General features: G+C 66.7%; 50 protein-coding genes (2 of these 50 cut by a window edge). 31 read left to right on the top strand and 19 right to left on the bottom strand.

The window, feature by feature from the left end:
- On the bottom strand, positions 1–1,201 hold the start of the coding sequence (locus B3098_RS01285; RefSeq protein WP_414631252.1) for a heavy metal translocating P-type ATPase. Its footprint begins 1,316 nt before the window's first position; only the first 1,201 of its 2,517 coding nucleotides appear in the window; it begins with the start codon at positions 1,199–1,201; its stop codon lies beyond the left edge, outside the window.
- A 97-nt stretch (positions 1,202–1,298) separates the two neighbouring features.
- Between B3098_RS01285 and cadR the strand changes: the two genes are divergently transcribed.
- The 6 genes from cadR (at position 1,299) to lpdA (ending at position 7,669) form a co-directional block, all read left to right on the top strand.
- Positions 1,299–1,733, top strand: coding sequence for a Cd(II)/Pb(II)-responsive transcriptional regulator (gene cadR, locus B3098_RS01290; protein ID WP_286890222.1), 435 nt, complete (start codon positions 1,299–1,301; stop codon positions 1,731–1,733).
- A gap of 104 nt (positions 1,734–1,837) precedes the next feature.
- Positions 1,838–2,431 (top strand): nitroreductase family protein, encoded by a 594-nt coding sequence (locus tag B3098_RS01295; protein ID WP_175185146.1) that lies wholly within the window; start codon positions 1,838–1,840, stop codon positions 2,429–2,431.
- A gap of 199 nt (positions 2,432–2,630) precedes the next feature.
- Positions 2,631–3,863 (top strand): 3-methyl-2-oxobutanoate dehydrogenase (2-methylpropanoyl-transferring) subunit alpha, encoded by a 1,233-nt coding sequence (locus B3098_RS01300; protein ID WP_105238419.1) that lies wholly within the window; start codon positions 2,631–2,633, stop codon positions 3,861–3,863.
- Between the two features lie 2 nt (positions 3,864–3,865).
- Complete coding sequence (locus tag B3098_RS01305; RefSeq protein ID WP_175126103.1) at positions 3,866–4,909, top strand: alpha-ketoacid dehydrogenase subunit beta; 1,044 nt, start codon at positions 3,866–3,868, stop codon at positions 4,907–4,909.
- A 1-nt stretch (position 4,910) separates the two neighbouring features.
- Positions 4,911–6,263 carry a dihydrolipoamide acetyltransferase family protein gene (locus B3098_RS01310; RefSeq protein WP_286890227.1) on the top strand — a complete coding sequence of 451 codons (1,353 nt, stop codon included), beginning with the start codon at positions 4,911–4,913 and terminating at the stop codon, positions 6,261–6,263.
- A 2-nt stretch (positions 6,264–6,265) separates the two neighbouring features.
- Complete coding sequence (gene lpdA, locus B3098_RS01315; protein WP_286890229.1) at positions 6,266–7,669, top strand: dihydrolipoyl dehydrogenase; 1,404 nt, start codon at positions 6,266–6,268, stop codon at positions 7,667–7,669.
- A gap of 22 nt (positions 7,670–7,691) precedes the next feature.
- Here lpdA and B3098_RS01320 read toward each other — a convergent pair whose 3' ends face one another.
- Positions 7,692–8,615 carry a LysR substrate-binding domain-containing protein gene (locus tag B3098_RS01320; RefSeq protein ID WP_286890231.1) on the bottom strand — a complete coding sequence of 308 codons (924 nt, stop codon included), beginning with the start codon at positions 8,613–8,615 and terminating at the stop codon, positions 7,692–7,694.
- A gap of 77 nt (positions 8,616–8,692) precedes the next feature.
- Between B3098_RS01320 and B3098_RS01325 the strand changes: the two genes are divergently transcribed.
- Positions 8,693–9,967, top strand: a complete 1,275-nt coding sequence (locus tag B3098_RS01325; RefSeq protein WP_286890232.1) for an amidase — start codon at positions 8,693–8,695, stop codon at positions 9,965–9,967.
- Between the two features lies 1 nt (position 9,968).
- Entirely contained in the window at positions 9,969–10,946 is a 978-nt protein-coding gene (locus tag B3098_RS01330; protein ID WP_286890233.1) for a Bug family tripartite tricarboxylate transporter substrate binding protein, read from the top strand.
- 18 nt (positions 10,947–10,964) lie between these two features.
- Here the strand turns inward: B3098_RS01330 and B3098_RS01335 are convergent, their stop codons facing one another.
- Positions 10,965–12,986, bottom strand: a complete 2,022-nt coding sequence (locus B3098_RS01335) for a PEP/pyruvate-binding domain-containing protein (protein ID WP_286890234.1) — start codon at positions 12,984–12,986, stop codon at positions 10,965–10,967.
- Positions 12,987–13,150: 164 nt separating this feature from the next.
- Between B3098_RS01335 and B3098_RS01340 the strand changes: the two genes are divergently transcribed.
- Positions 13,151–13,570, top strand: a complete 420-nt coding sequence (locus tag B3098_RS01340) for a type II toxin-antitoxin system HicB family antitoxin (RefSeq protein ID WP_279975460.1) — start codon at positions 13,151–13,153, stop codon at positions 13,568–13,570.
- 118 nt (positions 13,571–13,688) lie between these two features.
- Here B3098_RS01340 and argH read toward each other — a convergent pair whose 3' ends face one another.
- Positions 13,689–15,110, bottom strand: coding sequence for an argininosuccinate lyase (argH, locus tag B3098_RS01345; protein WP_279975461.1), 1,422 nt, complete (start codon positions 15,108–15,110; stop codon positions 13,689–13,691).
- A 136-nt stretch (positions 15,111–15,246) separates the two neighbouring features.
- Here argH and B3098_RS01350 point away from each other — a divergent pair, with 136 nt between their 5' ends.
- From B3098_RS01350 to B3098_RS01360, 3 genes are all read left to right on the top strand, one after another.
- On the top strand, positions 15,247–16,614 hold the full coding sequence (locus B3098_RS01350; protein WP_279975463.1) for a mechanosensitive ion channel family protein: 1,368 nt from the start codon (positions 15,247–15,249) through the stop codon (positions 16,612–16,614).
- 124 nt (positions 16,615–16,738) lie between these two features.
- A complete protein-coding gene (locus B3098_RS01355; protein WP_286890236.1) occupies positions 16,739–18,805 on the top strand; it encodes an NAD(+) synthase in 2,067 nt (688 codons plus the stop codon).
- Between the two features lie 196 nt (positions 18,806–19,001).
- Positions 19,002–19,340, top strand: a complete 339-nt coding sequence (locus tag B3098_RS01360) for a P-II family nitrogen regulator (RefSeq protein WP_006386376.1) — start codon at positions 19,002–19,004, stop codon at positions 19,338–19,340.
- Positions 19,341–19,442: 102 nt separating this feature from the next.
- On the opposite strand, the gene gspF is transcribed toward B3098_RS01360, so the two are convergent.
- Positions 19,443–20,648, bottom strand: a complete 1,206-nt coding sequence (gene gspF, locus B3098_RS01365; protein ID WP_175126113.1) for a type II secretion system inner membrane protein GspF — start codon at positions 20,646–20,648, stop codon at positions 19,443–19,445.
- Positions 20,649–20,824: 176 nt separating this feature from the next.
- On the opposite strand from gspF, the gene gspD reads away from it, so the two are divergent.
- Positions 20,825–23,206 carry a type II secretion system secretin GspD gene (gspD, locus tag B3098_RS01370; RefSeq protein WP_286890252.1) on the top strand — a complete coding sequence of 794 codons (2,382 nt, stop codon included), beginning with the start codon at positions 20,825–20,827 and terminating at the stop codon, positions 23,204–23,206.
- Positions 23,203–24,630: a type II secretion system ATPase GspE gene (gspE, locus tag B3098_RS01375; protein ID WP_175126115.1), complete on the top strand. Its 1,428-nt coding sequence runs from the start codon at positions 23,203–23,205 to the stop codon at positions 24,628–24,630. The genes gspD and gspE overlap by 4 nt, the downstream gene beginning before the upstream one ends.
- Positions 24,631–24,835: 205 nt before the next feature.
- On the opposite strand, the gene B3098_RS01380 is transcribed toward gspE, so the two are convergent.
- The 10 genes from B3098_RS01380 to B3098_RS01425 form a co-directional block, all read right to left on the bottom strand.
- Positions 24,836–25,222, bottom strand: a complete 387-nt coding sequence (locus B3098_RS01380) for a c-type cytochrome (protein WP_286890255.1) — start codon at positions 25,220–25,222, stop codon at positions 24,836–24,838.
- A gap of 308 nt (positions 25,223–25,530) precedes the next feature.
- Positions 25,531–26,295 carry a type II secretion system protein N gene (gspN, locus tag B3098_RS01385; protein ID WP_286890257.1) on the bottom strand — a complete coding sequence of 255 codons (765 nt, stop codon included), beginning with the start codon at positions 26,293–26,295 and terminating at the stop codon, positions 25,531–25,533.
- 79 nt (positions 26,296–26,374) lie between these two features.
- Positions 26,375–26,959 carry a type II secretion system protein GspM gene (gene gspM / locus B3098_RS01390; protein ID WP_286890258.1) on the bottom strand — a complete coding sequence of 195 codons (585 nt, stop codon included), beginning with the start codon at positions 26,957–26,959 and terminating at the stop codon, positions 26,375–26,377.
- Positions 26,956–27,948, bottom strand: a complete 993-nt coding sequence (gspL, locus tag B3098_RS01395) for a type II secretion system protein GspL (RefSeq protein ID WP_286890260.1) — start codon at positions 27,946–27,948, stop codon at positions 26,956–26,958. The genes gspM and gspL overlap by 4 nt, the downstream gene beginning before the upstream one ends.
- Positions 27,945–29,069, bottom strand: a complete 1,125-nt coding sequence (gspK, locus tag B3098_RS01400; RefSeq protein ID WP_286890261.1) for a type II secretion system minor pseudopilin GspK — start codon at positions 29,067–29,069, stop codon at positions 27,945–27,947. The genes gspL and gspK overlap by 4 nt, the downstream gene beginning before the upstream one ends.
- The gene (locus B3098_RS01405) at positions 29,066–29,671 is read right to left on the bottom strand and encodes a prepilin-type N-terminal cleavage/methylation domain-containing protein (RefSeq protein ID WP_286890263.1); all 606 of its coding nucleotides are present in this window, start codon (positions 29,669–29,671) and stop codon (positions 29,066–29,068) included. The genes gspK and B3098_RS01405 overlap by 4 nt, the downstream gene beginning before the upstream one ends.
- A 2-nt stretch (positions 29,672–29,673) precedes the next feature.
- A complete protein-coding gene (gene gspI / locus B3098_RS01410; RefSeq protein WP_286890384.1) occupies positions 29,674–30,075 on the bottom strand; it encodes a type II secretion system minor pseudopilin GspI in 402 nt (133 codons plus the stop codon).
- A gap of 196 nt (positions 30,076–30,271) precedes the next feature.
- Positions 30,272–30,760: a type II secretion system minor pseudopilin GspH gene (gene gspH / locus B3098_RS01415; protein ID WP_175126122.1), complete on the bottom strand. Its 489-nt coding sequence runs from the start codon at positions 30,758–30,760 to the stop codon at positions 30,272–30,274.
- On the bottom strand, positions 30,732–31,160 hold the full coding sequence (gene gspG, locus B3098_RS01420) for a type II secretion system major pseudopilin GspG (protein ID WP_175126123.1): 429 nt from the start codon (positions 31,158–31,160) through the stop codon (positions 30,732–30,734). Before gspG ends, gspH begins: the two co-directional genes overlap by 29 nt.
- Before the next feature lie 305 nt (positions 31,161–31,465).
- Complete coding sequence (locus B3098_RS01425; RefSeq protein WP_286890265.1) at positions 31,466–31,909, bottom strand: general secretion pathway protein GspC; 444 nt, start codon at positions 31,907–31,909, stop codon at positions 31,466–31,468.
- Between the two features lie 950 nt (positions 31,910–32,859).
- Between B3098_RS01425 and B3098_RS01430 the strand changes: the two genes are divergently transcribed.
- Genes B3098_RS01430 through B3098_RS01440 form a run of 3 tightly spaced genes read left to right on the top strand, consistent with a single transcriptional unit; the run spans position 32,860 to position 37,268 of the window.
- Positions 32,860–34,845 (top strand): alkaline phosphatase family protein, encoded by a 1,986-nt coding sequence (locus tag B3098_RS01430; protein ID WP_286890267.1) that lies wholly within the window; start codon positions 32,860–32,862, stop codon positions 34,843–34,845.
- 21 nt (positions 34,846–34,866) lie between these two features.
- Complete coding sequence (locus B3098_RS01435) at positions 34,867–35,061, top strand: hypothetical protein (protein ID WP_175126126.1); 195 nt, start codon at positions 34,867–34,869, stop codon at positions 35,059–35,061.
- A gap of 35 nt (positions 35,062–35,096) precedes the next feature.
- On the top strand, positions 35,097–37,268 hold the full coding sequence (locus B3098_RS01440) for a phosphocholine-specific phospholipase C (protein WP_286890269.1): 2,172 nt from the start codon (positions 35,097–35,099) through the stop codon (positions 37,266–37,268).
- A gap of 3 nt (positions 37,269–37,271) precedes the next feature.
- Here B3098_RS01440 and B3098_RS01445 read toward each other — a convergent pair whose 3' ends face one another.
- Positions 37,272–38,174 (bottom strand): LysR substrate-binding domain-containing protein, encoded by a 903-nt coding sequence (locus tag B3098_RS01445; RefSeq protein WP_175126128.1) that lies wholly within the window; start codon positions 38,172–38,174, stop codon positions 37,272–37,274.
- 93 nt (positions 38,175–38,267) lie between these two features.
- On the opposite strand from B3098_RS01445, the gene ggt reads away from it, so the two are divergent.
- From ggt to B3098_RS01470, 5 genes are all read left to right on the top strand, one after another.
- Positions 38,268–39,896: a gamma-glutamyltransferase gene (ggt, locus tag B3098_RS01450; RefSeq protein ID WP_286890272.1), complete on the top strand. Its 1,629-nt coding sequence runs from the start codon at positions 38,268–38,270 to the stop codon at positions 39,894–39,896.
- A gap of 47 nt (positions 39,897–39,943) precedes the next feature.
- The gene (locus B3098_RS01455) at positions 39,944–41,455 is read left to right on the top strand and encodes an ABC transporter substrate-binding protein (RefSeq protein ID WP_286890273.1); all 1,512 of its coding nucleotides are present in this window, start codon (positions 39,944–39,946) and stop codon (positions 41,453–41,455) included.
- Between the two features lie 129 nt (positions 41,456–41,584).
- Positions 41,585–42,529 carry an ABC transporter permease gene (locus tag B3098_RS01460; RefSeq protein WP_056316436.1) on the top strand — a complete coding sequence of 315 codons (945 nt, stop codon included), beginning with the start codon at positions 41,585–41,587 and terminating at the stop codon, positions 42,527–42,529.
- Positions 42,526–43,404 (top strand): ABC transporter permease, encoded by an 879-nt coding sequence (locus tag B3098_RS01465; protein ID WP_175138943.1) that lies wholly within the window; start codon positions 42,526–42,528, stop codon positions 43,402–43,404. The genes B3098_RS01460 and B3098_RS01465 overlap by 4 nt, the downstream gene beginning before the upstream one ends.
- A 14-nt stretch (positions 43,405–43,418) precedes the next feature.
- Positions 43,419–45,287 carry a dipeptide ABC transporter ATP-binding protein gene (locus B3098_RS01470; protein ID WP_286890278.1) on the top strand — a complete coding sequence of 623 codons (1,869 nt, stop codon included), beginning with the start codon at positions 43,419–43,421 and terminating at the stop codon, positions 45,285–45,287.
- 561 nt (positions 45,288–45,848) lie between these two features.
- Here the strand turns inward: B3098_RS01470 and B3098_RS01475 are convergent.
- Positions 45,849–46,502 carry a LysE family translocator gene (locus tag B3098_RS01475; RefSeq protein WP_286890280.1) on the bottom strand — a complete coding sequence of 218 codons (654 nt, stop codon included), beginning with the start codon at positions 46,500–46,502 and terminating at the stop codon, positions 45,849–45,851.
- A gap of 184 nt (positions 46,503–46,686) precedes the next feature.
- On the opposite strand from B3098_RS01475, the gene B3098_RS01480 reads away from it, so the two are divergent.
- The 4 genes from B3098_RS01480 (at position 46,687) to B3098_RS01495 (ending at position 50,389) form a co-directional block, all read left to right on the top strand.
- Positions 46,687–47,223: a YaeQ family protein gene (locus B3098_RS01480; protein ID WP_175126133.1), complete on the top strand. Its 537-nt coding sequence runs from the start codon at positions 46,687–46,689 to the stop codon at positions 47,221–47,223.
- Between the two features lie 190 nt (positions 47,224–47,413).
- Complete coding sequence (locus B3098_RS01485) at positions 47,414–48,007, top strand: TetR/AcrR family transcriptional regulator (RefSeq protein WP_175138947.1); 594 nt, start codon at positions 47,414–47,416, stop codon at positions 48,005–48,007.
- 116 nt (positions 48,008–48,123) lie between these two features.
- The gene (locus B3098_RS01490; protein ID WP_175126135.1) at positions 48,124–48,816 is read left to right on the top strand and encodes an SDR family oxidoreductase; all 693 of its coding nucleotides are present in this window, start codon (positions 48,124–48,126) and stop codon (positions 48,814–48,816) included.
- Positions 48,817–48,835: 19 nt separating this feature from the next.
- Positions 48,836–50,389, top strand: a complete 1,554-nt coding sequence (locus B3098_RS01495) for a DHA2 family efflux MFS transporter permease subunit (RefSeq protein WP_286890283.1) — start codon at positions 48,836–48,838, stop codon at positions 50,387–50,389.
- Positions 50,390–50,450: 61 nt separating this feature from the next.
- On the opposite strand, the gene B3098_RS01500 is transcribed toward B3098_RS01495, so the two are convergent.
- Together B3098_RS01500 and B3098_RS01505 are read right to left on the bottom strand one after the other, a co-directional pair.
- Complete coding sequence (locus B3098_RS01500; RefSeq protein ID WP_286890284.1) at positions 50,451–51,575, bottom strand: hypothetical protein; 1,125 nt, start codon at positions 51,573–51,575, stop codon at positions 50,451–50,453.
- Positions 51,568–52,299 (bottom strand): hypothetical protein, encoded by a 732-nt coding sequence (locus tag B3098_RS01505; protein ID WP_286890285.1) that lies wholly within the window; start codon positions 52,297–52,299, stop codon positions 51,568–51,570. The genes B3098_RS01500 and B3098_RS01505 overlap by 8 nt, the downstream gene beginning before the upstream one ends.
- 47 nt (positions 52,300–52,346) lie before the next feature.
- On the opposite strand from B3098_RS01505, the gene B3098_RS01510 reads away from it, so the two are divergent.
- The 5 genes from B3098_RS01510 to B3098_RS01530 form a co-directional block, all read left to right on the top strand.
- On the top strand, positions 52,347–54,035 hold the full coding sequence (locus B3098_RS01510) for a bifunctional diguanylate cyclase/phosphodiesterase (protein ID WP_286890286.1): 1,689 nt from the start codon (positions 52,347–52,349) through the stop codon (positions 54,033–54,035).
- Positions 54,036–54,097: 62 nt separating this feature from the next.
- Positions 54,098–54,895 (top strand): GntR family transcriptional regulator, encoded by a 798-nt coding sequence (locus tag B3098_RS01515; protein WP_175126063.1) that lies wholly within the window; start codon positions 54,098–54,100, stop codon positions 54,893–54,895.
- 19 nt (positions 54,896–54,914) lie between these two features.
- Positions 54,915–56,120, top strand: a complete 1,206-nt coding sequence (locus B3098_RS01520) for an ABC transporter substrate-binding protein (protein ID WP_286890293.1) — start codon at positions 54,915–54,917, stop codon at positions 56,118–56,120.
- A gap of 8 nt (positions 56,121–56,128) precedes the next feature.
- Positions 56,129–57,001: a branched-chain amino acid ABC transporter permease gene (locus B3098_RS01525; protein WP_279975118.1), complete on the top strand. Its 873-nt coding sequence runs from the start codon at positions 56,129–56,131 to the stop codon at positions 56,999–57,001.
- Positions 57,002–57,003: 2 nt separating this feature from the next.
- Positions 57,004–57,671, top strand: partial view of a branched-chain amino acid ABC transporter permease gene (locus tag B3098_RS01530; RefSeq protein WP_286890294.1) — the 5' portion only. The gene runs 304 nt beyond the window's last position; the window shows 668 of its 972 coding nt (coding positions 1–668); the start codon lies at positions 57,004–57,006; the stop codon falls past the right edge of the window.

Genomic DNA, 57,671 nt, shown 5'->3' on the forward strand with positions numbered 1-57,671 from the left:
TATTGATGGTGGCCGCGAACACCGGATCGTCCTGGGCCTTTTCGACGGGCAGGCTTTCGCCCGTGATGGGCGACTGGTCCACGGCCGACGTGCCGTTCACGACGATGCCGTCCGCGGCGATGCGCTCGCCCGGCCGCACGCGCACGATGCCGCCCGGCTGCAGCGATGCGGCGGGCACTTCCGCCCAAGTGCCGTCCGGCTGGCGCAAGGTAGCGGTGTCGGGCGCCAGGTCCAGGAGGCCGCGCACGGCGTTGCGCGCGCGGTCCAGCGAGCGGGCTTCGATCAGTTCGGCCACGTTGAACAGGAACATCACCATGGCCGCTTCGGGCCATTGGCCGATCAGCACGGCGCCGGTGACGGCGATGCTCATCAGCGCGTTGATGTTCAGGTTGCCGTTGCGCACGGCAATCCAGCCCTTGCGATAGGTGCTGACCCCGCAGGCCAGGATGGCGGCCACGGCCAGTGCCGCGGTCAGCAGCAACGGGCCGCCGGCAAAATGCGAGAACTCGGACAGCGCAGCCAGCACGCCCGCGCCGCCGATCAGCCACCAGTTCACCGCCTTGGCGGCGGGGGCGGGCGCGGCCCCCGCGCCGTCGGCCAAGGGCTCGGGCGTCATGTCCAGCGATTTGATGGCTGCGATGATGCGGTCCAGCGCGCCGTCGGCGTGAACCACGGTCAGGATGCGCTGCATCAGGTTGAAGTCCAGCGCATGCACGCCGTCCACGCCGGCGAGCTTCTTGCGGATCAGCGTTTCCTCGGTGGGGCAATCCATCTGGCCGATGCGCAGGCGCGCCAGCAGCTGGCCGGGGCCGGCGGTGAGCGTCGCGGCGGCGGCCGGCTGCAGAACGGCATCGCCATGCGCGTGGCCGCAGCACGAATCGTCCTGGGCAGCCGGGGCTGCGGCAGCGGGCGCGCAGCAGGTGTCGGCGCCATGTTCGCTGCCATGGCCGTGGCGGTGATGGTGATCGTGGTCGGTGTGGGCATCGTGCCCGTGGCTGTGGTCGTGGCCCGCGTGCGCATCATGCCCACGGCCGGGGGCCTCGCCCGCCGCCTTCGGATGTTCGTGGCCGCAGCAGGCGGCATCGCCTGGCGTCTCAACGCGCGCGACGACGACCGGCGCAGGCGAGTGTCCGCCACCGCAGCAGGCGCTGCCGTGCTTGCCCGACTGATGTTTGTGTTCTTTGACCGGAGGTAAAGACATCCGCTTGACCCTTCAAATAAGCTGATGACGCAATTCCACACCTTGGAGTTACTATAGGGTCAACCCCTAATCATCGGATCGGATCCGGGAGGCAGCGATGCGTATCGGCGAATTGGCCACGGCGGCCGGCACCACGGTCGAAACCGTCAGGTATTACGAAAGAGAGGGGCTGCTGCCCGCCCCGGAGCGCGGGTTGAACAACTACCGCACCTATGGCCAGATGCATCTGGAGCGCCTGCGCCTCATCCGCAACTGCCGCGCGCTGGACATGACGCAGGACGAAATCCGCGCCATCCTGTCCGTGGCCGACAACCATCGCACCGGTTGCGGCCCCATCAACAAGCTGTTCGACGAGCACATCTCGCATGTGGACGAGCGCATCGCCGAACTGATGCAACTGAAATCCCAATTGAGCGACTTGCGCCAGCGCTGCGTGTCGGCGCGGCCCGACTCGGACGATTGCGGCATCCTGCACGGGCTGAGCGAAATGCAGGTCGAAGAGCGGCAGGAGCGGCACACCCACCTGGGCTGAGCGCACCGCAGGGATGTCCTTGTTGCAGTCCGGGGGATCAGCGACCGGTCAGACGTCATCGCGTACTATGAGAATCTGTTTCTTTCCCATTTGCGCATCGATCAATGACCGTAAACCAGACCGCCACGCCGCTCCACGCCCTGACCTCGCGCCGCTCCTTCAAGTTCCTGCGGGCGCCGGCGCCCAAACCCGACGAACTCGAACAGATCCTGCAGGCCGCCATGTCTGCGCCCGATCACGGCGCGCTGCGTCCGTGGCGCTATGTCGTGATCCAGGGCGAGGCTATCGGCAAGCTGGCGGACATGGCGCTTGACGCCGTCAAGCGCAGCGGCGACCCGCGCATGACGCCCGAAAAGGAAAAGTCGGTCCGCGAATGGATGGCCAGCGTGCCGCTATTCATCGCCGTGGCCCAGAAGATTGCCCACGGCAACACCAAGATCCCTGAACAGGAACAGCTGCTGGCCGCCGGCTGCTCGGTGATGAACATCCTGAACGCCGTCCACATGCTGGGCTACGCCGCGTTCTGGAGCACCGGCCTGGGCACGTACGTTGAAGACGTGCAGGACGCGCTGGGCCTGGACTCGCTGGATTACCGCTTCCTGGGCTTTTTGGCCGTCGGCACGCCCGCGTGCGCGGTGCCGCCCGCCAAGCGTCCGGACTACCGTGAATTCGTCACGGAATGGACCGGCGCCGCCTGAGGAAAACCCTCAGTCCAATGCGGCCCCAAAAGGCCGCGCGGCCCGCTCATCGGCCCTGTCCCCTGTGCTAATCTCGTCAACGGCTTTGCCCAAGTATCCCCGGGCGCAAGCCGTCGACGGCAGCGTCCGAGGTCACACGCCTCTGGCAACGCCTTGGTAGGAAGAAAACGCATGACACGATCAAGCGTGGAGACAATACATGAGCCAATATGGGCCGCTGAAGTTGCACGTCCCCGAGCCGACAGGGCGACCGGGTTGCAAGACAGACTTCTCCTATCTGCATCTTTCGCCACCGGGCGAGGTGCCCAAACCCCCCATTGATGTTGCCGCGGTCGACACCGGTCCACTGGCCTACAGCCTGGTCCGCGTCATCGACGAGCACGGCCGCGCCGTCGGCCCGTGGGCGCCTGAGATCAGCCACGACCTGCTGCGCGCCGGCATGCGGGCGATGCTCAAGACGCGCATCTTCGACGGGCGCATGCTGACCGCGCAGCGCAAGAAGAAGATCTCGTTCTACATGCAGAGCCTGGGCGAAGAGGCCATCGGCACCGCCCACGCCATGGCGCTGGAAAAGGGGGATATGTGCTTTCCCACCTATCGCCAGCAAAGCATCCTGTTGTCGCGCGACGTGTCGTTGGTGACGATGATGTGCCAGCTCATGTCCAACGAGCGCGACCCGCTCAAGGGCCGCCAGCTTCCGGTCATGTATTCCGACCGCGAAAACGGCTTTTTCACGATTTCGGGCAACCTGGCCACGCAGTTCATCCAGGCGGTGGGCTGGGCCATGGCCTCGGCCATCAAGGGCGACACCCGTATTGCCTCGGCCTGGATCGGCGACGGCGCCACCGCCGAAGCCGACTTCCATACCGCGCTGACCTTCGCGCACGTCTACCGCGCGCCCGTCATCCTGAACGTGGTCAACAACCAGTGGGCCATCTCGACCTTTCAGGCGATCGCCGGCGGCGAGGGCGCGACCTTCGCGGGCCGCGGCGTGGGCTGCGGCATTGCGTCGCTGCGGGTGGACGGCAACGATTTCCTGGCGGTCTATTCCGCGTCGATCTGGGCCGCCGAACGCGCGCGCCGCAACCTGGGCCCGACGCTGATCGAGTGGGTGACCTACCGGGCCGGTCCGCACTCCACCTCCGACGATCCCACCAAGTACCGTCCCGGCGACGACTGGAGCCATTTCCCCCTGGGCGACCCGATCGAGCGCTTCAAGAAACACCTCATCCTGTTGGGCATCTGGTCCGACGCCGAGCACGACGCGGTCCGCGCCGAACTCGACGCCGAGATCCTGGCGGCCCAGAAGGAAGCGGAGAGCTACGGCACCCTGGTGGACGGCCACGTCCCCAGCGCCGCCAGCATTTTTGAAGACGTATACAAGGACATGCCGGAGCATCTGCGCCGGCAGCGCCAGCAGCTCGGAGTCTGACCATGGCAATCGATAACAACGCTGGTCCGGCCTCGGCGCCGATGACCATGATCCAGGCTTTGCGCTCGGCCATGGATGTCATGCTCGAGCGCGACAACAACGTCGTGGTGTTCGGGCAGGACGTGGGCTACTTCGGCGGCGTGTTCCGCTGCACCGAAGGCCTGCAGGCCAAGTACGGCAGCTCGCGCGTGTTCGACACCCCCATCTCCGAAGGCGGCATCGTCGGCGTGGCGGTGGGCATGGGCGCGTACGGGCTGCGGCCCGTGTGCGAGATCCAGTTCGCCGACTACTTCTATCCGGCCTCGGACCAGATCGTGTCTGAAGCCGCGCGCCTGCGCTACCGCTCGGTGGGCGAGTTCATTGCGCCTATGACCATCCGCATGCCTTGCGGCGGCGGCATCTACGGCGGGCAGACGCACAGCCAGAGCCCCGAGGCCATGTTTACGCAGGTCTGCGGGCTGCGCACGGTGATGCCGTCCAATCCGTACGACGCGAAAGGCCTCTTGATCGCCGCCATCGAGAACGACGATCCGGTGATCTTCCTGGAACCCAAGCGCCTCTACAACGGCCCGTTCGACGGGCACCATGACCGCCCGGTTACGCCGTGGACCGGCCGCCCGGGCAGCGTCGTGCCCACCGGCTACTACACCGTGCCGCTGGAATCGGCCGCCATCGTGCGTCCGGGTTCGGAACTGACGGTGCTGACCTACGGCACCACCGTGCACGTGTCGCTGACCGCGGCCGAAGAGACCGGCATCGACGCCGAGGTCATCGACCTGCGCAGCCTCTGGCCCCTGGATCTGGACGCTATCGTCAACTCGGTCAAGAAGACCGGGCGCTGCGTGGTCGTGCACGAAGCCACGCGCACCTGCGGCTTTGGCGCGGAACTGATTTCCCTGGTGCAGGAACACTGCTTCCATCATCTGGAGGCGCCCGTCGAGCGCGTGACCGGTTGGGACACTCCCTATCCGCACGCGCAGGAATGGGCGTACTTCCCCGGCCCGCGCCGGGTCGGCGAAGCGTTCAAACGCGCGATGGAGGCATGACATGGGGATTCATATCATCAAGATGCCCGACATCGGCGAAGGCATCGCAGAGGTCGAGCTGGTGGGCTGGCACGTCAAGGTGGGCGACACCGTCGCCGAGGACCAGCCGCTGGCCGACGTCATGACGGACAAGGCCACGGTCGAGATTCCGTCGCCCGTGGTCGGCAAGGTGATTTCGCTGGGCGGGGATGTTGGCCAGGTGATGGCCGTGGGCGGTGAATTGATCCGGCTGGAAGTCGAAGGCGAAGGGAATGTGAAGGCGGGCGCTGCGGCGTCTGGCGTAACGACGCCCGGCGTAGCGACGTCCGCAACTTCCACGCCGGCCAAGTCGTCGACCCCGGCATCGGCATCGGCATCCGCGTCCGTATCCACATCCGCATCCGCATCCGCATCCGCATCCGGCTCCACGTCGGCGTCGGCCAAGTCGCCGGCAGCACGTCAATCCGGCGGCGCGCCCGCTACCATCCGTCAGCCCGGCGAAAAGCCGCTGGCCTCACCCGCCGTCCGCAAGCGCGCGTGGGACCTGGGCGTCGAACTGCGCTACGTGCAAGGCAGCGGCCCGGCCGGCCGCATCCTGCATGAAGACCTGGACGCCTGGCTGCAAGGACAGGGCTCGGCCAGCAACGCCCGCGCCGGCTCGGCCTACGCCGAACGCAACGACGAAGACGCCGTGCCCGTCATTGGCCTGCGCAGGAAGATCGCGCAGAAGATGGCCGAATCCAAGCGCCGCATCCCGCACTTCAGCTACGTCGAGGAAATCGACGTGACCGAGCTCGAAGACCTGCGCGTGCAGCTCAACGCCAAATGGGGCGAGCAGCGCGGCAAACTGACGCTGCTGCCGCTTCTGGCCCGCGCAATGGTCGTGGCGCTGCGCGATTTTCCGCAGATCAACGCGCGCTACGACGACGAGGCCGGCGTGGTGACGCGCTACGGCGCGGTGCACATCGGCATCGCCACGCAAAGCGACGGCGGCCTGATGGTGCCGGTGATGCGTCATGCCGAGGCGCGGGATCTCTGGTCCATGGCGGCCGAGATCACGCGGCTGGCGCAGGCGGTGCGCAGCGGCTCGGCCGGGCGCGACGAACTGTCCGGCTCGACCATCACCATCACCAGCCTCGGTCCCTTGGGCGGCATCGTCACCACGCCGGTGATCAACCACCCTGAAGTTGGCATCGTGGGCGTGAACCGCATCGTCGAACGCCCCGCCTTCCGCAACGGCGCCGTGGTGGCGCGCAAGCTGATGAACCTGTCGTCGTCCTTCGACCACCGCGTGGTGGACGGCATGGACGCGGCGCGCTTCATCCAGGCCGTGCGCGCGCTGCTGGAACAACCCGCGCTGCTTTTCGTGGAGTAAGCATGAGCCAGATCACAAAGACAACGACATTGCTGGTGATCGGCGGCGGTCCCGGCGGTTACGTGGCCGCCATCCGCGCCGGGCAGCTGGGCGTGCCCACCATCCTGGTCGAGGGCGCGCAGTTGGGCGGCACCTGCCTGAACATCGGCTGCATCCCGTCCAAGGCCCTGATCCACGCAGCCGAGGAATTCGACAAGGCGCGTCACTACGCCGGCGAATCGGCGCTGGGCATCGCGGTCGACGCGCCACGCATCGACATCGCCAAGACCGTGGCCTGGAAAGACGGCATCGTCGGCAAGCTGACGGGCGGCGTCGGCGCGCTGCTCAAGAAGAACGGCGTGGAAGTGGTGCGCGGCTGGGCCACGCTGCTGGATGGCAAGACGGCCGAAGTCGAAACGCCTGATGCGGGCCGCATCCGCATCCAGTGCGAACACCTGCTGCTGGCGGCGGGATCCGAACCCACGCCGCTGCCGTCCATGCCATTCGGCGGAATGGTGGTGTCGTCCACCGAGGCCCTGTCGCCCACCAGCATCCCGAAGCAACTCGTCGTGGTGGGCGGCGGCTACATTGGGCTGGAACTCGGAACCGTGTACCGCAAGCTGGGTGCAGAAGTCGCCGTCGTCGAGGCGCAGGACCGCATCCTGCCGACCTACGACGCCGAACTCACCAAGCCCGTCGCGGCCGCGCTAGGCAAGATGGGCGTGGCGCTGCATCTGGGTCGCAAGGTGCTGGGCCTGAACGGCAAGGGCGACGCGGTGCGCGTGCAGGACGCCAGCGGCGCCGAAACGCTGCTGCCCGCCGACCGCGTGCTGATCTCGGTGGGACGCCGCCCGCGCACGCAGGGCTGGGGCCTGGAAAGCCTGCAGCTTGATCGCAAAGGCAACGCGTTGCGCATCGACGACCAGTGCCGCACGTCGATGCGGGATGTCTGGGCCATTGGCGACATCGCAGGCGAGCCCATGCTGGCGCACCGCGCGATGGCGCAGGGCGAGATGGTGGCCGAACTGGTGGCGGGCAAGCGCCGCCACTTCCAGCCGGCGTCCATTCCTGCCGTGTGCTTCACGGACCCCGAGGTCGTGGTCGCAGGCCTGTCGCCGCAGGAGGCCGAAAGCGCAGGGCTGGATTGCGTGACGGCGGCATTCCCCTTTGCCGCCAACGGCCGGGCCATGACGCTGGAATCCACCGACGGCTTCGTGCGCGTGGTGGCCCGGCGCGACAACCATCTGATTGTGGGGTGGCAAGCGGTGGGGCGCGCGGTGTCGGAGCTGTCGACGGCGTTCGGGCAGTCGCTGGAAATGGGCGCGACGCTGGAAGACGTGGCGGGCACGATCCACGCGCATCCCACGTTGGGCGAGGCAGTGCAGGAGGCCGCGCTCAAGGCGCTGGGGCACGCGTTGCATATCTAGCGCCCGCCGGAAGGGCTGGCGCTTAGCGGCGTGAGCCGGAATGCGCCAGCGCCGCTGCAAATCCCTCCAGGGCCGGATTGCTTTGGTCCCGCATCGCGGCGAGCACGATCTGCGCTTTTTCGCCTGCGATATCGCGCAGTGGCAAAAAACGCAGCGAATCCGGGCGCATCCGGCTCAAGGACTGCGGCACGATCGCCGGTCCGACGCCGGCCTCCACCAGCGTCAGCAGGGTGGGGATGACGCTTTCCTGCGCGATCAATGGCTTGAGTTGCGCGCTTGCAAAAAGCCGTTGGATCATGCTGCGGAAGTAGGGTGAGATGTCCTGCCGATAGCCCACCATGGGGAAATCCAGAAGCTCCTGCAGCGATACGTCGCGCTGGTTCGCCAGCAGGTGGTCGTGACGCAGCGCCACGCACAGGGGCTCTTCATGAACGACCGAGGTCTGGATATCGGCGTCCAGCGGGTGCGGACGCATCAGGGCGACATCCACGATTCGCGAACGCAGTGCGGGGTCCATGTCCACCGAGTTCATTTCGCGCAGGTCGATCCGGACTTCCGGGTGCGCATTGCGGTAGTGGCTGAGCGCCGACACCAGGGGCGAACTGGCGGCGCTGGGCGTGATGGCAATGACGAGCGAGCCGATCTCGCCGCGCGCCGTACGGCGCGCCTGGCGCAACATCAACCGGGTGTCAGCGGAAATCCGCCGCGCTCTCTCGTACATGATCTCGCCGGCGGGCGTCAATTTCACCGAGCGCGTCGTCCGTTCGAACAAGGCCACGCCGACCAGCGTTTCCAGCCGTTTGATCTGCTGGGTGAGCGGCGGCTGTGTCATGAACAGGCGTGCCGCAGCCCGGGCGAAATGCAGTTCCTCGGCCAGCGTGCAAAACAGGACCAGCAGTCGGCCGTCCAAGAAGATTAATTCTGATTTCGACATAATTGATGCCAAATTACATATTGGACGTGGATTAATTGTATTCCTAAGATTCGGCATCGAAGCTGTTCAGCCGTTTGCTGGAATACACCATGCCTGTCGCACCTTGTTCCCCTTCTGTCCAAGCGCTATCTCGTCGCGTCCGCGCGGGCGAGGAGGCACCGCTGGCGGCCGCGCGCGCCAGCTTGAGGGCTATCGGCGAGCAGGACAGCTCCATCCGCGCCTGGTGCCATACGGCGGACCCGGAAGCGCTTGAAGCGCCGGCTGGTACAGAGGGGGCGTTGGCTGGCGTGCCGATCGGGGTCAAGGACGTGATCGACGTGGCGGGCATGCCCACCGGCTTCGGCGTGCCAGACCTGGCCGGCGGCGCTGCCCAGTTCGACGCGTGCTGCGTGGGGATGCTGCGCGCTGCAGGGGCCGTGCCGGTGGGCAAGACGGTGACGGCGGAGTTCGCCTTCAAGACCCCGGGGCCCACCCGCAACCCGCATGCGCTGGGACATACACCAGGCGGTTCCTCCAGCGGCTCGGCGGCTGCGGTCGCTGCCGGCATGGTGCCCGCGGCGCTAGGCACGCAGACCGGCGGGTCGATGATCCGGCCTGCGGCATTCTGCGGCGTGGTGGGCTTCAAACCCGGCTTTGGCCAAGTGTTCCGGGATGGCATGAAGCTGACATGCGAATCGCTGGACACCATCGGCTGGTATTCGAACACCGTCGAGGATGCGGAGGCGATCGCCCAAGTGCTGATCGCGGACGGGCACGCTGACGAGGCGCCGGCGCGGTCGCTGACGATCGCGGTGCAACTGGACAATCCCGACGCCGCGCTGTGCCCGGAAAGCCAGCGGGAAATCGCCCGCGCTTGCAAAGCGTGGCATGCGCATGGTGTGCACTGTGAACCCGTGGAATCGGCCGCGGAAACGGTCCTGCTGCTGCGAGCGCACGACATCATCATGCACTACGAGTTTGCGCGCAGCCTGATGCCGGTGGTGGCGCGGATTGGGGATCGCGTGAGTTCGGCCCTACGGCAGGCCGTGGCGCACGGCCTGACCATCGGTGCCGGGGAGTACCGCGAAATGCTCGCGGTGCAGGCGTCGCTGCGGCATGGCTGGCGCGCGCGCTATGGCGGCGCGGATCTGATCCTGACGCCCAGCACGCCGGGGCCAGCGCCCAAGGGGCTGAGCCATACAGGCGATGGCGTCTTCAACAAGATCTGGTCGGTGTTGGGATGGCCATGCCTGCACCTGCCGACCGCTTTCAACCGGGCAGGTTTGCCCATTGGCATGCAACTGGTCGGCAATTGGGGAGACGACCGCAGGTTGCTCGCCATGGGCCGACAACTACATCATCTGCTGACACAGCAAGGGGAATGACATGGGGTTCAAGTTACTGAAGCAAGCGCTGGTGGCGCTGTGCGCGGCCGCAGCCGTCTCGGGCGCCGCGCGGGCCGCGGGTGAATACCCCAACCGGCCGGTCAATATCGTCGTGCCCACAGCGGCGGGCGGCACCGTGGATATCGTGGCCCGCATCATGGCCGAAAAACTGGGCCCGGAACTGGGCCAGCCAGTGATCGTGATCAACAAACCCGGCGCGGGCGGGGTGGTGGGCACCCAGGCGTTTCTGCGTGAGCCTCAAGATGGCTACACCGTGCTGTTCACCGCGAACAGCAACCAGCTGATTGTTCCCTGGGTCTATAAAGACGCAAAGTTTGACCCCATCAAGGATTTCGCGCCGATCGCGGCCGTGGGTGAAGTGCCCAATGTACTGTGCGTGAATCCGGCGTTTCCAGCGAAGGACATGAATGAATTCATGGCGCTGGTCAAGGCCAGTCCGGATACGTACCCGTACGCCTCGGCGGGGGCAGGCACCTTGAATCACCTGCTGGGCGTCATGCTGAACGAACTTGGCGGACTGCGCATGCAGCATGTTCCGTACCGCGGCGTGTCGCCCGCGATGGCCGACGTCATGGGCAACCAGGTGCCGATGCTTTTCGCCAGCCTGCCGTCCGCACTGGAGAGCATCAAAGCCGGCAAGCTGCGCGCGCTGGGCGTCAGCAGCGCCGCAAGAAACCCGCTGTTGCCCGATGTCCCCGCCATCAATGAGTTCATTCCCGGTTTTACGGGTGACCTGTGGGTGGCATTCTATGGCGCGAAGGATGTGCCCGAGAGCGCAGTCGCCCGGCTACATCAGGCGATCCGCAAGGTCATGGCCGATCCCGCTCTGAAAACGAAATTCGATCAGTTGGGGGTCACGATGATGCACGACGGCCCGGCGGAGCTGGCCGCTCGCCAACAGGCTGAATTCATGCAATGGAAGCAGATCGTGCAGGCGTCGGGCGCCGCGCCGGACTGATCTGGTATTCGTTATGCATTACCGGCCGCCGTCGATGTACGGCCGTGCCTGCAGGATCAGGATCTCATCGCCTTGGACGGCCCATTCGATGTCCTGGTCCGCATTTCCCAGCCGCTTCTTCACCTGCCGTCCCACGGCGGCCAGGCGCGCGACCAGCGCGTCATTCAGCACCTGCCTGGCGCCCTCGATGGGCACTTCTCGTACGCCGCCACTTGCAGCGGCCACGAGCTGCGTGTCCTCGGCCGATCGGCTCAGCACCTGTACGGCCTTGGACCAGCTGGAATACATGACCTGCTCGGCCTGGCGCTTGCCTTCCACCACCTTGATGCCCAGTCCGCGCTTGGCGGACAAGTACGTGACATGGCGGCGCGAGGCGTCGAAGGGATCGCGCGTGATCATGACGCCCGAACTGTCCGATGCCGCGGCCAGTTGCACCAGCACGGCCATGACCACCGCGTCCTGGTTGAAGCCCGCGGCGCGGCGCGCTTCGTAGGCCTCGAAGTTGTAGACCGACGCCCACACCGTCTGCACGGCCCGGGCCAGCGCGTCGGCCTGCGTGACGTTCGGCACGGTGGTGTACAGGCCCGCGCCGCTGAAGCCGGGCAGGTCTTCGGAATTGGACGAGCTGCGCACGAAGACGCCGCGGCCGCCCAGCTGTTTCTTCCAGCGGGCGAGCCAGTCGGCCGACAGGGCGTCGGGCGGTGCGTCGGCGATGTCCTGGCGCAGCTTGGCCAGTTCCGCGCGCCGCACATTGGCGTCGGACGCGAAGTCGGCCCGTTGTTCCAGCGCCGCCACGTGCGCGGGCACGCCCAGCTTGTCCATGAACGCCGCATACTGGGCAAATGGAATGCAGAAGCCGTCCGGCACGCTGGCCGCGGGCGGCAGCACAGACTTCAGTGCGCCCAGGTTCGCCGCCTTGACTCCGCAGTGACGGCTGTCGCGCGTGGTCATGCCCGACAGCGGCTTGACGGCGCGCACCGACAGATCGGGTTTGGGTAGCGACGTGGCGGCTTTTGCGGGCGTCGTTGCCGCTTGGTTGGCATTGACCGCAGGCTGTGCAATGCGTTGCACCCTATAGCCGTTGTTTTCCACGGTCAGCTCGACCCACTGGTCGTCATGCTCGCGCAACGCCGCCACGGCGTCCCGCACATAGGCATTGGGAATGCGCCAGCCCTTGGCCAGCAGGTTCACGTGCGAGAGCAGGGTCGACGGCCGCTGCGTGACCAGTCCGGCCACGGGCGTCAGCGCGACGGGCACCTCGTCCAGCACCACGATGTCGGTGGGCGACAGGTCAGACGTCTCGTCCACGGATTTGACGATGCGCAGCCGACCCTGCGCGCGCCCCGTATTCAGCGGCAGGAAGGTCTGCTCGCGCAGCAGCGCCTCTTGCGTGACAACCTCCATCCCGGCGCGCTGCGCCGTCTGCTCCTGCAAGGTGGAGTTGCTCTTGAAACGCAGCGGGTCGTAGAACGTGGCCGCCAGCCGCTGCGCGGTCAGGGTCAGCAGTTCCGGCGTCAGCAGATCGCCTTCCCAGAATTCAAACGTGTAGCCCGGCAGACCGTTCTGCCAGCTCAGCGTGCCGAACAGCAGACGCCGGTTCGGATCCTTGTACTGCGCGATCAGCTTGGCCTTGTCGCCCGACAGCAGACGCCGCTCGCGCGCGAACGTCTCGTGCAGCCCATACCGGGGCGTGTGCAGGTAATAGATGCGATCCGCGCGCTGGCGGTCGATGACAAAAAGCACATGCGGAATCTCAAGCGGCGTGCCGGCGTTGTAGACCCGAGCCAGTTGATCGAATTCGGCCCGGGTCTGGATTTTCTCCAGAAACCGCGGGCCTCCCCATCGCGCGTCCTCCGCCTTGCGCGCCTCGACCTCGTCGGGGCGCAGGGGGCGGCCGTTTTCGTAGGGGGAGGGTTTGCGGGCGGTTTGGGCTTGGGTGGGACCGCTGGCGGCGGTCCCCAGCATGCACAGGACGGCCAAGACGATTCGGGATACGCGGGAAAGCGGGAAGTGCTTCGACGACGCACTCAGGGTGGGCATGGGACGTGGGCGGGCTACGGGAAGCCGCAATCATATCCAACGTTATTGGGGACGCGCCATCGGTGGGTTAAGCGACGGAAGCTCTCCCTCCGACGTGCGTTAGTCTGATTTCGCCTCGATCGGGAATTTGTGAGGGGGCAGAGCGCAATATGCTGGCGCCTGCCATGCTGACCTATCCCTACACGTTGACTCCCGATACGAACGGCACCTTTCTGGTGCTGTTCCCGGATTTTCCGGAAGCGACGAGCGTCGGCGAGGATGAGCAAGATGCGCAGGTGAATGCGCTGGAAGCGCTTGAAGCGGCCCTGGAGATCTATTTCGATGAACGTCGCTTGATCCCGATGCCGTCGGAGGACACCTCCTCGCCGTATGCGGTTACCTTGCCCGCTGTCGTTACCAGCAAGGTGTTTCTGTCGAATGAAATGATTCGCCAAGGTGTACGCAAGGCCGAGATGGCTCGCAGGCTTGGCGTTCATACGCCGCAAGTGGATCGATTGCTGAACCTGCGTCACGGGTCGCGGATCGAACAGGTCGAGGCGGCGCTTGGTCAGTTGGGCCGAAGGCTGGACGTGTCCATGGTCTAGCTGACTCGGCGGGTTGGAACCTGAACATCGCCGCTTTGAGTCACGGCATCGGTCGGCGCTGAATGCAACAAGGCCCCCAATGGGGGCCTTGTAGTCAAACCATCACCCGCAGCGGCAATCAGCCTTCAGCCGTTTCCGCCAACACGCGCTGCGCCTCTTCAGCCACGCGCTCCGGAGCGGTGCCGCCCACATGCTTGCGCGCGGCAACCGAACCTTCCAGCGTCAGCACCTGATGCACGTCTTCGGTGATGCTGGAGTGGTAGGCCGTCAGTTCGGCGGTGGACAGGTCGGCCAGATCGCAACCGCGCTGTTCGCAATCGCGCACGGCGTGGGCCACGACTTCGTGGGCGTCGCGGAAGGGCACGCCGCGCTTGACCAGGTAGTCGGCCAGATCGGTGGCGGTGGCAAAGCCTTGCAGCGCAGCGGCGCGCATGTTGTCGGCCTTGACCTTGATGCCGCCGGCCATGTCCGCGAAGATCGTCAGCGTGTCGCGCAGCGTGTCGGCGGTGTCGAACAGGCCTTCCTTGTCTTCCTGGTTGTCCTTGTTGTAGGCCAGGGGCTGGCCCTTCATCAGGGTCAGCAGGGCGACCAGGTTGCCGTTGACGCGGCCGGTCTTGCCGCGGGCAAGTTCAGGCACGTCGGGGTTCTTTTTCTGCGGCATGATCGAGCTGCCGGTGCAGAAGCGGTCGGCCAGGTCGATGAAGCCCACGCGCGGGCTCATCCAGAGCACCAGCTCTTCGGACAGGCGCGAGACGTGCGTCATGATCAGCGCGCCGGCGGCGCAGAATTCGATGGCGAAGTCGCGGTCGGAGACGGCGTCCAGCGAATTGCGGCACACGCCTTCAAAGCCCAGTGTCTTGGCGACGCGTTCGCGGTCGATGGGGAACGACGTGCCGGCCAGGGCGGCGGCGCCCAGCGGCAGGCGGTTCACGCGGCGGCGGCAATCGGCCAGGCGCTCGGCGTCACGGCCGAACATTTCGGCGTACGCCAGCAGGTGATGGCCGAAGGTGACGGGCTGGGCCACTTGCAGGTGCGTGAAGCCCGGCATGATGGTGCCGGCGTTTTCCAGCGCGACCGTCGCCAGGGCGTGACGCAGTTGGCGCAGCAGCACCTGCAGCGTGTCGATTTCGTCACGCAGCCACAAACGGATGTCGGTGGCGACCTGGTCGTTGCGCGAACGGCCGGTGTGCAGGCGCTTGCCCGCGTCGCCCACCAGTTCCACCAGGCGCTTTTCGATGTTCAGGTGGACGTCTTCCAGGTCGAGCAGCCACTGGAACGAGCCGGCGTCGATTTCGGACAGGATCTGGGTCATGCCGCGCTGGATGTCGGCCAGATCCTGGGCGCCGATGATGCCCTGGGCGGCCAGCATGTCCGCGTGCGCGAGCGAGCCCTGGATGTCGTGGCGCGCCAGGCGCTTGTCGAAATCCACGGACGCCGTGTAGCGTTTGACGAGTTCGGAAACCGGCTCGGAGAACCGGGCGGACCAGGCCTGCGCCTTGTTGGCGAACTGGTTTTGATCGGGGGAGGGAGTCTTTGCCATGATGGCCGGGATTATAGGGCCTCGCGCCGCGCCGGGTAATGCCGGGGCCGGATATGCGGGGCCGGAACCCGCGGACAGGGCGAGTTGTCGGATAATCCCCGGTTAGTTTCAAGACCTGAAAAGCGAGTACGGATCCATGCCCCTGGAATGGGAAGAGCTAGTCACCCAACTTGATACCCACATGCCGCGGGAGATCTGGGCGCAGACGCTGATCGGGATCGGCGTGCTTATCCTGACCGCGCTGTTCGTGCAGTGGGTCGTCGCCCGCGTCGTCCTCTTGCTGGCCCACCGGCTGCTGGTCGCCAGCGGCCGCGTCGACTGGGACAAGGCGCTGCAGCGCCGCCGGGCGTATCAGAACCTTTGGTACGCCGTGCCGTTTGCAGTGGTGTCCGTGGGCATCGACCTGGTGCCCCATGCCGAACGGGCGGTCAGCATCGTCGGCCGGATGGCGCACGCGGGCGCCTGGATCTGCGTGTTCATTGCGTTTTCGGGCGTGCTGAGCGCCTGGCAGGACACCTATTCGGCCACGACCCGCGCGCAGACCCGCTCCATCAAGGGCTACATCCAGATCGGCAAGCTGATTCTTGCGGCGGTATGCACCGTTCTGGTGCTTTCCATTCTGATCGACCGCTCGCCGTTGTGGATGATCTCGGGCCTGGGCGCGCTGTCCGCGGTGCTGCTGCTGGTGTTCAAGGACACGCTGCTGTCGCTGGTGGCCAGCACGCAGCTCACCAGCAACGACATGCTGCGCATCGGCGACTGGATCGAGATGCCGCAATGCAACGCCGACGGTTTCGTCAAGGACATCGCCCTGCATACCGTCAAGGTGCAGAACTGGGACAACACCGTCACCACGGTGCCGACCTACAAGCTGTTCTCGGAAAGCTACCGCAACTACCGGCATATGTTCGAATCGGGCGGCCGGCGCATCAAGCGCACCATCCGCATCGACGCCGCCAGCGTGCGATTCCTGGCCGACGACGAGCCGCAGCGCCTGATGAAGTTCCGGCTGCTGCACGACTACCTGCAGACCAAGACCCAGGACATCGTCCAGGCCAACCAGACGCTGGGCGAACTGGCCAGCGTGCCGGCCAACCGGCGCCGGCTGACCAACATCGGCACGTTGCGCGCCTATGCGCTGGCTTACCTGAAGCAGAATCCGGAAATCCGCCAGGACATGGCGATGATGGTGCGCATGATGGAACCCACGTCTGAGGGCATTCCGGTCGAGGTCTATTGCTTTACCGCCGTGACCGCCTGGGTCGAATACGAACGCATCCAGGGCGACGTCTTCGACCATCTCCTGGCGATCCTGCCGGAACTGGGCCTGCGCCTGTACCAGCAGCCGTCCGGGGCGGACATCGGCGCGATGGGCAGTTACCTGCGCGACAGCGCCATCCAGGCGGCGCTGTCCGCCGAGCGCGACCGGCAGGGGCCTGTCGTGGACGGCGACGCGGCCCTGCCGTTCGAGCGGGGGCTGACGGACGGCAAGATGCCGCGTTAGGGACAAGGGTGCGGAGGCACGCCGCCGCCAGAGGGCCGTGAGATAATCCGGCGGTTGTTTCCAGGGCCTACGAACTCCAGGGCCCCAGGCAAAACCCCCAGCGAAACTCCAGGCGAAATCCCCGATGTCGAACCCGTTCTTCAACCTGTATTCCCACGGCTTCGCCCGGGTCGCGGTCGGCGTGCCCGAGTGCCGGGTCGCCGATCCCGCCTTCAACGCCGCGCAGACCATCGCGCTGGCGCAGCAGGCCGCCCAGGGCGGCGCGGTGCTGGCGGCGTTTCCCGAACTGGGTCTGTCGGCCTACACCTGCGACGACCTCTTTCACCAGAAGGCCCTGCTGGACGCCTGCGAAGCCGCGCTGGCGCAAGTGGTCGAGGCCACGGCCGATCTGGATATCGCCATCGTCGTCGGCGCGCCGTTGCGGGTCGCCCACCAGTTGTTCAACTGCGCCGTGGTGGCGGCGGGCGGACGCATCCTCGGGGTGGTGCCCAAGACCTATCTGCCCAATTACGGCGAGTTCTACGAAGCCCGCCAGTTCAGCGCCGCCGATTGCGCCATCGACGCGCAGATCGACCTGCTGGGCCAGACGGTCCCGTTTGGCGCCGAACTGCTGTTCCAAATGGAAAAGCTGCCGCTGTTCCAGTTCCACGTCGAAATCTGCGAAGACGTCTGGGTGCCGATTCCCCCGTCGTCGTTCGCCGCGCTGGCCGGCGCCACGGTGCTGGTCAACCTGTCGGCTTCCAACATCGTCGTCGGCAAGTCCGCATACCGCCACCAGTTGGTGGCGCAGCAGTCGGCGCGCTGCCTGTCGGCCTATATGTACACGTCGGCCGGGCGGGGCGAATCCTCGACGGATCTGGCGTGGGACGGCCAGGCGCTCATCTATGAAAACGGCGAACTGCTGGCCGAATCCGAACGCTTTCTGAACCATTCCCATCTGCTGTTCTCGGACGTAGACCTGGAACGCCTCTCGCGCGAGCGCATGCGCCAGAGCACCTTCGGCCAGTCGGTGCGCCGCCATCAGGACGAGGTGCGCAAGTTCCGCCGCGTGGCGGTGCCGGTGAATCCGCCGCTGGAAGACACCGAACTGCCGCTCGAACGCCGCGTGGCGCGCTTCCCCTACGTGCCGGCCGACCCCCAGCGCCGCGACGCGCGCTGCCAGGAGGTCTACAACATCCAGGTGCAGGCGCTGGCGCAGCGGCTGTCCGCCAGCGGCATGAAGAAGGTGGTCATCGGCATTTCGGGCGGCCTGGATTCCACGCACGCGCTGCTGGTCTGCGCCAAGGCGATGGACGCGCTGGACCTGCCGCGCTCAAACATCCTGGCCGTCACGATGCCGGGCTTTGCCACCAGCACCCGCACGCTGCAACAGGCGCGCCGCCTGATGGCGGTGGTGGGCTGCACGGCGTCCGAAATCGATATCCGCCCCAGCTGCCTGCAGATGCTCAAGGACCTGGGCCATCCCTATGCCAACGGCGAACCGGTCTACGACATCACGTTCGAGAACGTGCAGGCGGGCGAGCGCACCAACCACCTGTTCCGCCTGGCCAACTTCAGCAACGCCATCGTTATTGGCACCGGCGATCTCAGCGAGCTTGCCCTGGGTTGGTGCACGTACGGCGTGGGCGATCACATGTCGCACTACAGCGTCAACGCCAGCGTGCCCAAGACGCTGATCACGCACCTGGTGCGCTGGGTCGCCGAATCGGGTCGTCTGGGCGACGACGGCGCGCAGGTGCTGCTGGACGTGCTGGGCACGGACGTCAGCCCCGAGCTGGTGCCGGGGGGTGCGGACGACAAGCCCGAGCAAAAGAGCGAAGCGTCCATCGGTCCTTATGAATTGCAGGATTTCAACCTGTACTACACGCTGCGCTACGGCTTTGCGCCGACCAAGGTCGCGTTCCTGTCGTGGACGGCCTGGCGCGACCGCGAGGCCGGCGCGTGGCCCGAAGCCGGGCACGTCGCCCGCAACCAGTACGATCTGGCCGCCATCAAGCGCAACCTGAAGATCTTCCTGGACAAATTCTTCCGGACCAGCCAGTTCAAGCGCACCTGCATTCCGAACGCGCCGAAGGTGGGTTCCGGCGGTTCGCTGTCGCCGCGCGGCGACTGGCGCGCGCCCAGTGACTCGGAATCGGTGGTCTGGATGCGCGAGGCCGACACCATTCCCGACGAGGCGCCCAAGGGCTGACGGCGTCGCCGCGCACCAAGTTGGGGCGGCGGCAAGCCAGGCGCGCTGCGGGGCAGGGCCGGCGCGCGTTTCCCCGGAGCCGCAGCCGCGCCTGCCCGGTGTTATTCTCTTAACCATTGCGCCCGGCGCCCGCCCGACAAGACGATCGGCAGCGCGGCAGGGCGACGCAACACATCAAAAACCCAGGACGACCAACGTGAAACAAGTCACCGCCATCATCAAACCCTTCAAGCTCGACGAAGTCCGCGAGGCGCTGGCGGAAGTCGGCGTCAGCGGGTTGACCGTCACCGAAGTCAAGGGTTTCGGCCGCCAGAAGGGCCACACCGAACTCTATCGCGGCGCCGAATACGTGGTCGACTTCCTGCCCAAGATCCGCGTTGAGGTCGTCCTGCCGGACGACCAGGTCGAAGCGGCCATCGAGGCCGTCGTCAAGGCCGCGCGCACCGGCAAGATCGGCGACGGCAAGATCTTCGTGACCCCGGTGGAGCAGGCCATCCGCATCCGCACCGGCGAGAGCGACGAAGAGGCGCTCTGATCCTCATCTTTTACGGGCCGCGCCATGATGCGGCCCGTATCCATCCGGGTCGCATCGATTTGACCCGTACCCCTGCCGCCAGTACTTCCGCGGCCCGCATCCCTACCTGATCAACTGGTTCATCTCCAGGATCGGCATCATCACCGCCAGCACGATCAGCAGGACAAATCCCCCCATCAGCAATATCAGCGCCGGCTCCAACAGCGCCGTCATCGCCATCGCGCGCCGTTCCAGGTCGCGCGACAGGTTCTGCGCGCCCCGGTCCAACAGCTCTGGCAGGCGGCCGGTCTTTTCGCCGCTGGCGATCAGGTGCACCAGCAGCGAAGGAAAGACCTTCTGCGCGCCGAGCGATGACGACAGCGCCGCGCCTTCGCGCACCCGCGCGGCAGCTTCGTCCACCGCCAGGCGCAGCACATCGTTGCTGAGCGTGCGGCGCGCCGCCTCCAGCGCGGTCAGCAGGGCCACGCCGCTGCCCGACAGGATGGCAAGCGTGGACGCGAAGCGCGCGGCATTCACCCCCAGCACGAATCGACCGGCCAGCGGCAGCCGCAGCACGCGCGCATGCCAGGCCCGCCGCGCGGCCGGCGCGCGCAGCGTGTAGCGCCACAACGCGATGACCGCGACGATGGCGATGCCGGTCACCGCGCCCCATTCGCGCACGTAGTCCGACAGGCCCAGCATCACGCGCGTCAGCAGCGGCAGTTCCTGCTTGGCCTGGCTGAAGGCCGACACCACCTGCGGCACCACATAGCCCAGCAGGAAGATGACGATGACCACCGACACGCTGGCCACCACCGCCGGGTAGATGAACGCCGTCATGACCTTGCTGCGCAGGGTGTTGCGTTCCTCGATGTAGTCGGCCAGCTTTTCCATCACCTGCGCCAGGTCGCCCGATTCTTCGCCCGCGCCGATCAGCGCGCGGTAGATCTCGGGAAAGTCGCGCGGCCGCGAGGCCAATGCGGCCGACAGGCGATGGCCGGCGCGTACGTCGTCGCGCACGCCGCCCAGCGTGGCGGCGATGTGCTTTTTTTCGGCCTGTTCGAGCGTGGCGCTGAGCGCCGCATCCAGCGGCAGCCGCGCGGCCAGCAGGCTGGCGAGCTGGCGCGTCAGCCACGCAAGGTCGGCGTCCGACAGGCGCGTGCGCAGCGCCGCGCCCATGCCTTCGGCGCGCGCCGCCAGCGAGGTCGACAGCGGCAACAGACCACGCCCGCGCAACTGGTTGCGGGCGCCGCGCTCGGAGTCGGCGTCGATCGTGCCGCGCACGATTTTGCCGAGCGCGTCGGTGGCTTCATAGCGAAAGGAAGGCATGACTGTAATAAAGCGGAAGCACCTGCCGAAATCGCCAAGAGCCCCGAATTTAAAGGGTTTCCAGCCCGTTACCTTGCCTTGGAAATATGACCGTAGTGTTGCAGTCACACCCCGTATACTCCGACGCGCTTTCACGTTTTCTCAAACGATTTCACGTCTCGGGCAACTATTTCGTCATGCGTCACATCGCGCAATTCAGCCTCGCTTTCCTGCTTGCCGCAAGCCAACTCGGACCCGCCGCCAGCACGGCTCATGCACAACAGGCGGACAACCGCGTCAGCCTGAACTTCGTCGACACGGACATCCCCGCAGTGTTGCGCGCGCTGTCCCTGTTCACGCAGCGCAACTTCCTGGTGGACCCTCGCGTCAAGGGCAAGCTCACGCTGGTGTCGGACCGGCCCGTGGATAGCGCGCAGGCGCTCTCCATGCTGACGGGCGCGCTGCGGTTGCAGGGCTTTGCCATCGTCGATGTCGACGGCGTGACGCGCGTGGTGCCCGAGGCCGACGCCAAGCTGCAAGGCAGCGCTGTCGTGGGTGGCCCGGGCGTGGGCGGTGCCCGTCCGGCGGGCGCCGCGACCGCTGCGAGCGGCAGGGCGCCCGTGCCCGTGTCGGCCTTTGCCAAAAGCGGCGGCAACAGCGGCGAAATGCTGACGCGCGTGTTTCCGCTCAAGTACGAGAACGCCGCGAACCTGGTGCCGGTGCTGCGCCCCATGGTGCCGCCCAACAACCCGATCAACGCGTACCCCGGCAACAACACGCTGGTCGTGACGGACTACGCCGACAACCTGGAACGCATCGCCGCCGTCATCGCGCGCATCGACGTGCCCAGTTCGATGGACACCGACGTCGTGCCGGTGCAGTCGGGCATCGCCACGGACATCGCCATCCTGGCTTCGCAGTTGCTGGACACGCAGAGCAGCGATCCGACGCAGCGCATTGCCATCGTGGCGGATCCGCGCAGCAACAGCGTGCTGGTGCGTTCGGGCAGCCCGGCCCGCACACGTCTTGCGCGCGAGCTGATCCAGAAGCTGGATGCGCAGCAGAACCGCGCGGGCAACCTGCACGTGGTCTACATGCGCAACGCGCAGGCCACGCGCATCGCCGAGGTGCTGGGCGGACTGCTGACGGGCCAGGCCAATTCCGCGCCCGGCGCGGCCCCCGGCGCCAGCAGCAGCACCGGCGGCACGCAGGGCGGCGCGCGCACGCAGAACACCGCCAGCAGCACGTCCAACCAGGCCGGACTTGGCATGTCCAGCCAGTCGGGTTCGTCCCGCGGCGGCCTGTCCGGCGAACAGGAGCGCATCGCGCGCGAAGACAACTCGTCGCAAGCCGTGTCGTATTCCGGGGGCGGCGCCACCATCCAGGCGGACCCCGCCACCAACTCGCTCATCATCTCCGCGCCCGAGCCGCTGTACCGCAGCCTGCGTGAAGTGATCGACCAGCTTGACCAGCGCCGCGCGCAGGTGCTGGTGGAAAGCCTGATCGTGGAAGTCAGCGAGGAAAAGGCTGCGGAGTTCGGCATCCAGTGGATGACCGGCGCGGGCAACATCAACGGCAACGGCACCAGCTTCATCGGCGGCACGAATCTGGGCGGCAGCGGCATCACCGGCAACGGCCCGACGTCCATCGACGCGCTGGGCGGCGGTCTGAGCCTGGGCGTGGTGAAGGGGACTGTGGATGTGTTGGGCAACGAAGTCATCAACCTGGGCGTGCTGGCGCGCGCCATGCAGAACACCGGCGAAGCCAACATCCTGTCCACGCCCAACCTGCTGACGCTGGACAACCAGTCGGCCAGCATCCTGGTGGGCAAGACGGTGCCGTTCGTGACGGGACAGTACGTGACCTCGGGCAGCAACGGCAGCTCGAACCCGTTCCAGACGATCGAACGCGAGGACGTGGGCCTCAAGCTCAACATCCGACCGCAGATCTCCGAAGGCGGCGCGGTCAAGCTCGACATCTACCAGGAAGTCAGCAGTATCGACGAAAGCCGCTCGACGCCCACGACCGGCATCGTCACCAACAAACGCGCCATCGACACCAGCGTGCTGATCGACGACGGCCAGATCATCGTGCTGGGCGGCCTGCTGGAAGACAACGTGACGCTGACGTCCAATAGCGTGCCGGGGCTGGGCTCGCTGCCCGTGATCGGTTCGCTGTTCCGCTACGACACGCGCAAGCGCACCAAGACCAACCTGATGGTGTTCCTGCGTCCCTACGTGGTGCGCGACGCCAACCGCAGCGCCAGCGTCACGATGGACCGCTACGACTACATGCGCCGCGCGCAGGGCGCCGTGCAGCCGCGCGATCATTGGGCGCTGCCGGACATGCAGGCGCCGATCCTGCCGCTGCCGGGTTCCGCGCCGTCGGTGTCGAACAACGCCTACGATCTTCGTCCTGAACAGCAGGCGCAAACGCTGCGCCGCCCGCCGCCCACCACGGTGGAGACCTTTGCGGTGCGCCAGTATCCCGGCGCGCCGCCCGCGCCCGCGCAGCAGCCCATCCGCGCGCCGCGGCCGGTCATGATGACCGTGGCGGTGGACCCCGAGAAGCTGCTATGAGCGCGCACCCCTTGCCCTACGCCTGGGCCCGCGCTCAGCGCGCGGTGCTCTCGCTGCGCGGTGGGCAGGCGCAACTGACGGTCAGTCCGCGCACACCCGAATGGGCCGTGCGCGAAATCCGGCGCTGCCACGGCGATATCGGCCTCACGCAGATCGACGACGAAGCGCTGGAGACGTTGCTGACCGCGGCCTACAGCCACTCGGAAGACGCGGCGTCGGTCATGGGCGTGGCGGAGAACGAGATCGACCTCGATCGCCTGATGCAGGACATGCCCGAAGTGGCAGACCTGCTCGAAGCGCAGGACGACGCGCCCGTGATCCGCATGATCAACGCGCTGTTCGCGCAGGCCGCGCGCGACGGCGCCAGCGACATCCACATCGAGCCCTTCGAAACGCATTCCGTGGTCCGCTACCGCGTCGACGGAACCCTGCGCGATGTGGTGTCCCCGCGCAAGGCGCTGCATGCCGCGCTGATCTCGCGCATCAAGATCATGGCGCACCTGGACATCGCCGAAAAGCGCCTGCCGCAGGACGGCCGCATCGCGCTGCGCGTAGGCGGTCGGCCGATCGACGTGCGCGTGTCCACGTTGCCGACCGGCCATGGCGAACGCGCCGTGCTGCGTCTGCTCGACAAGGAGGCCGGCCGCCTGCAACTGGAAAAGTTGGGCATGAGCCCCGGCGTGCTGTCACAGCTGGACCGCCTGATCCGCCAGCCGCACGGCATCGTGCTGGTGACCGGCCCGACCGGCAGCGGCAAGACCACGACGCTGTACGCGGCGCTGAGCCGGCTGGACGCTTCCACCAGCAACATCCTGACGGTGGAAGACCCCATCGAATACGACCTGGCCGGCATCAGCCAGACGCAGGTCAACGCCAAGATCGACATGAGCTTCGCGCTGGCCTTGCGCGCCATCCTGCGCCAGGACCCGGACGTCATCATGATCGGCGAAATCCGCGACCTGGAAACCGCGCAGATCGCGGTGCAGGCGTCGCTGACGGGCCACCTGGTGCTCGCCACGCTGCACACCAACGACTCCGTGTCGGCGGTCACCCGCCTGACGGACATGGGCGTAGAACCGTTTCTGCTGGCGTCGTCGTTGCTGGGCGTGCTGGCGCAACGCCTGGTGCGCAAGCTATGTCCCGCTTGCAAGGCGCCGTCGATGCTGGACGGCGTGCAGGTGTTCCACCCCGTGGGCTGCGAGGCCTGCAACCACACCGGCTACAGCGGCCGCTCCGGCATCCATGAGCTGTTCACGGTGGACGACGAGGCCCGCCGTTTGATCCACGAAGGCCGCGACGAACGCGAACTGCGCCGCGCCGCGGCTGCATCGGGGATGCGCAGCATGCGCGAGGACGGACAGCGGTGGGTTGATGCGGGGCAGACGTCGCCGGAGGAAATTTTGCGCGTGACGCGGGACGCGTAGCGCCAGCAATCACTTGGTGTCAGACACCTCAATTCGTTCTTCAAACTCTGCCCGGGGCCCGACACCTTCTCCTGCCCGTCGCCGCCCTTGATGTCGAAGTTCATCCAACTTGAGATTTGGTTCACTGATCTTCGCCTGTAACTGGGCGGAATGTCGGTCGCGCGGCCGACAGCTTGCGACCCGCAGCAGGCTAACGGGCAAAACGTCATCGTCCGCTCTTGGAAATCACATCGCTCATGTACTTGTTCAAATCTCGAAAATCCTGAACGGTCCAGGCGTGCGGTGCCAGCTTTACGCCGTTCTCCTTCAAGGTTCTCGGAATCAGGTCGCCGTTCGGACGAAGTATTACCGAAGAGACGATGACGCCCGGATAATCGTTGAGTCGCTTTTTGAATGCAGCAGTCGTGAGGTCGGGCGTGGGAGGATTGCTTTTCTTGGCCAACGGCCCCGTGCCTTTGATATCTGCACCGTGGCACATCGCGCACCTCTGCGTGTAGAGATTCTTGCCGTTGATGTTTTGCGCGAAGGAGGGTGTTGGTTGAGTCAACACCAACAATCCAAGCGCAGCGATGAGAATTTTTTTCGACTTCATTCGGTCCTATCGTGTCACGAAGCCTGGTGGGGCGCCGAGTATAGACTCGTATGTGCGCAATGGCTCGACTTGGCCGGTCGTGGTCGTTGGTCGGCCAGGTCTAGCTCATCGCCGTTTTTGGGTGCGCGAGGGGGCTGGGATTGGAGAGCATCGTCATTTGATGGACTCGATCAGCTACCCAGTTCAATGAACTTTCTGGGAAGCACGCCAAGTTCAATGAACCCTTGCGGACAGCGTAAATGAACCACACTTCACTAAGTCGTTGACGTCCGTGGCGTCGAACTTCCACCTCAAATGAACTTCGACACTTAACGCGCCGATTTCCCCACGCTGAACGTCACCGTGTCGCCCGAGCGGCGGCCCAGTGTCGACATCAGGCCGTCCAGCGCGGCGCGGTCGGCTTCGCTGGCTGAACGAGCGAACGTGACCTCACCCTGAAAGTTCACGCCGCGCGGGCCGGTGCCGCCCTGGCCCTTCACGTCGAGCAGGCCGCTTTCCGTGCTCAGGACCAGCGTGGCGCCGCTCTTTCCGCCTTGCGCGCGCAGCAAGTAGGTGCCCACCGGCGTGATGGGCGAGAGCGCAGTCGCCGCGTTGCGCCAGCGCAGGTCGACGGCTGGGCCGGGGGGGAGCGGGGCGCCCAGGCGCAGGGGCTGCCAACTTATCTCCAGCATGCCTTGCGGCGACAACGTATTCCAAGGCGCGCCGAGCGCGGGCAGGACCGTCGCGGGCACGCGCAGGGACGACGCAGGCAGCGCCAAGCCGTTCCAACCGGGGCGCGCGCGCAGGGTGCCCTGCAGCCAGGGATGCGAGATGTCGAGCGCCAACGTGTCCCAGCGCCATTGCCATTGCACCGGTTGCGGCAGCACGCGGCGCGCGCCTTGGGCGCCCAGTGCGACCCAGGCGCTGCCGCGCCACAGCGTTCCGCTGGCGTCGGCCAGTGTGACCGGCGCGTCGTCCGGCAACAGCGTCAACACCCAGCGCGCGGGCAGCACAGCGGCGCCCGCGGCGGCGGCGCATAGGACGCCGGCGATCCACAGTCCTGCGACGCGGCGCGAGGGAAGCTTCACAGGCATGAGTCGCTCCCGATTGCAGCGCACACCGTGCCAACCGTCCGCGGGCCTGCCGCGCGGTCCAAGAGAATCTTCACGACCATCACCGGCTCCCCGCCGCCTGCGGCGGCAGCAGCACGACCTTGCCGTTGACCAGGCCCGGCAGCGGCCGCCCATTGGCGTTCGTGGCGCGCGTCAGGTCCACTTGCGAGATCGCCAGCCCCCAGTCGCGTCCCGCACCGTCCAGCCAGCGCATCAGCGCGGACGACGGCGCCTGGTCCAGCGACAGTTCCACGCCACCGCCTTCCGCATCCGCCAGCTTCCATTGCCCCGCGGGCAGGCCGGCGCGTTCCAGGCTGGCCGCCAGTTCCGCCGTACTGGGCATCCCGCCCGCAGGCGCGGCGCTGCGCTGGCGCAGGGCGGCGGCTTGCGCGGTCAGGTCGGCCACGGTGGCGGCCTGGGCGCGCAGTCCCGGCAGCTCGGCCTGCAGCTTGCGCACGGTGTTCAGGGCGGGTTCGATCAAGGTGACGAAGCCGATCGCCGCGCCAAGCAGCAAGGCGGCTCCGGTGACCAGACGCCGCTCGCGCGGGGCCAGCGCCTGATAGCGCTGGCGGGCGCGCGCGAGCGCCGGGTCTACGGGTTTGCGCGCGGCCTGCCACGCGGTTTGAAGTCGGTAAAGCGGTTTCATGGTTGGCTGCGCACGATGCGCCAGGTGTTGTCGGTGTCGCCGCGTTCCAGCTTCAGCCCCAAAGCGGCGGCCTGCTGAATCAGTGCGGGGGTTTCGGCGACGCGTTGCGCCTGCGGACCGGCGTCCGCCAGCTGCAACGTCAGCGCCTGATCGGCGTAGGTCAGGTGCGCGACCTTGTCGGCCGCAAAGGGCAACGCCTGCGCGGCTGCGCGCGCCAGCGGCAGAAAGTCGCCCGCGCTGGCGGCGCCGCGGTTGGCCTGCAACGCGTCGAGCCCTTGCTGCGCCTGACGCGCCGGGTCCAGCACGACCGGCACGTTGGGAAAGGCCGCCAGCACCTGATCGTGCATGCCGCGCTGCAACGCGTCGGCCTCGCCGCGCAGCTGCGCCGCGTAGATATTCAGTCCGGCAATCCACACCACGGCGGCCAGCGCGCCCCAGCGCCACACCGGCTGCCAGCGCGACACGCTGACCGGGGCAAGCTGCGGCATCGCCAGCGACCATGCGGGCGAGGGCGCGTGCCAGCGCGGATCCGCGGGATCGCGCAACGGCGCATCCGTGGCCGGCGCCAGCGCCTGCGGCGCGATCAGCGCGCGCACGCGCAGCCCTTGCTGGCTCAGCAGGCTCCACGCGCGACGAACCGGCTCGCGTGGAGACCACGCCAGCGGCACGGAGCCGTCCGTGGCACGTGTGCCGTACCCGATCGCCAGACTATCCAGATCGCTCAGCACCAGCGGTTCCAGCGCACCGCGCACGGCCGCGCCAAAATGTGCGCGCGTCACCGCAGGGATCTGTACCGTCGCGGCGATGACGTCGGCAGGATGCAGCACGGCTTCGCACGTGGCCTGTGGCCAGGCGTTCCCGAGCGCGCGAAGCGCCACCTCGCCTTGCCGCACGCAGCGGCCGCGCCGGTCGAACCACGCATAGGGCAGCGGCGAATCGGCGCCAAATTCCTCCAGCGCGGGCAGGGCGATGCGCAGGGTGTTCTTCAAGGTGTTTCTCTCGTCCAGATGGTTTCGGGCGCGGCCGGCGGGGCGCTGCGCATCAGCGCCTGCATGGAGACGCGCGCCCGTTCGTAGACCACGGTGCCGCTGGCCAGGAACCAGCCGCTGTTGGTGGAGACCGACGGGGCGGGCGTCTTCACGCCCGTGCCCGCCAGCCGATTGGCGAAATCGCCCGTGTTGTTGAACCAGTTGCCGCGATCGCGCTCGCCCGCCATCGCGCGCGCCTGCGCCAGCGACAGCCCCGGCACCAGCGCCGCGATAACCTCGGCGGGCGCGGTGTTGACGTTGACCGTGGTGGCCGAAGGCAGCAGCGTCATCGTGCGCCGCAGCGCATTGCGCATCGGCGGCTCCAGCCCCAGCAGGGCGGCCACTTCGTCGACCCCGCGCGGCAGCGGCGCGCGCGCCTGCGGGCCGGGCCGCGCGGCGGTGTTCGGGGCGGTGTCTGGGGTGGCGTTAGGGGTGGCGTTAGGGCCGGTGTTCGAGGCATTCGCCGCCAGTGCGGGCGGCTGCGCCGACGCGACGATGTCGACGATCCGCGCGGCCAGCGTATCGGGCAGTTCCAGCACGCCCAGCAGACGCCGCAGGACTTCTTCCTGCTCCGGCTGCGGCACGCCGTTGCGCGCCAGGTTGTAAAGGTTGTACTTACCCTGTTCGTCCTGCACGCCGCCCGAAAACACCGCCACGCGATCGTCGCCGGGGCGTTCGATGCGGGTATCCAGCACCGGCGTCGCCCAGATCTGGTCACCGCGGGTGGTCGGCTCGCGCCGGCCGTGGTCGCGCACCACTAGGCGCGCCCAGTCGATCCCGCCCGCCAGCATCGCGCGCGCCTGCACCCGCGCCAGTTCATTTTCCACGCGGCGGGTGCTGGCAGTCTGCCGCTGAAACAGACTGGTCGTCAGCGCTGCCACGATTGCGACAACGATGAGCGCGCTGACGACCGCCGCGCCGCGTTGGCGGAGCGCGGTGGGGGTGTAGCGCGCGGCGGCTGGGTCTTGTGTGTTGCAGGCGCCAGATGCAGCGGATGCGCCAAATGCGCCAGATGCGCCAATTGCGCCCATTGCGCCGCGCGCGCCACCCCTGCCAGTTCCATGAACGACCACTCGGCTCATGGCAGCTCCAGGACGCGCGTGTAGCGCCGCAGGTCGCCCGGCACCCCGCGCTCGAACGCGATCTCCAGACCGCTAGGCGCGGCAGCAAACGAGGCGTTGGCGTCCGCCCAGCCCACGCCCGGCACCCAAGCGCGCAGTGCGAGCGACCGCACGCCCGGCAGCAATAGCACGCCGTCATTCGCCGCAGGCAACGGACTGCGCGGCGCGGACGGTCCGCCCACCCGCCACAAACCGTCGCGGCGCACCTGCCATTGAATACGCTGCCACAGCCCGTTGCCATCCGGATCGGGACGCAGAATCTCCAGCGTCTGCCCGCCCGCCGCGCGCGGCAGCAGCCGCAAGCCAGTCGTGAACGCCACCGCGTCCAGTCCCGGCGAATCAAAGGCGGGCCCCGTGTACGACAACTCGACGTCCCGCGCCATCTGCCCCAGCGTGCGCACGATGGCATCCGTATCCTCGGCCTGCGCGGCAATCAGATCGCGCGCACCCGACACGCTGGCCAATCCGCGCCAGGCCATCAGGCTGACCAGCGCCATCAGCGCCAGGGCGACCAGCACCTCGATCAGCGTGAAGCCGGCCTGCGATTGCGGAGAACGGCGCATCGTCATCGCAGGCTGGACAGCAGGCCGTCGAGCTGCAGCAGGATCGCGCCTTCGCGCGAAGACGCGGCGTCGTGGACCTTCACCGCCACCTGCCGAAAACTGCGGTTCATGGAATTGGTGAAGACCAGTTCACATTGCAGCGCCAGCCCGCCCTGCGGACATGGCACCATCTGCGTGCCGGCGCGCGGCAAGGCCTGCTCCAGTCGCAATTGCGTCAGCGCATTCTGCGCGGCCAGCAACGCCAGCGTCTTGTCCTGCAAAGCACGATTGTTTGCCGCCATCACGCCGGTAGCGCGCAGCGCCGCGCCCATCGCCACGGCGATGATCGCCAGCGCGACCAGCACTTCGATCAGTGTGAAACCGCGCTCGCGGTTGCGCGGACGGGGAAACGCGGCGCCCGCCACGCTCGGGTGAGCCTGGCCGCTGGCGCCTTGGGCAGAGTCCCCGGCGTTGCCGTGGCGGGCGTCACCGGTGGCGGCATTGCGGGCTTTGTCGACGGCGTCATCCACGGCTTCATCGACAGGCACACCGAAAGTTTCATCGACAGCATCATCAACAGCCTCATTGACGACTTCATCCGCGGCCACCTCGGAAGCCATCTCAGCGAATCTCATAGCGCCCCGCAGCGTCGCGTTGCAGCGTCACGTGCGCATCCGCCGCGCTCAGCGTCAGCGTCATCGGCGCGGCAACCCATTCGGTATTGAAAATCAGCGGACGGTCCGGATCCAACCGCCATTGCACCGGCGCGGCCGACCACGACTGAGGCCGCAGCACCTCATCGCTTTCCAATCGGTCGACAGGCACGGGAATATCGTCCTGCGCCGTGGGGCCCGCCGAACGGCCCGCGCGCTCGAACGACCAGCCCTGGCCGTTCGCCAGCCAGCGTATGTTGCGTCCATCGCTGCGCGCTTCGCTCTGCGCCACCGTAAACGCATCGGCCAGACGCTCGGCATCAGCCCGCAAGCGGTTGTCGCCCCGGCCGACAGACAGGCTCACCATGCTCGCGGCAATGGCCACGATCACCAGCACTACCAAAACTTCGACCAGCGTGAAACCGCGCTCAGAGGTCCCAGGAACCGATGTCGGCATCGCCGCTTTCTCCGCCGGGCTTGTTGTCGGCGCCAAACGAGAAGACGTCGACGTCGCCTTTGACGCCGGGGCTCAGGTATTGATAGGGGTGGCCCCACGGATCGTTGGGCAGCTTGTCCAGATAGCCGCGCCAGTTGGCCACGCCATCAGGCTTTTGCGCCAGCGCCCGCAGGCCCTGCGCAGTGGTGGGATAGCGGCCATTGTCCAGGCGATACAGCTTCAGCGCCTGCATGATGCCGCCGATGTCCTGGCGGGCCGCGGCCTGGCGCGCCTGGTCGGGGCGATCCAGCACACGCGGCACCACCAGCGCGGCCAGAATCCCCATGATCACAATCACCACCATGATCTCGATGAGGGTGAAGCCCTGCTGGCGGGCAAGCCCGCGCGGTAACTGACGCACTTTGCAACTCCGGTCTATCTGTTGAAGCCCGGGATTGTGGACATGAAATATGACAGTAATGCGCACGCCGGGAGATCGCCCCGTTCGTCCTTGCGCGGCTTTGTCACTAGCTGCTGGATTACTAGATGCTGATTCACAAGCTGCTAAGTCACAAGCCGAAGATTCACGAGGTGCTAGTTTTCGAGCTGGTAGTTCACGAAATGCAGGTTTACGAGCCGCCGATTTCATTGATCCTTCGTCAGGACGCGCAGCGTTGCCAGCCTGCCGCCTGCCATTGGCTCATGCGTCGCGGCCCCATCCCGCGCCTACTTCTCCCGCGTGATCCCGCCCGGCGCATCCTGTGCCGCCGGCGCCGCCAGACGGCTTGCGCGGCCCGACTGTTCGACCGTCACGGCATCCGCCGCAATGTCGCGCAGCACGATCCCCGGCGCCACTTCCGCGCCGGCCCGCCACGCCAGCGGCGGTCCGCCGTCCACGCTCAACACCGCCGCGCCGTCGGGGCCGGCCGCGATCACGCCCAGCACGGTGATCTGCGTACGCATAGCCTCATCCTTGCCGAACCACAACGCCACCGGCGTGTTGTCGGCCGCGCGCGGCGCAGCCGCGGAGACGGCCGGGGGCAGGGGGGCGGGCTGCGGCGCAAGCAGGATCGACGCCCACACCCCAAGCCCCGCGGCAAAGGCCAGCACGGCGAGGACGCGCAGCGCGGCTGGCGCGGAGGGCAGGGGCAGGCGCAAGGACAAAGGCATGGCATTCGGGCAAGGGCAACAAGACGCGGCCGACTATAGCGGCGTTTCATGACAGCAATGCAATATCGGCAATACGACGGTGTCAGACACCCGCGGCAAATGCTCGTTGGCTTGCCGCGACGTGTCAGTGGGTGTCAGACACAGGGCGCGTTCAGGCCACACAACGTCTCCAGACACCCGTAAAGCTAATACGACGGTGTCAGACACCCAGGGGGAGAGCTTCGTCGGTATACCGCGATGTCTCAGCGGGTGTCAGACACCGAGAGAGGTCGGGCACCAAGACGTTGCCGGACCCGCGAAGATGGAGCCACACGCGAAGCGTCATCGCCACGACGCAAGACACCGTGTAAGTCCGCGAAGGCCGCCCGCGCGGCCGAACGTGGACGGGCCCCGCAAGCCGCTTCTAACCCGGGCACATCTCCAACAGAACGCCAAGCACGCTGACCGTCCCGCCGCCCGGCAAGCTTCAACTGCTCGAGTCCGGTGCGGTGGCGGCCCGGGGTGCGCGGGGCGTCGATAAGCCCGAGGGAATCGGAAGGCAGGCGCCGAAGGCGACAACGACGATGACGACGGGGCAGTCCGGAGCGAAGGCTCCGGACCGCAATCGTGGCCCCGCGCGCCCCGGGCCGCCACCGTGCCGGACGCCTCAAGAACTCAACGCCCAGGCCCCACCGACCCAGACGCCTCACCGGCGTCAGACACCCAGCATCACCGCGCCGCCGGCCGCCAAAAATCCCCCCTCCCTTGCCCAACAAGCAACCGACCCATCCAAAAAGCCCCCCAGCATTGCCCCATACGCAAAAGAATCCTGATTCAGCAATCAACGTTTCTCTCCTTTGCTTCACGGGTCTTTCACGTTCGATCGCCACCATGTCGCCCAGCGTAAGACCCCCTTCATGAAAAAGAGAAGAGAAGCAATGCAGACATTGAATTGGAGAAGATGGTGCGCCATGTTGCTGGCGACCAGCGTATTGGCCGGCTGTGGAGGCGGCGATGATGATGACGACGAGGCCCCAGTGGACCCGCCGACCCAGCCCCCCGTGACAACGCCCGGCGAGGCGCGCGTCGACAAAGTGCTGTTCGTCGGCGTTGACGGCCTGACCTACGACGCGCTTCGTCGCGGCGCAGCCGACAACACGCTTCCCAACCTGAGCCAACTGACCGTCACCCGCGCCTGGACCGGCGGCGTCACCGGCACCGTGACCCAACAGCCCACGCTCACCGCACCCGGCTGGGCCACCTTGCTCACCGGGCAATGGGCCGACGTCCACGGCGTGCGCTCCAATGCCCAGGGCCAGGGCATGAAAGCCCCCAGCCTGTTCCAACGCATCAAGACCGCGCAGCCAGAAGCGCGCACCGCCGGCGCCTTCAACTCGCCGCTGCTGGCCGGCCTCTTAAGCACCGACCGCGACGCCGGCTACGTCCAGACGCTGACCGACTGCGCCGGCCAAGACGACTGCGTCGCCTCCCAAACCCGCGATCGCATCGCCGAAGGCTACGACGTCGTCGTCGCGCAATTCGCCGCGCCCGAACGCGCCGCCGCTGAAAACGGCTTCGGCACCACCTACGAAGCCGTCATCCGCCAAACCGACGCCGCCCTGGGTGTCCTGACCAAGCAACTGGCCGACCGCCGCGCCGCCCATCCCAACGAAAACTGGCTCATGGTCGTCGCATCCAGCCACGGCCTCGACAAGACCGGCGGCAGCGACGGCCTGCCGTTCTCCTCCAACAAGACCATCCTCCTCGCCGCCAATCAACCGGCCCTGCTCGGCGGCAGCGCCGATGACGCTTCGTTTGACGGCGTCTGGGATACCAATTGGTACGCGCTGCCCAGCGCCGCCGACGTCGCGCCCACCGTCCTCTCGCACCTGGCCGCATTGCCCCAAGCGGACGCCTACGACATGGCCGGCACCGCGCTCTCCGAACCGCTTGCGCTGCGCCGCGTCGCCACCCGCACCGCCATGGACAACAAGAGCATCACCGTCAGCTGGGTGCGCGTCGGCGAACCCGCCGGCGACATCGTCGTCAGCCGCGACGGCAAAGAAGTCGCGCGCCTGCCCGGCACCGCCACCGAGTACGTCGACACCGGCTTCACCTTCGACACCGAAGGCCTGCACGAGCTGGCGTACAGCGTCTCCGCCGGCCGCGCCGTCAGCGCCGCGCGCGCCTCGGTCGTCTACGCCAAACCGGTCCCACTGCTCGCCTCGCTGCGCACGGGCCTGACCATGTTCTTCCCCTTCGAAGGCGACGTGACCGACAAGGCCGCGGGCGGCGGCGCAATCACCCCGTTCGACGGTGCGCAGGCCCCGGCCTACGCCGACCCCGGCGTGTACGGCAAAAGCTTCCGGAACGAACGCGGCACGGCGGCCCTGGGCGCCTTCAAGCTCGACTACCCCGCAGGCCTCATGGACAGCGTCCAGGCCTTCACCATCGGCTTCTGGTATCAGTCCGACGGCACCGCCAACGACCGATCCATCGTAGGCAACAAAGACTACAACTCCGGCGGCAACCCCGGCATCACCATCGCCCAATGGGCCGGCCCCGAGCTGCGCTTCAACGTCGCCGGCGGCGGCAAACGCGCCGACATCAACGGCGTCAAGTTCACGGCCAACAAACCCGTCTACATCGCCATGACCATCGACAAGACGGCCCGCACGATGACCGCCTACCGCTACGACAGCGAACTGGGTTTCGTGCGCAACGTCACGTCCACCGCCAACCCGGGCGTCGACCTGACCCAGATCGCCGGCATCTTCGGGCCGCATATCGGCCTGAACGAAGACGGCAAGGGCACCTACGGCATCTGCTGCGCCGGCACCAAGGGCCCGTACACCATGATTTTTGACGACCTCGCTTTCTGGTCGCGCGCGTTGACCGAGGAAGAAGTGAAATCCCTCGCCCTGTCCGGCAAGTCCGTCTCCGAACTGTTTCCCTGATGTCCCAAGGATAGATACCCCATGAGCAAGTCCATGATTTTGCGCGGTTTCCTGCGCGCCGGCGCGGTGCTGATGCTGACCGCCACCCTGGCCGCCTGCGGCGGCGGCGACGACGATGACGACGCCGGCACCCCCACCGACCCGGGCACTCCCACCCAGCCCGAGACGCCCGCGCCGCCGCCGCCCGCCAAGCCCGAACTGCGTTGCGCGCCCTGAGCCGCGCTTCTTGTAGACCCATAGGAAAAGCATCCGTGAAGTCCGAAAAAGACACGATCCACACCGGCAAGCGCCGGTTCCTGCGCAACGCCGCCGCCTCCACCGCCGGGCTGACCGCGCTGTCGATGTTCCCGCCCGCCATCCGCCGCGCGCTGGCCATCCCCGCCAACAACCGCACCGGCACCATCAACGACGTCGAGCACGTGGTCATTCTCATGCAGGAAAACCGCTCGTTCGACATGTACTTCGGCACGTTCAAGGGCGTGCGCGGCTTTGGCGACCGCATCACCATTCCGCTGCCGCAGAACCGCTCCGTCTGGGAACAGACCAACGGCACGCGCGTCGTCATGCCGTATCACCTGGACAGCACCCAGGGCAACGCCCAGCGCGTGGCCGGCACGCCCCACGACTACGTCGACGCCCAGATGGCCTGGGACGGCGGCCGCATGGACCAATGGCCGCGCTACAAGCAGAACCAGTCCATGGGCTACTACCGCGAAAAGGAAGTGGAGTTCCAGTTCGCGCTGGCCGACGCCTTCACGCTGTGCGATGCCTACCACTGTTCGACGCACGGCGGCACCAACACCAACCGCCTGTTCCACTGGACCGGCACCAACGACCCGCTGGCGCAGGGCAATGGCCCGTCCACCCGCAACCAGTGGGACAGCCTGGGCGCCTCGAACATCGGCTGGACCTGGAAGACGTATCCCGAACGCCTGCAGGAAAACGGCGTCACCTGGAAGGTCTATCAGAACCTGCCCGAAAACTTCGGCGACAACCCCCTGGCCGGTTTTCAGCAGTACCGGCGCGCCAACGAACTGGCCGGCAACGGCAGCAACGGTGCGCCGTACCCGGCCTGGACCCCCAGCATGGACGCGGCCAACCCGCTCTACAAGGGCACGGCCAACACCATGCCCGACGGCGGCTTCCTGCAGGCCCTGCGCGATGACGCCCTGAACGGCACGCTGCCGCAGGTCTCCTGGATCGTCGCACCTGCCAATTATTCAGAACACCCCGGCCCGTCCAGCCCCGTGCAGGGCGCCTGGTACATCCAGGAAACGCTGGACGCGCTCACTGCCAATCCGGATGTCTGGAGCAAGACCGTCCTGCTCATCAACTTTGACGAGAACGACGGCTACTTCGACCACGTGCCGCCGCCCGCTGCGCCGTCGCTGAACGCCGACGGCTCGATGGCCGGCGCTTCCACGGTCAACACCGACCTGGAACGCCACACGCACGCGTCCGCCCAGGACGCCGCCGACAATCGCGTCTACGGCCCCGGCCCGCGCGTGCCGATGTACGTCGTGTCGCCGTGGAGCCGTGGCGGCTGGGTCAATTCCCAGGCGTTCGACCACACCTCGGTGCTGCGCTTTCTGGAAGCCCGCTTCGGCGTCAAGGAAGAGAACATCAGCCCGTGGCGCCGCGCCGTGCTGGGCGACCTGACCTCGGCTTTCAACTTCGCGACGCCCAACGACGAGAAGCTGTCGGGCCTCGACATCCTGACCCGCTCGCAGGCAGACCAGGAGCGCGCCGCCCAGCAGGCGTTGACGGCCGTGCCGCTGCCGGATCCGTCCACGCAGGCCAAGGGCATCCAGGAAAAGGGCGTGCGCAACTCCCGCGCCTTGCCGTACGAGCTGCACACCAGCGGCCGCAGCCAGCCGGGCACCGGCAACATGTGGCTGGTGTTCTCGAACACGGGAAAGCAGGCCGCGGTGTTCCACGTCTACGACCGCCTGCACCTGGATCGCCTGCCGCGCCGCTACACCGTGGAGCCTGACAAGCAGTTGGAAGGCAGCTGGGACACGGCCGCCGATGGCGGCAAGTACGACCTGTGGGTGTTGGGCCCCAACGGCTGGCACCGCCATTTCGCGGGCGACCTGGCGCATGACCGCACGGCGCAGCAGGATGCCGAGATCCGCGTCTGCTACGACATCGCCAACGGCGACGTCTACGTCAGCTTCATCAACGCCGGCAAGACGACGTGCACGTTCGAGGTGACGCCCAACGCCTATTACGCCAACCACGAACGCTGGACGTTCACGGTCCCGGCGGGCGGGCAGGTCGAGCAGCACTGGGCGCTGGCCGGCAGCCATGCCTGGTACGACTTTACGGTGCGAATGGCCGAGGATCCGTCGTGGCTGCGCCGCTTTGCCGGCCGCATCGAAACGGGCAAGGCGTCCGTGACCGACCCCGCCATGGCCGAGTAAGCCTCACGCGGCGGTTTGCGGTTCGCGTGCGCGGAAAGCCTGCGCGCACGCTTCGCAGATCGCCGCCGTGATGCCCTGGCGGGCATGCTCGCGGCGTTCCAGCATCCCGATGGAGCGCGACAGGGGCCCCAGGTCCTCGGGCAGGTAGAAAATCCGCAGTTCCGGGCTGTGCTGCCAGTTCGCGCCGTTGATCAGCGGCAGCAGCGTCACACCGACCTCCTGGCGCACCAGTTCCACCAGCGTCTCGATGGCGTTCAGTTCCAGGAAGTCGTTGACCGGCACCGCCATGCGGCGCAGCAGGCGGTCGATCTGCAGCCCGGTGCGCTGGGTCCGGTCAAAGCGCAGGAACGGATTGCCCGCCAACACCTCGCGTGCGTCCTGGCCGGCTGCAGAACGCGGCGCGATCACCACCATCTGTTCTTCATATAGCGGCGTCCAGCGCGTGCTGGCCATCTTGCGGCCGGCTTCCACCAGGAACGCGGCGTCCAGCTCACCGTCCTCCACCTTGCCCGCCAGTTCGCTGGCCTTGCCCGACAGGATGCGCACGTCCAGCTTGGGATGGGCCTTCTTCAGCCCCGAGATGACCTTGGACAGCGTGCCCATGCAGGACACGATGCTGCCCACCGACACCGATCCGGCCAATTCGCCGGGCGCGGTGCTCGGACGCCTGAGTCTGTCGTATAAATCCAGCAAGTGCTTGATTTCGGGCAGCAATTCGCGCCCGGCCGCGTTCAGGATGGCCAGGCGCCCGCTGCGGTCGAAGAGTTCGCGTCCCAGCTCGGCTTCAAGCGACCGCATCTGAAAGCTCACGGCCGCCTGCGTCAGGGCGACCTGCTCGGCGGCCTCGGAGAAGGAACCGTGGTGCGCGACCGCGAGGAACGTGCGCAGAAATCGGATCGTACTCATAAAAAATTCTTTTATGACGGAACAAAAAATCAAATTGATTTAATTAAAGCACGAGAGTAACTTCGCCCGCTTAACCGTTAAGAGACCCGCCACATGAAAACCTTCGACTGGGCCAACCCGTATCCTTCCTTTCGCATCCCGCTGTTCGCCCGCAACGTGGTCTCCACGTCGCACCCGTTGGCGGCCCAGGCGGGGCTGCGCATGCTGCTCAAGGGCGGCAACGCCGTGGACGCCGCCATCGCGGCCGCAGCCACGATCGTCCTGGTCGAACCGGTCTCCTGCGGCCTGGGCGGCGACTGCTTTGCCATCGTGTGGGACGGCAAGGAGCTGCACGGCCTGAACTCGTCGGGCGTCGCGCCTGCCGCCTGGAACACCGAATACTTCAAGCGCAAGTACGGCACCGGCGACAACGGCCTGGCCATCCAGCCCAAGCGCGGCTGGGACTCGGTCACGGTCCCCGGCGTGGTGGCCGGCTGGGCCGCGCTGCATGAAAAGCTGGGCAAGCTGCCGTTCGAACAGCTGTTTGAACCCGCCATCGAGATCGCCGAGCGCGGCTACGCCGTGCCGCCCGTGGTGGCGCACAAGTGGGCTGCCGCCGCCGAAGAACTGAAGTCGCAGCCCGGCTACGCCCAGGCCTTCCTGCCCGAAGGCCGCGCGCCCAAGGTCGGCGAGCACTTCCGTTTCCCCGACGCCGCCAACACGCTGCGCCGCATCGCCGAATCCAAGGGCCGCGACTTCTACGAAGGCGAGCTGGCCGAGCGCATCGCCGCCTTCAGCAAGGAATGCGGCGGCGCGATGACGCTGGAAGACCTGCGCGGCTACCGTCCGGAATGGGTCAAGCCCATTTCCAAGTCGTACCGCGGCTACGAGCTGCATGAAATCCCGCCGAACGGGCAGGGCATCGCCGCGCTGATCGCGCTGGGCATCGTCGAACGCTTCGATATGGCCGATATTCCCGTGGATTCGGTGCAATCGCAGCACATCCAGATCGAAGCCATGAAGCTGGCCTTCGCCGATCTGTACAAGTACGTGGCCGACCCGCGCGCCATGCAGGTCACGCCCGAACAGATGCTGTCGGACGCCTACCTGGACAGCCGCGCCAAGCTGATCCGTCTGGACCAGGCCACCCATTTCGAAGCCGGCCGTCCGCACGCGGGCGGCACCATCTACCTGACCGCCGCCGACGAAAACGGCATGATGATCTCGTTCATCCAGTCCAACTACATGGGCTTCGGATCGGGCGTGGTCGTGCCGGGCACCGGCATCAGCATGCAGAACCGCGGCGTGGGTTTCTCGATGGATCCCAAGTCGGCCAACGTGGTCGAAGGCGGCAAGCGCCCGTTCCACACCATTATCCCGGGCTTCCTGACGCGCGGCGGCAAACCTGTCATGAGCTTTGGCGTCATGGGCGGCGACATGCAGCCCCAGGGCCACATGCAGACCGTGGTCCGCATGATCGACTACCACCAGAACCCGCAAGCCGCGTGCTGCGCCCCGCGCTGGAAGGTCAACCGCGACTTCACGCTGGATATCGAGACCAATATGAAGGCCTCGACGATTGCAGGTCTGAAGGATCTGGGCCATGCTCTGAAATCCGTTGACGATCCCTACATGGACTTCGGCGCTGGCCAGTTCATCTGGCGCATGGCCGAAAGCGACAACGAACTGGGCTACGTCGCCGCCAGCGACAGCCGTCGCGACGGCCAGGCGGTGGGTTTCTAAAGCGGTTCCTGATACCGGCAAATGCAGCAACAAGGGGAATAAACACAATGAAACGCGTGACCATGACCTTCGGCGCCAGCCTGCTGGCGCTGGCCGCCGGCGCCGCCGGCGCCCAGAACATCCGGATCGGCCTGCAGGAAGATCCCGATGTCCTGGACCCGCACCGCGCCCGCACCTACGTGGGCCGCATCGTGTTCACGTCGCTGTGCGACAAGCTGGTGGACATCGATCCCAAACTGCACTTCGTGCCGCAACTGGCTACCTCGTGGTCGTTCAGCGACGACAACAAGGTGCTGACCTTCAAGCTGCGCGACGACGCGTCGTTCCACGACGGCACCAAGTTCGACGCGGCCGCGGCCAAGGCCAACCTGGAACGCGCCATGAGCCTGCCGGACAGCCTGCGCAAGGGCGAACTGCGCTCGGTGGCCAAAGTAGACGCGCCCGACGCCACCACGCTGGTGCTGACCCTGAAAGAACCGGACGCCACGCTGCTCGCGCAACTGTCCGACCGCGCCGGCATGATGCTGTCGCCCAAGACCTTCTCGGACGACGTCGCCGCCGTGGGCCGCAAGCCCATCTGCTCGGGCCCGTACAAATTCGTCGAGCGCATCCAGAACGACCGCATCGTCCTGGAAAAATTCGACCAGTACTACGGCGCCAAGGACTACGCGTTCAAGCGCGTGACCTTCCTGCCCATCCCGGACACCACCGTGCGCCTGTCCAACCTGCGCGCCGGCGACCTGGACATGCTCGAACGCCTGAATCCGTCCGACGCGCCGCAGGTCAAGAACGACGCCAGCCTGACGTTCGCGCCGGTCGCGGGCCTGGGCTTCCAGCAGTTCATGTTCAACGTGGGCAACGGCAAGCGCGCCGAAGACAACCCGTTCAAGAACAAGCTGGTGCGCCAGGCGTTCCAGTACGCCATCGATCGCAACGCCATCAACGAAGTGGCCGGCGGCGGCATCTTCGAACCCGCGCAGCAGCCGTTCCCGCCCGCCAGCCCCTATCACAGCGACAAATTCCCGGTCACCCAGCGCGACGTGGCCAAGGCCAAGAGCCTGCTCAAGCAGGCGGGCGTTGACCGCGTGAAGGCCGAGCTGGTGTTTGGCAACAACACCACCACCTCGTCCATCGCCGAAATCGTCCAGGCCATGGCTGCCGAGGCGGGCTTTGACCTGTCGCTGCGCCCGACCGAATACGCGGCGCTCCAAAAGGAAGCCTCGGGCGGCAACTTCCAGATCGTGATGCTGGGGTGGTCCGGCCGGGTCGATCCCGACGGCAACATCCACGCGTTCGTCACCTGCAAGGGCGCACTGAACGACGGTCACTACTGCAATCCGGAAGTCGACAAGCTGCTGAACCAGGCTCGCACAGTCCCGGACGAAGCCAAGCGCAAGGCCATTTACGACCAGGCGCAGGCCATCATCCAGGACGAACTGCCCGGCGTGTACAACTACTACCAGCCGTGGCCCTTCGTGATGGGCAAGAAGGTCCAGGGCTTCACGCCCTATCCGGACGGTATGATCCGGCTCAAGGGCGTGACGTTCGCGCAGAAGTAATGTTGGGGCGGCGAATGCCCGCCGCGCCCGCCGGACGCGCCTTGCGCGTCCGGTTGTCGTTTGCGGCGGACGCGCATCGGGCCCTGTCCGACCGGCGCCGTCCGTCGTTCCTGTCTTACGGTTTCCCACATGCTTAAACTCATCTTGCGCCGCGTGATCGTCGCGATCCCGACACTGATACTGGTGTCGATGATCGTGTTTATGCTGCAGAAAATCCTGCCCGGCGATCCGGTGCTGACCCTGGCCGGCGAAGAGCGCGACCCGGCCGTCCTGGACTACCTGCGCGACAAATACCGCCTGAACGACCCGTTGCCGATGCAGTACGCGGCCTGGGCCGGGCAGGTTCTGCAAGGCGATCTGGGCAAGTCCCTGCGCACCGACGTGCCCGTCACGACGCTGATCGCGCAAAAGCTGCCCGTCACGCTGCAACTGGCCGCCATGGCGATGTTCTTTGCGCTGCTGGTGGGCATTCCCATGGGCATCATTGCCGCGGTGCGCAAAGGCAAGCCCGTCGAAATGGGCGCCAACATCGCGGCGTTATCCGGCATGTCCATTCCCAACTTCTGGCTGGGCATCATCCTCATCATGGTGGTGTCGGTGCAGTGGAAGCTGCTGCCGGCCTCGGGCTACGTGTCGCCGTCTGAGGACTTCTGGCTGTCGATCAAGACGATGCTGATGCCGTCGCTGGTGCTGTCCACGGCAATCGCGGCGTATCTGATGCGGCATACGCGGTCGTCGATGCTGGAGGCGCTGTCCGCGGATTACGTGCGCACCGCCCGCGCCAAGGGCGTGTCGCCGCGCAGCGTGGTGCTGCGCCATGCGCTGCGCAATGCGCTGATGCCGATCGTCACGCTGGTGACGCTGCTGTTCGGCGAACTGCTGGCGGGCGCCGTGCTTACCGAGCAGGTCTTCACGATTCCGGGCTTCGGCAAGCTGGTGGTCGATGCGGTGTTCACCCGCGACTACGCGGTGGTGCAGGGCGTGGTGCTCTGCGTGGCGGTGGGCTTCATCCTGATGAACCTGCTGGCCGACATCCTGTACATCCTGGTCAATCCCCGCCTGAGGCACTCATGAGCGCAATTCCTGCAACGGCCGCAGCCGTCACGCCGCCCCGCAGCCGCAATCGCGCGTGGGCCAAATTCAAACGCAACCGCATCGCGATGCTCGGCCTGGGCATCGTGCTGTTCTTCGTCGTGGTGGCCATCCTGGCCCCGTTCATCGTCAGCCAGGATCCCCTGCAGACCAGCTTCACCACCATCCGCAAGGCGCCGTCCGCGGCGCATTGGCTGGGTACGGACGAGCTGGGCCGCGACATCTACAGCCGCATGGTGTACGGCGCGCGCGCCTCGCTGATGGCGGGCCTGGTGTCGGTGCTGATCGCGCTGATCGTGGGCGTGCCGTTCGGCCTGGCCGCGGGCTACTTCGGCGGCTGGACGGACAGCTTCATCTCGCGCGCCACCGAGGCGCTCCTGGCCATTCCCTTCCTGATCCTGGCGATTGCGCTGGCCGCCTTTTTGGGACCCAGCCTGACCAACGCGATGATCGCCATCGGCGTGTCCGCCGCGCCCAAGTTCATCCGGCTGACGCGCGGGCAGGTGCTGGCGGTCAAGAACGAGGACTACGTGCAGAGCGCCCGCGCGCTGGGCGCGTCGGACCTGCGCATCATCGGCCGGCACGTGTTCCCCAACGTGATGCCGCCGCTGATCGTGCAGGCCACCATCACGATCGCCACGGCCATCATCGCCGAGGCCAGCCTGTCCTTCCTGGGCCTGGGCCTGCAGCCGCCGACGCCGTCGTGGGGCTCGATGCTGAACACGGCCAAGAACTTCATGACCCAGGCGCCCTGGATGTCGATCTTCCCCGGATCGGCCATTTTCCTGGTGGTGCTGGGCTTCAATCTGCTGGGTGACGGGCTGCGTGACGCGCTCGATCCGCGTCAGGAAAAGTAATCGATATGGCAACCATGGATTCCAACCGTGTCGTACAGGTCAATGACCTGACGGTGCGGTTCAAAACGCCCGAACGCACCGTGGAAGCGGTGCGCAATGTTTCCTTTCACGTGAACCGCGGCGAGACGCTGGCCATCGTGGGCGAGTCGGGCTCCGGCAAGTCCGTGACGTCGCTGGCGCTGATGCGGCTGGTCGAGTATGGCGGCGGGCACATCGCCAATGGCGGAATGCTGCTGCGCCGGCGTAGCGGCGAGGTGCTGGATCTGGTCAGCGCGCCCGATTCGACGCTGCAGCGCGTGCGCGGCGCGGACGTGGCGATGATCTTCCAGGAGCCGATGACGTCGCTGAACCCCAGCTTTACGGCGGGCAATCAGATCGCCGAGGCCCTGCAGCTGCACCAGGGGCTGGACGCGGCGGCGGCGCGGGCGGAAACGCTGCGCATGCTGGAACGGGTGCGCATCCCTGAGGCGCGCGCCATTCTGGATCGCTATCCGCACCAGTTGTCGGGCGGGATGCGCCAGCGCGTAATGATCGCGATGGCGCTGTCGTGCAAGCCGCAATTGCTGATCGCCGACGAGCCGACGACTGCGCTCGACGTCACCATCCAGGCGCAGATCCTGCAACTGATCCGCCAGCTCCAGGAAGAAATGGACATGGGCGTGATCTTCATCACGCACGACATGGGCGTGGTGGCAGAAGTGGCGGACCGGGTGCTGGTGATGTACCGGGGCGACAAGGTGGAAGAGGGCGGATCGGACGAGATCTTTGCGCGTCCGCAGCATGCCTACACGCGGGCGCTGCTGTCGGCGGTGCCGCGGCTGGGGGCGATGCAGGGCACGGACGAGCCGGCGCCGTTTCCGCTGTTGAAGGTGGACGAGGCGGTGCGGGTGCCGGATCCGGCCAGGCTGGTGGATACGCCGATGGCGGCGCCGTCTACGGTGCGGCGCGAGAATGGTCCTGTGCTGAAGGTGCGTGATCTGACGACCAGCTTTGACATTACCGGCGGCATTCTGGGCCGGGTGCAGAAGCGGGTGCATGCGGTCGAGAAGGTCAGCTTCGACCTGTATCCGGGCGAGACGCTGTCGCTGGTGGGCGAGTCTGGGTGCGGGAAGACGACGACTGGCCGTTCTTTGCTACAGCTGGTCAAGAGCAAGAGCGGGTCCATTGAATTCGACGGCAAGAATATCGGGGCGTTGCGTGGCAGTGCGATGCAGACGCTGCGCCAGCATATCCAGTTCATCTTCCAGGATCCGTTTGCGTCGCTGGATCCGCGGATGACGGTGGGCTACTCGATCATGGAGCCGCTGCTGATCCACAAGGTGGCGCGCGGTAAAGAGGCGCAGGAGCGGGTGCGCTGGCTGATGGATAAATGCGGGCTGCTGCCTGAGATGATCGATCGCTATCCGCACGAGTTCTCGGGCGGGCAGCGGCAGCGGATCTGCATCGCGCGGGCGTTGGCGTTGAATCCGAAGGTGGTGATTGCGGATGAGTCGGTGTCGGCGCTGGATGTGTCGATTCAGGCGCAAATCGTGAATCTGCTGCTGGATTTGCAGCGTGAGCTCGGCGTTTCGTTTTTGTTTATCTCGCACGATATGGCGGTGGTGGAGCGGGTGAGCCATCGGGTGGCGGTGATGTATCTGGGGCAGATCGTGGAGATCGGGCCTCGGCGGGCTATCTTTGAAAATCCGCAGCATCCGTATACGAAGAAGCTGATGGCGGCGGTGCCGATCGCGGATCCGCAGCGGCGGCATCGGGAGCGGTCGCTGCTGGTGGATGAGATTCCTAGTCCGATGCGCAAGATTGGGGATGAGCCGTTGGTGGAGCCGTTGGTTGCCGTGGGGGATGGGCATTTTGTGGCTCGGCATGCGATTGGGGTTTATTGAGGCGGCGGTTTTTGTTGCTGCTGCTGCTGCTGCTGCTGTTGCTGTTATTGCTGTTGCTGCTTGCGGCGGTCGGAGTTCTTGAGACGCGGCCGGCGCCGGGCCGGGTGCGAGCGAGGGGCCACGATTGCGGTCCGGAGCCTTCGCTCCGGACGGCCCCTGCGTCATCCTCGTTGGCGCCCTTCGGCGCCTGCCTTCGGATTCCCTTGGGCGCATCGACGCCCCTCGCTCGCACCCGTCCCGTCACCAGCCGCTCCGTGAGTTGCCGGCGTTGGGTGGCGGGGCGGGTGGAGTTCTTGCGTTTTTGCCTCGGGCGGGGTGGGGCGAAGGTCTTGCGGGGTCGCCAAAATCGGCCGCGCGGGCGGCCTTCTTTGGCGTTTGGGTGTCTTGCGTCGTGGTGATGACGCTGCGCGCTGGTGGGGGGGGGTTTGTCGTTAGACGCCTGTGCGCGCCCGCGCCGCTCTCAGGTGTCTGACACCCCTACGAGATGGGCGTGGTATTGCAGCCGGCCTGCCTGGGTGTCTGACACCCATCGAAGCGCCAGCGTCGCTTCAAGCCTTTAAATCAGCGCTTTTCCAGCGCCAACCTCAACCCAAACGCAATGAACACCGCCCCGGTCACACGGTCCAGGCCGCGGGTGACTGCGGGGCGGGAAAGCCAGCGCGCCAGAGGCCGGGTGGCGGCTACCAGAAGGACGAACCACAGCATTCCGACGATCGCGTGGACCGTGGCGAGCAGCAGGCTGAAGCGCAGCACGTCGGCGCCAGCGGGGATGAATTGCGGCAGGAACGTGATGTAGAAGACGCCGACCTTGGGGTTCAGGGCGTTGGTAAGGCAGCCGCGCACGAACCAGCCGGTGGCGGTGGTGCTGGGGCGGGCGGGGGTGGCCAGGATGCCGGAGGGCGACGCCGTCGCGGCTTTGCGGCGGGAACGCGTGCTCCACAGCAGCTTGACGCCCAGATAGAACAGGTAGATCGCGGCGCAGATGCGCAAGGTGTCGTAAGCCAACGTGGACACGGCCAGCAGCGAGCCTAGCCCGAATGCCGCGATGGCGCCCCATAGCAGGCAGCCGGCGCTGATGCCCAGTCCGGCCATGAGGGCGCGGCGGCTGCCTTCGACGGCGGCGGTGCGTAGCACGAGGGCGTTGTCCAGGCCGGGGGTGATGGTCAGGATGGCGGCGGCCAGGGTGAAGGCTAGGAGGGCGGCTGTGGCGGTCATGGCGGGCGGGTCTTGAGGGCGTTGCCGGCTGGGGTTGCGGGCGCCCGGCAAGTGTAACGCCGGTCGCGGCGCCTGACTGCGATGAGGTCGGGGGGATGCCGACTCGGCACAGCCGCCTTGACGCCCGCACCGCCCGGTTATCATGGCGGCCTTCCTGCAATTCGCTTTTGAACGGACTTACGCCATGGCCCTGCGCGCCACCATCTACAAGGCCGACCTGAACGTCGCCGATACCGATCGCCACTATTACGGCAGCCACGGGCTTACCGTGGCGCGTCATCCGTCGGAGACGGACGAGCGCATGATGGTGCGGCTCTTGGCGTTTGCGATGCACGCGCAGGAGGAACTGGCGTTCACGAAGGGGCTGAGCGAGACGGATGAGCCGGATCTTTGGGTGAAGGATCTGACCGGGGAGATCAAGCTGTGGATCGAAGTGGGCCAGCCTGAAGAGCGCCGGATTCTGCGTGCCTGTGGCCGCGCCGATGAGGTGATCGTGTATTGCTATGGCGGGTCGGCCAGCAAGATCTGGTGGGACGGGGTGCGCAATAAGCTGGAGCGCACGCGCAATCTGAAGGTGGTGAATCTGCCTTCGGAGCAGTCGAAGGCGTTGGGCAAGCTGGCCGAGCGCACGATGCAGCTGAACGCCAATATCTCGGACGGCGTGGTGTATTTCTCGGCGGAAAAGGGCGAAGTGACCATCGAGCCGGAAGCTTGGCGCTGAAAACGCAAAGTGACTGTCGAGCCGTAGACCGGCCGCTGAAACCGCGAAGTGACCATTGGCCCGTAGACGGGGCGCTAAAACGCAACGTGACCATTTCGCCGCAGGGCTGGCGCTAAAAACGGGGCCTGGGCTTGCAAGCTGCAATATTGCGGGCGTAATATGACGATCATCATATTTCGGTGTTGCGATCATGTCCGCCTCCCGCAAGGAACAATCCCACGAACGCATTGTTGATGCAGCCGCCCGCGCGATCCGGCGCGCGGGGTATTCGGGGGTGGGCGTCGCGGACGTCATGAAAGAAGCCGGGCTGACGCACGGTGGCTTCTATGCGCATTTCCCGTCGCGGGATGCGCTGCTGGCGGCGGCGATGGAGCGTGCGGGGCAGGATGGCGCGGCGCGGTTGTCTCAGAGCATGGCGCGGCGCCGCGCCGAGGGCGCCAGTCCGTTGCGCGCCTGGGTGGAAGCCTATCTCAGCGATGCGCATCTGACCGGCTGCGAACGGGGGTGCCCGGTGGCGGCGTTGGCGTCAGAGATCCCCCGCCAGTCGGACGACGTGCGCGAGGCGGCCGCCGGCCGGGTGCAGCGGTTGCTGGAAGCGGTGCAACAGGTGCTGCCGGCTCAGGTGGATGAACACGCGGCGGCGGCGGTGCTCAGTACGCTCGTGGGCGCGTTGCAGCTGGCCCGGGCGTTGGGCGATAACCCGAGCGGTCGCGCAGTCCTGGCGTCTGCCCGTCACGCCGTTCTGGCGCAGTACGACCACGAGGGCGCCGCAGTCTCTCACTGAATGATTTTTCTGGCCGCGTTGCGCGGCCATTTTGCTGTCCTTAAATATGATGGTCATCATATTTAGTCGTGCCAAAGCTGACTCATACCCACACATCACTTTTAGGAATACCGATCATGGAACTCAAGAACGCCGTTGTTTTCATCACCGGGGCCAATCGCGGTCTGGGTCTGACTTTTGCCCGCGAGGCGCTGGCCCGCGGGGCCCGCAAGGTGTACGCCGCCGCGCGTGATCCGTCTTCCATCACGCTGGAAGGCGTGGTGCCGGTCAAGCTGGACGTGACGCGCGCGCAAGACGTGGCGGCTGCGGCGGAGTTGGCGAAGGACGTGACGCTGGTGATCAACAACGCGGGTATCGCGGACTTCGGCGGGTTTCTGACGCCGGGCAGCGTGGAGTCGGCACGCCGGCATCTGGACGTGAATCTGTTTGGGCCGCTGCTGGTGTCGCAGGCGTTTGCACCGGCGCTGGCCGCGAATGGCGGCGGGGCGATCCTGAATGTCCTGTCGATCGCGAGCTGGGTGAACAACCCGGTGTTGGGGGTGTACGGGATGAGCAAGTCGGCAGCCTGGGCGCTGACGAACGGGCTGCGCCAGGAGCTGCGGGGCCAGAACACGCAGGTGCTCGGACTGCACATGGGGTTCGTGGACACGGACCTGACCAAGGGCATCGATGCCCCCAAGTCCACGCCGCAGGCCATCGTGAGCCAGGCGTTTGATGCGCTGGAAGCCGGCGAGCAGGAAGTGCTGGCCGACGAGCGGACCCGCCAGGTCAAGCAGGGGCTGACCGCCACCCCGGCGGTCTATCTGTAAGCGCGAGGGCCAGGCCGACATGCGTAACCACTCCACATCAGCCGGCGCTTCCGAAGCAGGCTCGGGCGCCGCATTGGGCGGTGCAGCCTTGCGAGCTGACGCCGTTAACGCCGGCGCGGCTGCCGCAACCGGCCCCGCCCCGGCGACCGCGCCCGGGCACGCCGCAACCGGCCCCGGCCCGGCGGCCGCGCCCGGGCACGCCGCCAGCGCCCCGCACGCATCCCCCTGGCCCATTTTCTGGATCGCCAGCATCGCCGTCTTCCTGGTGTCGCTGGACAGCACGATGCTGTTCGCGGCGTTCGGCGCGCTGCGCGAAGGATTCCCGGCGGCCTCGGCCGCGGACATGTCCTGGGTGCTCAATGCCTACACGGTGGTCTTTGCCGCCATGCTGATCCCGTCGGGCGGACTGGCAGACACGCATGGCCGCAAGCGCATGTTCATGGGCGGGGTGATGCTGTTTCTGGCGGCGTCGGCGGCCTGCGGGCTGGCGGCCACGGAACAATGGTTGATCGCGGCGCGGGTGCTGCAGGCGGTGGGCGCGGCACTCTTGACGCCGGCGTCGCTGTCGATCGTGTTGGCAGCCTTTCCGGCGTCGAAGCGGTCGGTCGCGGTCAGCCTGTGGGGCGCGGTGGGCGGATTGGCGGCGGCGGTGGGACCGAGCCTTGGGGCATTCGTGGTGGATGTGGCGGGATGGCCGTGGGCGTTCTACATCAACCTGCCGCTGGGCGCGGTGTCGCTGTGGTTCGGCGCGGGGATGCTGAAGGAGTCGGTGAAACCGGATGCGCGCCGCCGGGTGGATGGCGTGGGTATGGCGCTGCTGATGGTGGGCGTCGGGGCAGTGGCCCTGGCCATCGTGCAATCGGAATCGCCGACGTGGCAGCGCAGCGAACTGGCGATCGCGGCGGCGGTGGGTGTGATGGCGCTGATCGCCTTCGTGGCCTGGGCGCGCGTGACGCCGCATCCGCTTGTGGATCTGGCCCTGTTCAAGCACCGGACCTACCGCTACGTGAACCTGGCGACGCTGAGCTTCGGCATTGCTTTTGCCATGATGTTCTTCGCGTTCTTCTTCTACATGACGGGCGTGTGGCATTACAGCCTGCCGCGCGCCGGGCTGGCGGTAACGCCGGGTCCGCTGCTCGTGATGCCGACGGCGATCATCACCGGCCGGCTGGCGGCGCGGATGGGGCATCGGCCTTTTCTGGTGGGCGGCGCGCTGGTGTACGCGGCAAGCGGGTTGTGGTTTCTGCTGGTGCCGGGCGCGGAGCCCGCCTATCTGACCGAATGGCTGCCCGGTCTGCTGCTGAGCGGCGTCGGCGTGGGCATGGTGCTGCCGTCGCTGTCGGGGGCGGCGGTGAACCGGATGCCGGCGCAGCATTACGCGGTGGGCAGCGCGGTGAACCAGGCGACGCGCCAGGTGGGCGGCGTGCTGGGCGTGGCGATCACGGTGCTGCTGCTGGGGCACGGCGTCGCCAGTCACGCGGATTTCTCGCCGATCTACACCGCGCACGTGGGGCTGGCGCTGTTGACGGCGTTGCTGTGCCTGCCGGTGGATACCCGGCCCAGGTCCGCGTAACGCGCGATGGCGCCAGGCAGGCGCGGCCAGCGTTCCGTGACGGACGCTCCGCGCCTGCGGTTTACAGGCAGGCGTTCCGCGACACGTTCGCGGGGTCTATGCATGCCCGCCACGTCGCGGCCGGCATGGCCGGCACCAGGACCAGCCGGCTCATCGGGTCGGTGTACCAGAGAATCCGCCCGGGCTCGTCCTGCATGGCCTTCCAGACCTTTTGCTGCGCGGCGGGATCGAGCGCACACTGCCCCTGGTCGCCGGTCACGCCCTCGGCCAGCACCGTCTGGCTGCCTGGATCCCATGACACCATGTCATCGTCGTCCAAAGCGATGTCTTCCTGAAGGCGCACGATGCGCCATGCATTGCCGGCCACGTCGGTCGACAACCGCGACAGCGCGTCGCGCCCGATCACGTGCAGACGGTCCCGCAGGGCCACGGGTTCCGCATACGCCCCGGGATCGTCGTGGCCATCCGGCGACGTGAATGGAGACTGCCGCCGCACATAGCGCGTGGCCGGCTGGCCGCGTTCATCGTAGGTCTGCACTGCGACGGGCTCGCTGGCGGCGGCGTCGATGACACGCAGCAGCCTGCCGGCTGCATCGCGTACGTAGCGCCGCCCGGGCGCCGCGTCCATCGCCTCGCCGCAGGGCCCGGCGATAAATGCCTGCAGCGCGCCGTGCGCATCGCGCCGCAGGCAGACCTGGCCGGCGAGCGCGTAGGCCGCGCCCTGCGTGCGCGTGTACTCGGCCACGCGCAACAGGGACCCGTCAGCGCCGTACTCGAACGCATGGCCGCCGAATACCGTCGGCGTCCCCAAAGCCCGCGGGTCCAGGTGCTGGACCCGGCAAAGCCGGCCCTCGGCGTCGAAAAGCAGTTGCGCGTGGGCCGCACCCTCGCCGTCGCCCACGCGATAGGCGGTCCAGTCCACCTTGTCCATCCAGGTGCGCGGGTGCGGATCGCCGGACGCGGTCAGCCAGACCGGTTGCGGCTGCGTGGCGACGCGTTCGCCCTGGCGGCCCAGCAGGACGCGCGATTGCGTCACATCGACGGAAACGCGAACCGCGGTCAAAGCGCCGGATTCGGAAAACGCCGCGTCCGCAGGACCGCAGGCTGCCAGGGCCGGGCCGGCGTGCATGACCGAGGCCGAGGCCAACGTAGCGCCAAATGCGATGCGGCCAAGACGATCACGCATATTGCAGCGCATCCATGAATGTCACGAGATCCCAGAATTCCTTGGATACGCCGCCCAGGCGCAGTTTTCCATCGCGTTCCTCGAACAGCAGGAACGGATACGCGTTGCGTGCGAACACGCCCGGTGCCGGCAGCCGGTAGGGCTTGAAGACCTCGGGGTCGTTGAAATAGCGCTCCAGGCGCCCGCCACCGTCCACATGTACGTACATCACGCGTAGCGCAGGATGCTGAAACGCCGGTTGCGTTTCGGGGTAGATCCCGCCGTCGCCCGCCACGACGGCGTCGGACAGTGCGGCCAGGAAGACGCGCCGGATGCCCACGAAATGGATTTCGCCGGATGTGCCGCCCGGCTGGGCTGTCGCCAGTTTTTCCAGCAACGCCGCAGCGCGCGAGCCGGGTACGACCGTTCCAGCGAACAGGGCGTTGATGTCCCTCGGCTGCCCATCGGCCGATTGCAGCCGGCGCAGATCTTGCCGGAATTCGCTCAGCCATTGCTGATAGCGCACGTTTTCCCCATGTCGGTCGAAGGGCTGCGCGGCCGCGATGGCGGACTGGAAAGCCATCACCACCACTGCGGCGGCAAGCCAAAGCGGATACATCAGCGCGGCCTTCCAACGAGGCCGCCAGCACGGCAACGTTACGGAAATAAGGGGTCTCATAGGCCCGCGATCATATCTGCCGAAATGATGCATTTTTGGTGCGAACCGTGACAGAATGTCAGCCACGTTGCGCCAGGCTGTACCGATGAATGTCGTATTGATCAGGTTCTGACATGCCCGCTACCGGTGATGTGTCCCCAACCCCATCGCCGGTCGATGCCGCCGGCGTCGCGCAGCGCGATCCGGACGGCCCGCTGGACAAGCTGGCGCGCCTGGCCTGCCGGATGTTTGACGTGGATCTGGCCGCCATCGTTTGCACCGATGCGGATGGCGTGTGGCAGGCGGCAGCCGGCCCGGCCTGCGCCGGTGGCCGAAGTTCGTGGTCCTTCGAACTTCCGGTGCGCGCCGCGGATGGCCGCCTCCTCGGCGTCTTTCGTCTGGGGCACGGGCAGGCGCGCGAATTCTCAGATGAAGACCGCAAGTCTTTGCAGGACCTCGCCAGCCTGGCGGCCACGGCCGTCGAAAAGCGCCACGCGCTGGCGTGCGAACGCGCCGACGAAGACACCTGGCGCGATGAGGCCCGCAAGCTGTCGCTGGCTATCGCGGGCAGCGGTACGGGGGTGTGGGACCGCAATGTGGTGACCGGGGAGATCACTTATTCGCCCGGCTGGAAGGCTTTGCTGGGCTATGGCGAATCCGAACTCACCACACGCATCGAGGACGCCTACACCCGCTTGCACCCGGACGACCTGGTCTATGTGCGGGCCGCGATGCAGGATCACTTCGACGGCAAGACCGACAGCTACGAAGTCGAACACCGCATCCGGTGCAAGGATGGCAGCTACAAATGGATCTGCAGCCGCGGCAAGGTGGTCAGCCGCGACGAATCGGGCAGGGCGCTGCGCATGATGGGCACCACGACCGACATCAGCGCCGTGCGCGCCATGTCCGAAAGGCTCCAACGCACGGCAGACCTTGTCGTCAACCTGACCGACGCGGTGCCCGGTCTGGTCTTTCAATGCCGGCCATTGCCCGAGGGCGGATCACGTTTCTCGTACGTCAGCGCGGGCATCTGGGACATGTTCGAACTCACCGCAGACGACGTGCGGGCCAGCACGACCGCCGTCGAACAGCGGATCCATCCGGAAGACTTGCCTGTCTACCGCGCATCCCTGCAGGCCGCGGCGGCGGCGCGAACCCCCTGGCATGTGGAGTTCCGCGTGTGCCTGCCGCTGCAGGGCGTGCGCTGGCGGCAGGGCGACGCGAGCCCAAGGCGGGACGCAGACGGCGGCGTGGTGTGGCACGGCTTCGTCACCGACATTACCGACCGCAAGCGGGCCGAGTTCGAACTGCACGAGCTGGCCGCGACCGACGCGCTGACAACCCTGCCCAACCGCCGCCATTTCATGTCGCGTCTCGCTGCGGAGCTGGCGCGGATCAAGGGTCACGGCGGGCTGGGATCGGCCGTACTGATGTGCGACCTGGATCATTTCAAGCACATCAACGACACCTGGGGTCACGCCATCGGCGATGGTGTGCTGCAGCATTTTGCGAGCATGCTGCGCACGCAGTTGCGTGAGATCGACCTGGTAGGGCGCATCGGCGGAGAAGAATTCGCTGTCGTGCTGCCCGATACCGACATCGAACGCGCCCGCGTCTTTGCCCGCAACGTGCAGCGCCGCATCGCCGATACGCCCTATCTGTCGGAAGGGCGGCACATTCCGCTGACCGTCAGCATCGGGATTTCCGCCCTCCACACCAAGGACGACGACGCCGAGCTGGCGCTCAGCCGCAGCGACCGCGCGCTGTATTACGCCAAGCAGCGGGGACGCAATCGGATCGAGTCGGTGTTTTCCCGATAGAACAACCCGTCCAGCCATTTGTTCCATTGACCGTACATTAGGACACCCCTAGAGTTCCCGTCATGGGAACCTCTTTACCACTTCCGAAGTACCACCAGATCTATCTCGTCCTGCGCGAGCAATTGCAGGAGGGGCGGTTCGATCAGGACGGCGTGCCCGGAGAGCATGCGCTGGCGGACCAGTTCGACGTGGCGCGCATCACCATCCGCAAGGCAATGGAGATGCTGGTCGCGGACGGGCTGGTGACGCGCCGGCCCGGCCTGGGCACCTGGCCCCTGCGCGGCGCACCCAGCGCCCACGCCGCGGCGGCCCCCAGCGCGCAACAGAAGGCGCACCTGACCGGCCTCCTGGAAAACATCGTCAACATGGGCCTGCGCACGTCCGTGCAGGTGCTGGACAGCACGCTGGTGTTTGCGCCGCCCACGGTGGCCGAGGCGCTGCACATTCCATCCGGCACGCCCGTGCACAAGAGCCTGCGGGTGCGCAGCACCGACGCGGGGCCGCTGTCCCACATCACCACCTACGTGCCGCAGTCCGTGGCCGATTTCACGCGTGAAGACCTCGAGCGCGAGCCGCTGCTGATGCTGCTGGAAGCGGCCGGCGTGGAGTTTGGCGGCGCCACGCAGACCATTTCCGCACGGCTGGCCGATGCGCAGGTCGCGCGCCATCTGGACGTGTCGGTGGGCTCGGCCTTGCTGGCCGTCACGCGCCTGGTGCGCGATGTCGGCGACCGGCCCGTGCAATTGCTGCAGGGCCTGTACCGGCCCGACCGCTACCAATATCAGTTGCAGCTATCGCGCGTCGGCAGCATCGACGCCAAGGTCTGGGTCAGCGAAGAGCTGTCGGCCCAATTCCATTGAACCCTTCGGAGATTCGCCCATGAATTCGCGCCGCACTTTCCTCTACCAATCCGCCGCCGCCGCGGCCCTCGTGTCCGCCCCGTGGGTGGCCCGATCGCAGGGCGCCACGCCCATCAAGGTCGGCGTGCTGCATCCGGTGACCGGTGCGCTGGCGTATTCGGGCCAGCAATGCCGCCTGGGCGCGCTGCTGGCCATCGAGGACATCAACAAGGCGGGCGGCATCAAGTCGCTGGGCGGCGCGCCGCTGCAGGGAGTGCTGGGCGATGCGCAATCGCGGCCCGAGGCAGGTTCGGCCGAAGTGGAAAAGATGAACGAGGCAGGCGTGTCGGCCATCGTGGGCGCCTACGCCTCGGCGATCTGCCTGGCGACGACGCAGACCGCGGCCAAATACAACCTGCCGCACGTGGTGGACGTGGGCGTGGCCGACCAGATCGTCGAGCGCGGCCTGAAGAACACGTTCCGTTTCGGACCGGGTTATCGCGCCTGTAGCGAACGCGCCATCCTGGACCTGGCCGCGCTGAACGACGCCGCCGGCAAGCCGGCCAAGACCGTCATGATCGTGCACGAGGACTCGCTGTTCGGCACGGGCACGGCGGCGCTGCTGGCCAAGTCGCTGCCGCAGCACGGCTTCGAGGTCAAAGAGATCGTCAAGCACCCGAACCCGACGCGCGACTTCAACAACATCGTGCTGCGCATGCGGTCGGTGAACCCGGACATCGTGATTCCGGCCAACTACTACAACGAATACGCCTTGCTGCTGCGCGCGATGAAGCAGCAGAAGGTGCAGCCCAAGGCCATCTACTCCGTGCTGGGCGGGGCGGCATCCAGCTACAAGTTCCTGAAGGAATTCCCGGACATTGCCAACGGCATCATCGACTGCAACCACTGGTTCAACCCGAAGGACGCGCGCGTTGCGCCGCTGAAGGCCCGCGTGGAAGAGAAGGGCGCGTACTTCAGCTACGAGGTCTTCATGACCTACACCGCGATGCTGCTGCTGGCCGACGCGCTGGAGCGTGCCAAGTCCGCCGACCGCGCCGCGATCATCGACGCGCTGGCGGCCAGCACCTTCCAGGACAACCTGATGCCTTACGGCCCGACCAAGTTCGTCAACGGCCAGAACACCGGCGCGCAGCCGCTGCTGACGCAGGTGATCGGCGGCGACATCAAGGTGATCTTCCCGGCTGAGTACCGCCAGGCCGACGCCGTGTTTCCGCTGAAGGCCTGACCAGACCCATGCTCGATCCCGCCATCCTCTTTTCCTCGGTGCTGAACGGCCTGACGACGGGCGCGGTCTACGCGCTCATCGCGCTGGGCCTGACCCTGATCTACGGGGTGCTGCACATCATCAACTTCGCCCACGGCGCGGCGCTCATGGTGGCGCTGTACGCCGTCTACCTGCTCAAGGACCGGCTGGGCATCGACCCCTACGCCGCCTTGCCGCTGGTGGTGGCCGGCATGTTCGTGCTGGGCTACGCCTTGCAGCGCGTTGTCATCAACCGCGCCAGCCACGGCAAGGACGAGAACATCCTGCTGGTCACGCTGGGCCTGGCGATCGTGTTGGAGAACCTGGCGCTGGTCTGGTTCAAGTCCGACACGCGCAGCATCGACACGGCGTACACGCTGTCCACCGTGGAGATCGGTCCCGCCATGATCGCGCTGCCCAAGGTCATCGCGTTCTGTGGCGCGCTGGCGGTGGCGGCGGTGCTGTTCTGGATCATCCGCAGCACTGACCTGGGCCGCGCGATCCGCGCCGTCGCCCGGGAAAAGCAGGGCGCCAAGCTCATGGGCATCGACGTCGAAAAGGTCTACGCCCTGTCGTTCGGCATCGGCATGGCGTGCCTGGGCGCGGCGGCGTGTTTCCTCTTGCCCGCGTACTACGTCAATCCGCAAGTGGGCAGCGGTTTCGTGCTGGTGGCCTTCACCATCGTGGTGCTGGGCGGCATGGGCAGTTTCGTGGGGGCGCTGGTGGGCGGACTGCTGATCGGCGTGGTGGAGTCCATCGGAGGCCTGTTCCTGGGCGACTCGCTGGGCCAGATGGGCATCTTCGCGATCTTCATCGCGGTGCTGCTGTTTCGCCCGCAGGGGCTGTTCGGGGCGAGGGGCTGACGATGAAACGGGATCTTTGCGCAATCGCGCTGTTCGGGGTGGTGCTGGTGGCCGTGGCCGCGCTGTCCCAGTCGGGCGTGCTGCTGACGTTCGTGATGATGTCGCTGTACGCGGCCCTGCTGTCGCAGGCCTGGAACATTCTGGGCGGTTATGGCGGTCAGTTGTCGTTCGGCCATGCACTGTTCTTCGGTGTCGGCGCGTATGCGCAGGCGCTGGGCCAGCTCAACCTGGGCCTGAATCCGTGGCTGGTGCTGCCCGGGGCCATCGCACTGGGCGCGCTGGTCGGCGTGGCGGTGGGCGGGCTGACGTTCCGTTACGGGCTGAAGGGCTCGTACTTCGCGCTGGTCACGCTGGCATTCGCTGAAGTCTTCCGCATTCTGGCGCTGTCGGCGTCGTTCACGGGCGGCGGCGTAGGACTGATGGTGCCGCTGCAGGAAGGCGTGGCCAACATGCAGTTCGGTTCGCGCCGCGGCTACATCTATCTGCTGCTCTCCTTCGTGCTGCTGGCGCTGCTGGTGACCGCGTGGCTGCGCCATTCACGCTTCGGCGCCTACTTGCAGGCCGTGCGCGACAACGAGGACGCGGCGCGCGCCATCGGCGTGAATCCGCTGCGCGTGAAGCTGGGTGGCATCGCGCTGTCGGCCGCTTTCATGAGTGTCGCGGGCGCCTT

Source organism: Achromobacter sp. UBA2119 (genome assembly GCF_002331005.1).
Lineage (GTDB): Bacteria > Pseudomonadota > Gammaproteobacteria > Burkholderiales > Burkholderiaceae_B > Achromobacter > Achromobacter animicus.

Excerpts from the sequence above, each read along its gene's own strand:
- B3098_RS01460 (WP_056316436.1), top strand. The coding sequence starts at position 41,585 with ATGCTTAAACTCATCTTGCGCCGCGTGATCGTCGCGATCCCGACACTG.
- B3098_RS01350 (WP_279975463.1), top strand. The coding sequence starts at position 15,247 with ATGCCCCTGGAATGGGAAGAGCTAGTCACCCAACTTGATACCCACATG.
- gspF (WP_175126113.1), bottom strand. The coding sequence starts at position 20,648 with ATGCCTTCCTTTCGCTATGAAGCCACCGACGCGCTCGGCAAAATCGTG.
- argH (WP_279975461.1), bottom strand. The coding sequence starts at position 15,110 with ATGGCAAAGACTCCCTCCCCCGATCAAAACCAGTTCGCCAACAAGGCG.
- B3098_RS01490 (WP_175126135.1), top strand. The coding sequence starts at position 48,124 with ATGGAACTCAAGAACGCCGTTGTTTTCATCACCGGGGCCAATCGCGGT.
- gspH (WP_175126122.1), bottom strand. The coding sequence starts at position 30,760 with ATGCCGACATCGGTTCCTGGGACCTCTGAGCGCGGTTTCACGCTGGTC.
- B3098_RS01465 (WP_175138943.1), top strand. The coding sequence starts at position 42,526 with ATGAGCGCAATTCCTGCAACGGCCGCAGCCGTCACGCCGCCCCGCAGC.
- gspN (WP_286890257.1), bottom strand. The coding sequence starts at position 26,295 with ATGCCTGTGAAGCTTCCCTCGCGCCGCGTCGCAGGACTGTGGATCGCC.
- B3098_RS01430 (WP_286890267.1), top strand. The coding sequence starts at position 32,860 with ATGTTGCTGGCGACCAGCGTATTGGCCGGCTGTGGAGGCGGCGATGAT.
- B3098_RS01300 (WP_105238419.1), top strand. The coding sequence starts at position 2,631 with ATGAGCCAATATGGGCCGCTGAAGTTGCACGTCCCCGAGCCGACAGGG.
- B3098_RS01525 (WP_279975118.1), top strand. The coding sequence starts at position 56,129 with ATGCTCGATCCCGCCATCCTCTTTTCCTCGGTGCTGAACGGCCTGACG.
- B3098_RS01515 (WP_175126063.1), top strand. The coding sequence starts at position 54,098 with ATGGGAACCTCTTTACCACTTCCGAAGTACCACCAGATCTATCTCGTC.
- lpdA (WP_286890229.1), top strand. The coding sequence starts at position 6,266 with ATGAGCCAGATCACAAAGACAACGACATTGCTGGTGATCGGCGGCGGT.
- B3098_RS01510 (WP_286890286.1), top strand. The coding sequence starts at position 52,347 with ATGCCCGCTACCGGTGATGTGTCCCCAACCCCATCGCCGGTCGATGCC.
- gspM (WP_286890258.1), bottom strand. The coding sequence starts at position 26,959 with ATGAAACCGCTTTACCGACTTCAAACCGCGTGGCAGGCCGCGCGCAAA.
- B3098_RS01310 (WP_286890227.1), top strand. The coding sequence starts at position 4,911 with ATGGGGATTCATATCATCAAGATGCCCGACATCGGCGAAGGCATCGCA.
- B3098_RS01325 (WP_286890232.1), top strand. The coding sequence starts at position 8,693 with ATGCCTGTCGCACCTTGTTCCCCTTCTGTCCAAGCGCTATCTCGTCGC.
- B3098_RS01335 (WP_286890234.1), bottom strand. The coding sequence starts at position 12,986 with ATGCCCACCCTGAGTGCGTCGTCGAAGCACTTCCCGCTTTCCCGCGTA.
- B3098_RS01380 (WP_286890255.1), bottom strand. The coding sequence starts at position 25,222 with ATGAAGTCGAAAAAAATTCTCATCGCTGCGCTTGGATTGTTGGTGTTG.
- cadR (WP_286890222.1), top strand. The coding sequence starts at position 1,299 with ATGCGTATCGGCGAATTGGCCACGGCGGCCGGCACCACGGTCGAAACC.
- B3098_RS01495 (WP_286890283.1), top strand. The coding sequence starts at position 48,836 with ATGCGTAACCACTCCACATCAGCCGGCGCTTCCGAAGCAGGCTCGGGC.
- B3098_RS01500 (WP_286890284.1), bottom strand. The coding sequence starts at position 51,575 with ATGCGTGATCGTCTTGGCCGCATCGCATTTGGCGCTACGTTGGCCTCG.
- B3098_RS01470 (WP_286890278.1), top strand. The coding sequence starts at position 43,419 with ATGGATTCCAACCGTGTCGTACAGGTCAATGACCTGACGGTGCGGTTC.
- B3098_RS01355 (WP_286890236.1), top strand. The coding sequence starts at position 16,739 with ATGTCGAACCCGTTCTTCAACCTGTATTCCCACGGCTTCGCCCGGGTC.
- B3098_RS01295 (WP_175185146.1), top strand. The coding sequence starts at position 1,838 with ATGACCGTAAACCAGACCGCCACGCCGCTCCACGCCCTGACCTCGCGC.
- gspE (WP_175126115.1), top strand. The coding sequence starts at position 23,203 with ATGAGCGCGCACCCCTTGCCCTACGCCTGGGCCCGCGCTCAGCGCGCG.
- B3098_RS01425 (WP_286890265.1), bottom strand. The coding sequence starts at position 31,909 with ATGCCTTTGTCCTTGCGCCTGCCCCTGCCCTCCGCGCCAGCCGCGCTG.
- B3098_RS01455 (WP_286890273.1), top strand. The coding sequence starts at position 39,944 with ATGAAACGCGTGACCATGACCTTCGGCGCCAGCCTGCTGGCGCTGGCC.
- B3098_RS01475 (WP_286890280.1), bottom strand. The coding sequence starts at position 46,502 with ATGACCGCCACAGCCGCCCTCCTAGCCTTCACCCTGGCCGCCGCCATC.
- B3098_RS01340 (WP_279975460.1), top strand. The coding sequence starts at position 13,151 with ATGCTGACCTATCCCTACACGTTGACTCCCGATACGAACGGCACCTTT.
- B3098_RS01405 (WP_286890263.1), bottom strand. The coding sequence starts at position 29,671 with ATGCGCCGTTCTCCGCAATCGCAGGCCGGCTTCACGCTGATCGAGGTG.
- B3098_RS01485 (WP_175138947.1), top strand. The coding sequence starts at position 47,414 with ATGTCCGCCTCCCGCAAGGAACAATCCCACGAACGCATTGTTGATGCA.
- gspD (WP_286890252.1), top strand. The coding sequence starts at position 20,825 with ATGCGTCACATCGCGCAATTCAGCCTCGCTTTCCTGCTTGCCGCAAGC.
- B3098_RS01445 (WP_175126128.1), bottom strand. The coding sequence starts at position 38,174 with ATGAGTACGATCCGATTTCTGCGCACGTTCCTCGCGGTCGCGCACCAC.
- B3098_RS01305 (WP_175126103.1), top strand. The coding sequence starts at position 3,866 with ATGGCAATCGATAACAACGCTGGTCCGGCCTCGGCGCCGATGACCATG.
- B3098_RS01480 (WP_175126133.1), top strand. The coding sequence starts at position 46,687 with ATGGCCCTGCGCGCCACCATCTACAAGGCCGACCTGAACGTCGCCGAT.
- B3098_RS01520 (WP_286890293.1), top strand. The coding sequence starts at position 54,915 with ATGAATTCGCGCCGCACTTTCCTCTACCAATCCGCCGCCGCCGCGGCC.
- gspK (WP_286890261.1), bottom strand. The coding sequence starts at position 29,069 with ATGAGCCGAGTGGTCGTTCATGGAACTGGCAGGGGTGGCGCGCGCGGC.
- B3098_RS01435 (WP_175126126.1), top strand. The coding sequence starts at position 34,867 with ATGAGCAAGTCCATGATTTTGCGCGGTTTCCTGCGCGCCGGCGCGGTG.
- ggt (WP_286890272.1), top strand. The coding sequence starts at position 38,268 with ATGAAAACCTTCGACTGGGCCAACCCGTATCCTTCCTTTCGCATCCCG.
- B3098_RS01330 (WP_286890233.1), top strand. The coding sequence starts at position 9,969 with ATGGGGTTCAAGTTACTGAAGCAAGCGCTGGTGGCGCTGTGCGCGGCC.